The sequence below is a fragment of the Planktothrix sp. PCC 11201 genome, from assembly GCF_900009135.1.
Taxonomy (GTDB): Bacteria; Cyanobacteriota; Cyanobacteriia; order Cyanobacteriales; family Microcoleaceae; genus Planktothrix.
Genome location: NZ_LT797711.1, coordinates 543,625 through 601,295 on the forward strand (window position 1 = coordinate 543,625; position 57,671 = coordinate 601,295).

The window sequence follows — 57,671 nt, forward strand, 5'->3', positions numbered from 1 at the left end:
CCGCCACCCCCGCCGCCGTGCCCCAACCCGTTGCCGCGAGTCCCGTGGCAGCCACGGCTGTTGCCGCCACCCCCACCCCCCCTAAAAATGGCCGGATTATTGCCTCACCTCGCGCCCGCAAATTAGCCAAGGAACTCAATTTAGACTTAGCCACCTTAACCGGAAGTGGGCCGAATGGTCGGATCATTGCGGAAGATGTGGAAACAGCTTCGGGACGTCCGGCTGCTGTCGGGACTCTACCTCAGATTCCGGCTCCGGCTGTTAGTAAGCCCGTGGCGGCCCCAACCCCAGTCACCGTTCCCCTGGGTCAAGTTGCCCCGATGAATACCCTACAAAACGCCGTGGTCAGAAATATGACGGCGAGTTTATCGGTTCCGGTGTTCCGGGTGGGATATACGATTACTACGGATGGGTTGGATCAGCTTTATAAACAACTGAAATCCAAAGGTGTGACCATGACGGCTCTGTTAGCAAAAGCCGTGGCGGTGACGTTACAAAAACATCCGATTTTGAATGCTAGTTATGTAGAAAATGGGATTCAATATCGGGCGGGAATTAATATTGCGATCGCCGTGGCTATGCCCGATGGCGGTTTAATTACTCCGGTCTTAAAAAATGCCGATCAAATTGATCTTTATTCCCTATCTCGGACTTGGAAAGATTTAGTCGAACGCTCTAGGGCAAAACAGTTACAACCCGATGAATATAGCAGTGGAACCTTTACCCTCTCGAATTTAGGAATGTTTGGGGTAGATAAGTTTGATGCTATTTTACCTGCGGGTCAAGGTTCAATTTTAGCCATCGGGGCGTCCCGTCCCCAATTAGTGGTTGCTGCCGATGGTTCGATGGCCGTTAAACGCCAAATGCAAGTGAATATTACCTGTGATCACCGGATTATTTATGGGGCGGATGCGGCAACATTCCTACAAAGTTTAGCTAAATTGATTGAAACCAATGTTCAATCGTTGACAATGTAAATTTGTTGTTGGGCAGCAAGTCTAAAAATTTAGGGTTAAAGCCCAACAACAAAACCCAAAAACAAAACTTTTTTATTATTAAACAATGAAAGCAGTTCTCATGACCGAAGTTGGGGAACCCGATGTTTTACAACTTCAAGAAATACCCGATCCTCAAATAAAATCTGACACTGACATTTTAGTCCGTTTAAAGGCTGCGGGAATTAATCCCATTGATATCAAATTACGCAGTCGAGGCACGTTTTATCCCGATCAAATGCCCGCCATTTTAGGTTGTGATGGGGCGGGAGTTGTAGAAAAAGTCGGTTCCCAAGTGCAAAAATTTCAAGTCGGAGATGCGGTTTATTTTTGTCAGGGGGGTTTAGGTGCAGAATCGGGCAATTATGCGGAATTAATTGTTGTTGATGAAAAATTTGCCAGTTTGAAACCCCAAAGTTTGAGTTTTGCGGAAGCGGCGGCGGCTCCTTTAGTCTTAATTACCGCTTGGGAAGCATTGTATGATCGAGGACGATTACAACCTGGACAAAAGGTGTTAATTCATGGGGGTGCTGGTGGCGTGGGTCATGTGGCGATCCAGTTAGCCCTATTGCAAGGGGCAGAAGTCGCCACCACCGTCAGTTCCGCCGATGCTGCTGCTTTAGTGCAGGAGTTAGGGGCAGATCTGGTGATTAATTATAAAGAAACTAATTTTGTCGATCAAATATTAGAATGGACGGGGGGAGAAGGGGTTGATTTAGCCTTTGATACCGTTGGCGATGAGGTTTTTTATCAAACGGTTTTTGCGGTTAAAAATTATGGGGATTTAGTAACTATTTTGGAACCCGATCCCAAATTAGGAAATTTGAAAGAGGCTCGGTTAAGAAATTTACGGATTAGTTTAGAGTTAATGTTAACGCCGATGTTACAAGCTCGGATTCATGATCAATTGGATCAGACTAAAATTCTGCAACAATGTGCTCGATTAATTGATGAAGGAAAATTAAAAATATTAGTCAATCAAACTGTTCCCTTAGCATCAGCATCGGAAGCTCATAAACTATTAGAAGCTGGAGGAATGAAAGGTAAATTGGTGTTAACCGTACCCTAGAAACAACCCAGGGGCAATTCATGGATTACCCCTACGACCCCAGAAGATTTACTTTTTCTTAGAAAAATAAGTCTGAAATATTGCCTTAGCAATGGGGGCGGCAGATTTAGATCCATAACCCCCATTTTCCACCACGACTGCGATCGCAATTTCTGGATTTTGGGCCGGGCCAAAAGCCACATACAGGGAGTGGTCGGTTTGTCCCGATACTTCCGAGGTTCCAGTTTTGCCCCCAGTCAGAGGAATTGAACCATCATTCATCCCTTGACCCGTCCCGTACTCAACCACAGAAATGAGTCCCTCCTTAATCACCTGGATCGCTTCGGGTTTTAGTCCCGTAGGTTCGGGTTTAGCCGCCGGGGTCTTGGTCAAATCCGCCAAGAGATGGGGTTTAACCCGATATCCGCCATTGGCGATCGAGGCGACCATCACCGCCAACTCCAACGGCGTTGCTAATACAGCCCCTTGACCAATGGACATAGTTACCGTATCCCCCAAATACCAGGGTTCCCCATAGGTTTTTTCCTTATCCTCTGGAGTGGGGATAAATCCCTCTGACCCTTCCTGTAACCCTAAAAGTTTTAAACTGTTGTTCCCAATCCCTAAATGTTTCCCCCACTCAGCGATCGCTTCCGGGCCAACGGTCATCCCCAATTGATAATAAAATGTATTACTACTAAAGGCGAGGGCATCTCTAAAACCAATCAGCCCGTAACCCCCACTATGCTCATTAAAGGTAATTCCCCCGACCGTAATCGAACTATAAGTATCGAGCATCGAGTCGGGACTAAATTTACCCGAACCCATGCCGGCGGCGGAGGAGACAATTTTGAAGGTGCTCCCCGGTGGATACCCCTGCAAAGCGCGATTTAAAAACGGATCATCTCCATTTTGCAGTTCTTCCCATTGTTTTTGGCTAATGGGTTTAGTAAACATATTCGGATCAAATCGGGGACTACTGGCCATAACCAAAACTTCTCCGGTTTTGGCATTTAAGGCCACCGCCGCCCCCCGACGATCTCCCAGGGCGGCTTCGGCGGTTTTTTGTAAATCCAAATCGAGGGTTAATCTCACATTTTCCCCCCCTTTAGATTCGTTATCGCCCAGTTCCCGTAATTCCTGGTTCATGCTGTTGACTTCAATCAAGCGGGAACCCCACACCCCGGAGAGTTTCTGATTGGCTTGGGCTTCAATCCCTAACTGTCCCACAACCATCCCCATCGGCCATTGGGGGTGTTTTTTCAAATCCTCGGCGGTGGCTTCACCAATATAGCCAAGGATCTGTGAAGCTAAGTTTCCTTGGGGGTAATAACGGTTAGATTCGCTTCTGACTTCCACACCAGGTAAGGATTTCTCTCCCAACCAAATAAAGGCCTGGGGGGTCAAAAACTGACTAATTCTGACGGAGGCTGCGGACTGATATCCAGCCTTTTCAATCGGGGCTAAAATTCGTTCAGGAGTTATATTAATCACTGGACTGAGCACTTTAGCAATTTTTGCCCATTCCTCGGGGGTGTGTTCCTTCGGCCAAACATATAAAGCCCGGGTGAGACGATTGGCGGCTAATTGTTTATCATTGCGGTCTAAAATATAACCCCGATTCGAGGGAATCGGAATCAGGCGAATTCGGTTCTCGTCAGCCCGTTCTCGGTTCTTCTGACCATCTACCAGTTGCAGTTGCACCAACCGAAAAGAATGCACACCCATGGCTAGGGTTGTGAGTAACATTAAAAAAACCGCACGATAGAGAGGACGAATTTCTCGTTTTTGATTGGCTCGCCAGGAGATTTCCGTTTGACGAACATCCCGATTCCGACCCCAAGAATAATTAGTTTCCATAATTCCCCAGATTTTAATATAGATTTTTGTTGTGGGTTAACCATCAACCCTAGTTTAATCTTCCAAGCACCAAGAGAGTAGGACTAATAGTACGACTAAACCGAACGAATTGGGTAGGTGTAGTCCTGTAATCCCATCAATGATAGAGAAAATCCCCCCCTCTATGACCAGCACCGCCCAAAAAATAATTAAGCAAGCGAATATTAACGGCATATTAATTAGGAAAACTTATCTTTTAAGGATCAATTCGGAAACCCGCACCTGAAAAGAACCTGTGGCAAACCCGATCAAAATGCCTTCATCCTCTAAAATAGGAATAGTGGTCTGTATAACAACAACGGGTTATTAATCAATGCTCAAGACCCTTCAACATGACTTCCGCATTATCTTTGAGCGTGATCCTGCCGCTCGCAACTGGTTAGAAGTCCTATTCTGCTATCCCGGTTTTCAGGCTTTATTATTCCACCGCCTAGCACACGGGTTATATGCCTTGGGGCTTCCCTTTATTCCCCGCCTGATTTCCCATCTGGCTCGGTTTCTAACGGGAATCGAAATTCATCCTGGGGCGGTGATTGGCAAGGGCGTATTCATCGATCATGGTATGGGAGTTGTGATTGGTGAAACGGCTATTCTAGGGGATTTTTGCCTGATTTATCAAGGTGTCACCCTGGGAGGCACAGGGAAAGAAAGCGGTAAACGCCATCCTACCCTGGGGGAAAATGTGGTGGTCGGTGCCGGAGCCAAGGTTTTAGGTAATATTCAATTGGGGGAAAATGTTCGGATTGGGGCCGGATCGGTGGTTTTGCGGGATGTTCCGGCTAACTGTACCGTGGTCGGGATTCCGGGTCGGATTGTCTATCGCTCGGGGGTGCGGATTGATCCCCTGGAACATGGTAGTCTTCCCGACTCAGAGGCGCAAGTGATTCGGATGTTAGTAGATCGGATTGAACTATTGGAACAACAAGTACAGTCCCTGCAACAACAATCCTCTGTGGCTCAAAATCAATTAGAAGCTGCTCTGAAATTGGAATACTGTCCTAGTCCAAACAGGCTATCGGTTCAGGAACAAACAACCAATTATGGTCAAGAATACTCTGTTTCGACGCCTACCCATTGTCGCATAAAAGATAGAACGATTCAACAATTTTTAGATGGTGCTGGGATTTAATTCCTGTTGTAGTGCCGTTTTAACTTGCTCAAATTCAGTTTGAATTTGGGCATATATTTTTTCGGTTTCAGATTGAGATAAGGGATTTTGAGTTTGATTACATTGACGGGCTAGGGTTTCTAATTTTTGACAGTATTCTGATAATCCGAAAGCACCGAGGGTGCCACTAATAGATTTTAAAGAATGGGCCGCCGGTTGTAAAGCCTCGGAGTCTGTTTTTTCAATGGCTTTGGTAATATTTTCTAACAATTCCGGGGCGGTATCAAAGTAAATCTCAATTACTTCTTCTAGGGCTTCTACCTCTCGTAATCCTTGTAAAACTTTAGCATCTAAAATCGATGGATTTAAAGTTCGATTTAAGGAGTTATAGGGGGTGATTTCAGTCTCTAAATTTGGGGGTTGGGTTGAGGACTGACATTTACTTAAAACATTGATCAATTGTTCTATGCGAATTGGCTTACTAATATAGTCATCCATACCCGCACTAATACATTCATGGCGATCGCTTTCCATAGCATTTGCTGTCACCGCAATAATTCTCGGTCGCAGGGGTTGAGATTTCTCGGAATTGCCATATAATTTTTGAATTTGACGGGACGCTTCTAACCCATCCATTTCCGGCATTTGCATATCCATTAAAATCACATCATAGGGTTGACGACGCAACGCTTCTAAGACTTCAAAACCATTCCCCGCCACATCCGCCCGATATCCCATTCGTTGTAAAATTTGTAATGCTACTTTTTGATTAACTAAATGATCTTCTGCTAATAGAATTTTTAGAGGTAATTTTTCAGCTAGTAAAGGAATATCCTGGGATGATCGCAATGTTCCGCGATTTCGACTGTGTAAATAGGTTTGACTCTGGACATGAACTTCTAAAGGTTCCTTTCCTAAAATATTAATTAATACATTATAAAGTTGGGATTGTTTAATGGGTTTATTTAAACAGGCTGCAATTTCAATCGATTTAGATTTACCTAAGTTTTCTCCTCCCACGGATGTTAATAAAATTAAGGGTAACTTTTGATAAGACGGTAATTGACGAATTTGTTTAGCTAAAGTTAACCCGTCCATCAATGCCATTTCCATTTCAATAATGGCAATATCAAATTGTTTACGCTGCAACCATTCCAGTGCTTTAAACCCATTTTTAACTGTTCGGCTTGACATTCCCCAAGCCTGGGTTTGTAGCTTTAACATTTGTCGGCTACTGGCATTATCATCGACAATTAATAACCGTTTTCCCGCTAATTCATTCAGGGTTGACCATTCGGGAGATAAATTAGAACAGGACTCAGTAACAACGGTAAAATAAAAGGTTGAACCCTGACGATTTAGGTTAATTTTTTCAGTTTTATGCTCATCTTCATCTAACAGACAAAAGGAATCTAATGATTGTTCAAGTTTAAAATTTACCGGAGGATCTCCCGCCGTCGCCCCTTGACTTTCTACCCACATTTGACCCCCCATGAGTTCCGCTAATCGTTTACTAATCGCTAATCCTAAACCCGTACCACCATATTGACGATTAATGGAAGAATCTACCTGACTAAAAGATTGAAAAAGTCGATCCATTCTATTCGCAGGAATGCCGATCCCCGTATCTTGAACAGCAAATTTAATTTCATAGAAAGAACAGGATAGTGGAGAATTTATAGAACTTTCTTTCTCGGGTTGTTTTTCCTGAATTTTACCAGAATAAATATTAGAATCATTGAGTTTTTCTGCTGTAACGGATACAACGACTTCTCCATTGTCAGTAAACTTCACCGCATTACTTAAAAGATTAACTAAAACTTGACGTAATCGCGCCATATCCCCAATAATTTGAGTGGGGGTACAAGGATCAATTAAATAGGCTAAATCCAGATTTTTACTGGCTGCTTTAGTAACTAATAAATCTAGGGATTCTTCAATACAAGTTCTTAAATAAAAGGGATGATTTTCTAAATCTAGTTTTCCCGATTCAATTTTAGAAAAATCTAAAATATCATTAATTAAAGATAGTAAAGCATCACTACTACTGCGAATGGTTTCCACAAAATCCTGCTGCATGGGAGTTAGGGTGGTATCTAACAATAATCCCGTCATCCCAATCACCGCATTCATGGGCGTCCGAATTTCATGACTCATAGTAGCTAAAAATTCACTTTTTGCCCGGGTTGCTGCTAGGGCTTGATCCCTGGCTTTTGCTAAAGCACTAGCGGTTTCTTGACGTTCAATTTCACCACCAATCCATTGTGCCATTAATTTTAATAAATCTCGATCTACGGCTTGAAATGGCTCTGATAGGGCTTGAGAACTCCAAAAACAGAGGGTTCCATAAACCTCTCCCTCTACAATGACTGGGGTTCCCATATAGGCTTCAATGGGGAAAATATTATGGGCGGGACAAAAGGGCAAACCAGAAAATTTTATCGATTCAAAATAAAGGGGTTGTTTAGCCTGAATGGTGACTTGACAAAAGGTATCTTCTAGTTTATAAATTTGTTCCTTTTGAATCGACTGATTAGGAGCAATTACAGCTATAATTTTATAGGAATAATGTTCTTCTTGACCATCTTCTTTGGATAGGGAATGATCAATTTTAACCTCGGATAAAATCCCATATTCTAACCCAAATTTAGTACAGCCTAATTCTAAAATTGCGTGCAGTCGAGTGTCAAAGGTGAAGTCCTGACAAGAGGTAATTTGATAGAGGGTTCTAATAGAAGATTCACTATCTTGTAGTTGTTGTTCTCGCTGTTTCCGTTCCGTAATATCCCGGGATACCCCAATAATTTCATACACACTTCCACTGGTGGCATCTCGAATGGAACTACTGGTAGTTTCAAACCAAATATAATCGCCGTTTTTGTGACAAATGCGGTATTCAATAGTATAGATAACATTTTGTTGTAAAATAATTTTATAGGCTTTAATAATTACATCTAAATCATCGGGATAGATAAAACGGGGTAACTGATTTCCGATTAATTCTTCTGGTTCATATCCTAATAAACTGCGACAGGCGGGAGAGGCATATAAAAATACTCCTTCGGGAGAATGGCGGGTAATCATATCCGTTGAATTTTCCGCCATTAACCGATAGCGTTGCTCACTTTCTTGACCTTGAACTTGGGCATCTGCTAGGGCTTGCAACATTCCATTAATCGCTTCAGCTAAACTCGATAATTCATCCTGACCCGTCGCCTCAATTCTTAAACTCAAATTTCCCGTTTCCCTAATTTCATTCACAGAATTATTCAGATGGGTGAGTCGAGAAAGCACTAATTTTTCTAACAATAATAGGGTGATGCCTCCAAAAATCAACCCAACCCCTAATAAAAATAAGGTGAAATAGGCTAAAGTCGTCTGACCTTGTTGATAAATAGGACGGCGAACTTGAACCTGTAACAGTAATTTGGGTTCCCCATAAATATCTGCTATAGTGGCGGAGGCGATCGCTGTTTCTACATTCAAAGATTGCAACTGAATAGCTTTAGGATCAATAATGGTTTCAGGATAGGGTTGAAGTTGCGGCGATAATAGAATCGGACTACTGGCTATTTCCTCAACAATAGGATTCAAACTCAAAGACTGTTGGCTAATTTCCTGCAATCTTTGAATTTCTGAGGGGTCAAGATAACGTCCTAAAATCAAGACTCCTCGGCTTGGCCCCGATGCGGAACTGGTCAAAATCGGTCGTGAAACAATCAGTAATGGACTTTCTGGTAAAACAATGATTCCTTGAAGGGCAACAGGGGTTAAATCGGGTTGTTTGAGACTGGCTAAAAGGGGACGATTTAAGGCAAGATGGGGGGAAAGACTCGGGGGAATCGGTGTTTCCTGATGGCGTTGGGAATCAAATCCTTTACTGAAAACAATTTCACCTTGAGAATTAATCAGAATCAATAAATTGAGTCGCAGGTCGGCAAAGGTAGTATCAACTAAATTAGAAGCAATATATTGATAATTGCGAGCGTCAATAAAGCTATAGGTGTCATCCCATTTCGCTTGATCCTGAGCAATTAAGTCCAAACTATCTAAATCATCATTAATCGCATTTAAAGCCTGAATAATATCTTGACGGACATACTGACTTTCTAATTGACTAAAATCATGTACTAGCAACAAGGAGGCACTAATATACATTGCCACGATTAACCCAATCAGGGCAGCACCAATAATGATCAGTGTTTTTTTTCGCAATTTCATGGCGTGTGACCTTAAACGTGCTATTTGGCAGTAAACGAGGTTGTATTTGCACCCACTTTCTCAGAACAATGATTCTGTACAACCACCAGATGTACCCAATCGGCAGTTACAATCCTTGCAATTGCTAAATGGGAATCCTACTTCCATCAATTCTATACCTATTCTATCTTGCTTTTTGAAGTTCGTAGAGATAGGTCATTGGGGGTCTAAACAGAGGTTAAGGTTAAGAATAGTATTTTACTCCCGATTTGATTGAGTTGTGTTGAAAAACTATAGTTTTAATCTATTGATCACCAGATTTGGTATTAATAATTAACTTAAGGTAAATATTTCTGAACAATCACCCACCCGGACAAAGAAACCGCAGTAAAAGCAAAAAATAAGCCCATATTTAGGCTAAGATGAAGGGGGCGCGCCCAGGGATTTTTGGGATTAATTTGGGTAGCACTCCCAGCCGACCCTAATACTAAACCTACTACAATTAATCCGGCGGCTAGATGAATTGAATGTCCTAAATTCCCGTAATATCCGAGAGTTCCCACTAAACCAACGGTTAGTAAAATTAAGACTAAACCCACCATCCCCCCACCGATCAGGTAATGAAAAGTTCTGAGTCCGTTAGGTCGAGGTTGTTTCCTTGTGCGGGAATATAGCATCCATCCTCCGGTCATTGCTAACAATACATAAGCGAAGATAGAAAATCCCATCGACCAAGCTGCAATTTTCCATAACCATAAAAAGGAGGGTAAATTCATAATAAGGATTTTAACGGAAGTTAATTTGAAGAACTACTATAGAATTCTATGGCATAATCTCTAAATCGTTCTAAATCTTTTTGAATAGTTGACTCCACTACTCCACCCAAAAATAAATTATCCATCAATTGTCCTAAAATCCCTGGAATAGCATAAGAAATCGTTAATTTAACAATACTACTCCCATGGCGATCATAAAACCTAATTGCCCCCCGATTCGGTAAACCATCTACTGATTCCCATTGAATAATTTGATTAGGAATTTGTTTTAAAATCCGCGATAACCAACTAAATTCAAAATTACCTGTTGCTAATTTCCAACGAGATAAATCAGGATTATCCTCTAAAATTTTAACCGAATCAATCCATTTCATCCAACGGGGCATATGTTCTAAATCTGACCATAAACTCCAAGAGACATCAATGGGAACCGGAACTTCAACTTGGACACTATGTTCTAACCAATCAGCCATAATATTTACAAAGTTACAAAGATTTTACCTAATTGAATTTATCCGTTTTAATATACTCAATTATTGTTTAATTATATCAATATCTACTCAAATAAGCTACAGGGATTATTTTAGCGTCCGCACTCACTGGGATTATTTTATCGAGCTTATATGAAATCTAATTATAAACGCTACAGACGATCCCCCCTAGCCCTCCTGTAGAGACGTTGCATACAACGTCTCTACAGGAGGAATGTGTAGAAAATATTTACAGATTTCATATTACATCGGTTTGGGCAAGTCAGCGAGAACGCTGACACTGCAATATTTATCCCAAATAATTATTAGTCAAAAATATAATTTCTCGACTAATAATTATTTATGAAATTCTCAATTATCCAGCAACAACAGGGGAAGGTTTCAGATCGGAAAAGTTGGTTTCTAAGATAGCCTTAGCCGCCTGTCTTCCTGAAATAGTTGCCCCTTCCATACTATCAATATAATCCTGTTGCGTGTAACTTCCAGCTAAAAAGAAATTAGCAACCGGAGTTTTTTGAGCCGGACGGTAAGCGTCCATTCCCGGGGATTCTCGATACAAAGATTGAGCTAATTTAACCACACTATACCAAGTCATATTCAGTTCCCGTGAACTGGGAAATAAATTCTGAACTTGTTTAAGAACGTGTTGGGCAATTTCTTCATTATTTTGTTTAATAAAAGGATCACCCGGGGTTAAAACTAACTGTAATAAAGATCCCTGTCCCTCTCGATAATAGTCGGCCGGACTTGATAATGCTAAATCAGAAAAACAGGAAAAATCCGCATCGGCTGTATATAATAAATTATTAATTCCCGCCGCTTCTTTAAGTTGTTGACGTTTTTGGGGATCATTTAATTCCGTCACCCAACCATCAAAACGCAGTTGTACCGTTGCTACGGGAACCGCTTCTAATTTATAAATATTGTCAAACTCCGGCCATTTTCGCCAAGCAGGGGGAATCATTTTTTGTACCCCCGGAATATCCCCGGCAAAAACATAGGCATCGGCAATAATTGTTTCCTCGGTTTCTCCGTTTGCTACTACCATTCCCGTCACATAGGTTTTACCTTCTATTTCCTGAAATTGTATTTCTCTAACTCGACGGCGGGTATGAATTTTCACGCCCCTTTGTTCCAAATAATTCACAATGGGTTTATGTAAATATTCCGCCGGAGATCCTGCCAACATTCGCAACATAGATGCCTCTGTTTTGGTGGCAAAAAATAGGAAAATCGTTAACATACACCGAGCGGAAATATTCTCAGTATCAATAAATCCCAAGGCATAGGCAATCGGGTTCCACATCCGTTTTAAACTACCCTCAGAACCCCCATGACTGCGAAACCAGTCCGCAAAACTCACCCTATCTAACTCGCGGATAGTCCTCATCGCCCCCTCAAAGTCTACCAACCCTCGGACAATGGGGCTAGTACCCAAAGCGATCGCATTTTGCAGTTTATCAATTACCGAGAGTTGGGAGGTGGTGAAAAATGCCTTCAACCCGTGAAAGGGAGCCCCGGTAAGGAAGCGAAAGTCCAAACTTCCCGTTTTTCCCCCGGTATTAACAAAAATGTGGGTATGGTCTTTTAACAGAAGGTTGTCAATCGCCCCCACCTTCCGCATCAGTTCAAATAAGTTATAGTAGCAGCCAAAAAAGACGTGCAACCCCATTTCAATATGGTTGCCGTCGGGGTCTATCCAACTGCTGACTTTACCCCCGACAAAGGGACGGGATTCAAAAATCTCTACTTCGTGTCCGGCATCCACTAGGCCAATTGCCGTAGCCATGCCCGCTAAACCTGCTCCTGCGATCGCAACCCGCATTTTTTAGACTGCCCTTTACCTTAAGCGTTTGTTTACATATTTTGACATACTCCCCACCGCCGAAGCGGGGGGATTCTTATTCATGGCTCATCGAAGTTCGCTTACTGTATCAAATTGCTGATCAACAGCAGCGGCGATCTTCTCCCCATGCTTTTGCTCGAACGAGCCAGATCCGTCATGCCCTGACGTACTGTGTTTATTCCACTCAACACCAAGAATATTCAATCCTTTGTGCAAGATGTTTAGAGCCGCGTTTGTATCGCGACAAATCTCAATCTTGCAGTTAGGACATGAATGAGTTCTAGTGCTCAGAGACTTCTGCACTCGTTGACCGCAATTAGAGCAATCTTGGGATGTGTAGTTAGGCGATACTGCCACAACCACCTTATCCCAAATCTTGCCGTAGTAGTCTAGCCATTGAGTGTACTGATACCAACCAGCATCAGAAATAGACTTAGCCAAGTGGTGATTCTTGACCATGTTCGCTATCTTTAAATCTTCATAGACCACGATATCGTTAGATATCACTACGTTTCGAGCTTGTTTAATTGCCCAATCTTTCCGTTGGCGTTGGATTTTAAGATGGATTTTACCTAGTCTTTTCCGAGCTTTGTGATAGTTCTTTGATTGGGGTTTAGCACCCTTGACAAATTTCTTACTCAATCGTCTTTGAGCCTTCTTGAGTCGCTTTTCGGCTTTTCTCAAGAACTGCGGATATATTACGGCATTGTCATTTTGGTCTTTAGTGAAAAATTTTAGACCTAGATCCAATCCGACAAGATTGCCTGAATACTCCCCTTGCTCTTTGCGATTAGCATCAAAACAGAACTGAGCATAATACCCATCTGCTCTGCGTACAATCCGCACTCGATTAATTTTTAGCCTATGCAAGTCTTCCTGAGTTTCATGGTTGCAAAATATCGACAATGTTCCAATCTCAAAGCCATCGGTGAACGTGATTGACCGACAATCATCCGATAGCTTCCATCCTGAAACCTTGTACTCAACAGAGCGACAATGTTTTTTAAACTTGGGAAAACCTTTTTTACCTACACCCTTTTTGCATCGGGTATAGAAGTTGGAGATAGCAGCCCAAGCACGTTCAGCACTGGCTTGTCTAGCGGCTGAGTTGAGCTTTTTAGCAAAGTCAAACAATGTGGCTAAGTCTTTGCATATACTGTACAGATCAGCTTTACTCGCGCCTTGATTATCCATCCAATAGCGAACGGCTTTGTTCCGAATGAACTGTGCTGTTCGGATGGCTTCATCAATGGCAGAATATTGCTCTACTGTACCGTGTTTTAGCTTGGCTTCTCTAACTATCATAGCTCGATGATAGCATAGTTTTATCCACAAAAACTCAGATAAAATAACTTTAAGGAAGAAGTACCATTTTTAGCGCATACGGCGACTAAAGCCGCCCCATCGCTCCCTTGGTTTAGTCGCAGCCGAGTTCATCCCTAGCATTGAAAGCAGGGCGTTTTCATTTTCCAAAATGCGATCGCTATCTTCAAAAAAAATCATCAAGTTTTCCGGTCAAATTACCTCTAATTTTAATCAGATAAGTTAGAAATATTAAGAATGAACAATTTTGATATTTATTGACAGCAAAAAATAGCCATTGTCTTGATTGATAAGACTTTATGGCTATTTATTATTAAATGTTTTTGATTTTTTTTAAGAAAATAGTTTTAAAAACTCAATTAATTTAAGCGATCACTTAAATCTTTTCCCAATTATTTCCCAACCATGACTGTCCCTCTTTTATTGAACTAAAACCCAAACTTCTGTATATATTCAAAACTATAGTCAACACCACCCATAATTCATGTCTTTTACCCCGATTTTTCCGAAAATCCTTGACTAACTTCAGTTGTTCAATTATACTGTTTAACATGACTTTTTTAAAATTAAATAAAAGTGATCTATTTTTAATTTTACCGAAAGAAGATCACTTTTATTTTCTTTTTTACACCCGACAATGAAAACGCCCTGGGGGGTTAGGGGGGATCTCTTTCGGGGCGGGTTTAGATCAATTATTTGTGGGTTTCAAAGGGTNTAGCGTTGCTCACTTTCTTGACCTTGAACTTGGGCATCTGCTAGGGCTTGCAACATTCCATTAATCGCTTCAGCTAAACTCGATAATTCATCCTGACCCGTCGCCTCAATTCTTAAACTCAAATTTCCCGTTTCCCTAATTTCATTCACAGAATTATTCAGATGGGTGAGTCGAGAAAGCACTAATTTTTCTAACAATAATAGGGTGATGCCTCCAAAAATCAACCCAACCCCTAATAAAAATAAGGTGAAATAGGCTAAAGTCGTCTGACCTTGTTGATAAATAGGACGGCGAACTTGAACCTGTAACAGTAATTTGGGTTCCCCATAAATATCTGCTATAGTGGCGGAGGCGATCGCTGTTTCTACATTCAAAGATTGCAACTGAATAGCTTTAGGATCAATAATGGTTTCAGGATAGGGTTGAAGTTGCGGCGATAATAGAATCGGACTACTGGCTATTTCCTCAACAATAGGATTCAAACTCAAAGACTGTTGGCTAATTTCCTGCAATCTTTGAATTTCTGAGGGGTCAAGATAACGTCCTAAAATCAAGACTCCTCGGCTTGGCCCCGATGCGGAACTGGTCAAAATCGGTCGTGAAACAATCAGTAATGGACTTTCTGGTAAAACAATGATTCCTTGAAGGGCAACAGGGGTTAAATCGGGTTGTTTGAGACTGGCTAAAAGGGGACGATTTAAGGCAAGATGGGGGGAAAGACTCGGGGGAATCGGTGTTTCCTGATGGCGTTGGGAATCAAATCCTTTACTGAAAACAATTTCACCTTGAGAATTAATCAGAATCAATAAATTGAGTCGCAGGTCGGCAAAGGTAGTATCAACTAAATTAGAAGCAATATATTGATAATTGCGAGCGTCAATAAAGCTATAGGTGTCATCCCATTTCGCTTGATCCTGAGCAATTAAGTCCAAACTATCTAAATCATCATTAATCGCATTTAAAGCCTGAATAATATCTTGACGGACATACTGACTTTCTAATTGACTAAAATCATGTACTAGCAACAAGGAGGCACTAATATACATTGCCACGATTAACCCAATCAGGGCAGCACCAATAATGATCAGTGTTTTTTTTCGCAATTTCATGGCGTGTGACCTTAAACGTGCTATTTGGCAGTAAACGAGGTTGTATTTGCACCCACTTTCTCAGAACAATGATTCTGTACAACCACCAGATGTACCCAATCGGCAGTTACAATCCTTGCAATTGCTAAATGGGAATCCTACTTCCATCAATTCTATACCTATTCTATCTTGCTTTTTGAAGTTCGTAGAGATAGGTCATTGGGGGTCTAAACAGAGGTTAAGGTTAAGAATAGTATTTTACTCCCGATTTGATTGAGTTGTGTTGAAAAACTATAGTTTTAATCTATTGATCACCAGATTTGGTATTAATAATTAACTTAAGGTAAATATTTCTGAACAATCACCCACCCGGACAAAGAAACCGCAGTAAAAGCAAAAAATAAGCCCATATTTAGGCTAAGATGAAGGGGGCGCGCCCAGGGATTTTTGGGATTAATTTGGGTAGCACTCCCAGCCGACCCTAATACTAAACCTACTACAATTAATCCGGCGGCTAGATGAATTGAATGTCCTAAATTCCCGTAATATCCGAGAGTTCCCACTAAACCAACGGTTAGTAAAATTAAGACTAAACCCACCATCCCCCCACCGATCAGGTAATGAAAAGTTCTGAGTCCGTTAGGTCGAGGTTGTTTCCTTGTGCGGGAATATAGCATCCATCCTCCGGTCATTGCTAACAATACATAAGCGAAGATAGAAAATCCCATCGACCAAGCTGCAATTTTCCATAACCATAAAAAGGAGGGTAAATTCATAATAAGGATTTTAACGGAAGTTAATTTGAAGAACTACTATAGAATTCTATGGCATAATCTCTAAATCGTTCTAAATCTTTTTGAATAGTTGACTCCACTACTCCACCCAAAAATAAATTATCCATCAATTGTCCTAAAATCCCTGGAATAGCATAAGAAATCGTTAATTTAACAATACTACTCCCATGGCGATCATAAAACCTAATTGCCCCCCGATTCGGTAAACCATCTACTGATTCCCATTGAATAATTTGATTAGGAATTTGTTTTAAAATCCGCGATAACCAACTAAATTCAAAATTACCTGTTGCTAATTTCCAACGAGATAAATCAGGATTATCCTCTAAAATTTTAACCGAATCAATCCATTTCATCCAACGGGGCATATGTTCTAAATCTGACCATAAACTCCAAGAGACATCAATGGGAACCGGAACTTCAACTTGGACACTATGTTCTAACCAATCAGCCATAATATTTACAAAGTTACAAAGATTTTACCTAATTGAATTTATCCGTTTTAATATACTCAATTATTGTTTAATTATATCAATATCTACTCAAATAAGCTACAGGGATTATTTTAGCGTCCGCACTCACTGGGATTATTTTATCGAGCTTATATGAAATCTAATTATAAACGCTACAGACGATCCCCCCTAGCCCTCCTGTAGAGACGTTGCATACAACGTCTCTACAGGAGGAATGTGTAGAAAATATTTACAGATTTCATATTACATCGGTTTGGGCAAGTCAGCGAGAACGCTGACACTGCAATATTTATCCCAAATAATTATTAGTCAAAAATATAATTTCTCGACTAATAATTATTTATGAAATTCTCAATTATCCAGCAACAACAGGGGAAGGTTTCAGATCGGAAAAGTTGGTTTCTAAGATAGCCTTAGCCGCCTGTCTTCCTGAAATAGTTGCCCCTTCCATACTATCAATATAATCCTGTTGCGTGTAACTTCCAGCTAAAAAGAAATTAGCAACCGGAGTTTTTTGAGCCGGACGGTAAGCGTCCATTCCCGGGGATTCTCGATACAAAGATTGAGCTAATTTAACCACACTATACCAAGTCATATTCAGTTCCCGTGAACTGGGAAATAAATTCTGAACTTGTTTAAGAACGTGTTGGGCAATTTCTTCATTATTTTGTTTAATAAAAGGATCACCCGGGGTTAAAACTAACTGTAATAAAGATCCCTGTCCCTCTCGATAATAGTCGGCCGGACTTGATAATGCTAAATCAGAAAAACAGGAAAAATCCGCATCGGCTGTATATAATAAATTATTAATTCCCGCCGCTTCTTTAAGTTGTTGACGTTTTTGGGGATCATTTAATTCCGTCACCCAACCATCAAAACGCAGTTGTACCGTTGCTACGGGAACCGCTTCTAATTTATAAATATTGTCAAACTCCGGCCATTTTCGCCAAGCAGGGGGAATCATTTTTTGTACCCCCGGAATATCCCCGGCAAAAACATAGGCATCGGCAATAATTGTTTCCTCGGTTTCTCCGTTTGCTACTACCATTCCCGTCACATAGGTTTTACCTTCTATTTCCTGAAATTGTATTTCTCTAACTCGACGGCGGGTATGAATTTTCACGCCCCTTTGTTCCAAATAATTCACAATGGGTTTATGTAAATATTCCGCCGGAGATCCTGCCAACATTCGCAACATAGATGCCTCTGTTTTGGTGGCAAAAAATAGGAAAATCGTTAACATACACCGAGCGGAAATATTCTCAGTATCAATAAATCCCAAGGCATAGGCAATCGGGTTCCACATCCGTTTTAAACTACCCTCAGAACCCCCATGACTGCGAAACCAGTCCGCAAAACTCACCCTATCTAACTCGCGGATAGTCCTCATCGCCCCCTCAAAGTCTACCAACCCTCGGACAATGGGGCTAGTACCCAAAGCGATCGCATTTTGCAGTTTATCAATTACCGAGAGTTGGGAGGTGGTGAAAAATGCCTTCAACCCGTGAAAGGGAGCCCCGGTAAGGAAGCGAAAGTCCAAACTTCCCGTTTTTCCCCCGGTATTAACAAAAATGTGGGTATGGTCTTTTAACAGAAGGTTGTCAATCGCCCCCACCTTCCGCATCAGTTCAAATAAGTTATAGTAGCAGCCAAAAAAGACGTGCAACCCCATTTCAATATGGTTGCCGTCGGGGTCTATCCAACTGCTGACTTTACCCCCGACAAAGGGACGGGATTCAAAAATCTCTACTTCGTGTCCGGCATCCACTAGGCCAATTGCCGTAGCCATGCCCGCTAAACCTGCTCCTGCGATCGCAACCCGCATTTTTTAGACTGCCCTTTACCTTAAGCGTTTGTTTACATATTTTGACATACTCCCCACCGCCGAAGCGGGGGGATTCTTATTCATGGCTCATCGAAGTTCGCTTACTGTATCAAATTGCTGATCAACAGCAGCGGCGATCTTCTCCCCATGCTTTTGCTCGAACGAGCCAGATCCGTCATGCCCTGACGTACTGTGTTTATTCCACTCAACACCAAGAATATTCAATCCTTTGTGCAAGATGTTTAGAGCCGCGTTTGTATCGCGACAAATCTCAATCTTGCAGTTAGGACATGAATGAGTTCTAGTGCTCAGAGACTTCTGCACTCGTTGACCGCAATTAGAGCAATCTTGGGATGTGTAGTTAGGCGATACTGCCACAACCACCTTATCCCAAATCTTGCCGTAGTAGTCTAGCCATTGAGTGTACTGATACCAACCAGCATCAGAAATAGACTTAGCCAAGTGGTGATTCTTGACCATGTTCGCTATCTTTAAATCTTCATAGACCACGATATCGTTAGATATCACTACGTTTCGAGCTTGTTTAATTGCCCAATCTTTCCGTTGGCGTTGGATTTTAAGATGGATTTTACCTAGTCTTTTCCGAGCTTTGTGATAGTTCTTTGATTGGGGTTTAGCACCCTTGACAAATTTCTTACTCAATCGTCTTTGAGCCTTCTTGAGTCGCTTTTCGGCTTTTCTCAAGAACTGCGGATATATTACGGCATTGTCATTTTGGTCTTTAGTGAAAAATTTTAGACCTAGATCCAATCCGACAAGATTGCCTGAATACTCCCCTTGCTCTTTGCGATTAGCATCAAAACAGAACTGAGCATAATACCCATCTGCTCTGCGTACAATCCGCACTCGATTAATTTTTAGCCTATGCAAGTCTTCCTGAGTTTCATGGTTGCAAAATATCGACAATGTTCCAATCTCAAAGCCATCGGTGAACGTGATTGACCGACAATCATCCGATAGCTTCCATCCTGAAACCTTGTACTCAACAGAGCGACAATGTTTTTTAAACTTGGGAAAACCTTTTTTACCTACACCCTTTTTGCATCGGGTATAGAAGTTGGAGATAGCAGCCCAAGCACGTTCAGCACTGGCTTGTCTAGCGGCTGAGTTGAGCTTTTTAGCAAAGTCAAACAATGTGGCTAAGTCTTTGCATATACTGTACAGATCAGCTTTACTCGCGCCTTGATTATCCATCCAATAGCGAACGGCTTTGTTCCGAATGAACTGTGCTGTTCGGATGGCTTCATCAATGGCAGAATATTGCTCTACTGTACCGTGTTTTAGCTTGGCTTCTCTAACTATCATAGCTCGATGATAGCATAGTTTTATCCACAAAAACTCAGATAAAATAACTTTAAGGAAGAAGTACCATTTTTAGCGCATACGGCGACTAAAGCCGCCCCATCGCTCCCTTGGTTTAGTCGCAGCCGAGTTCATCCCTAGCATTGAAAGCAGGGCGTTTTCATTTTCCAAAATGCGATCGCTATCTTCAAAAAAAATCATCAAGTTTTCCGGTCAAATTACCTCTAATTTTAATCAGATAAGTTAGAAATATTAAGAATGAACAATTTTGATATTTATTGACAGCAAAAAATAGCCATTGTCTTGATTGATAAGACTTTATGGCTATTTATTATTAAATGTTTTTGATTTTTTTTAAGAAAATAGTTTTAAAAACTCAATTAATTTAAGCGATCGCTAAAATCTTTTCCCAATTATTTCCCAACCATGACTGTCCCTCTTTTATTGAACTAAAACCCAAACTTCTGTATATATTCAAAACTAATGTCAACACCACCCATAATTCATGTCTTTTACCCCGATTTTTCCGAAAATCCTTGACTAACTTCAGTTGTTCAATTATACTGTTTAACATGACTTTTTTAAAATTAAATAAAAGTGATCTATTTTTAATTTTACCGAAAGAAGATCACTTTTATTTTCTTTTTTACACCCGACAATGAAAACGCCCTGGGGGGTTAGGGGGGATCTCTTTCGGGGCGGGTTTAGATCAATTATTTGTGGGTTTCAAAGGTTAACTCGAACCCGCCCCTACAGACCCTTGGTTTGTGTTTGATTAGACTGTTTAACTTTCTCCATATCTTTATAGGCGGCTTGAGGTTTTTCATAACATTCTGTCGGTCGATTTCCTTGGACACCAGATTCATTTAAAGCGGTAAAAATTGCCTCGGCATTTTCTTTGGTTGTCTGTTCATCAATTAAGATTTCACTAAAGGTATTAATTGAAACTGAATTAGCGCCAAATTCGGCTTCAGGGCTAATCACCGTTACCACTTCATCTCCAGCAACATTTTTAACTTTTACTACAAAAGCATTGCGTTGATCTGAACCTTCGTAAACTGCATCGGATTCAGGATCAAGAAGACGATATCCTAAGGATTCTAAAACATCAACCACACGGTCGGCAATTTCCACCCGCAGTTGAGATCCTAAAATTGATAATTTCGCCTGTTCTACAATTTCTCCTAATATTGGTTGTTGGGCTAAAATTTGATCACTCAACTGTTTTATCTGTTCGGTTGTTAGGGTTTCTGATTGGGTTTGGAGTTGAGTTTCTAATTGTTTTAGCTCTTGTTCATATTCGGTTAAGCGACCATTTACCCAATAATCGACTTCTAATTTAAAGGTTTCTGTTTCATCTCCCTGTCCCACTTCTACCTCACAGTTTCGATTTGCTTGTACCTCTGTGATTAGACTTTTTAAATCTTCTAAAGCTGCCTGATAAAGTAATAGCCATTCTTGCTCTTTTTGTTCTAATTCTAAGCGTAAATCCGCTAATTCTAAATAGGTTTGTTGGGTCGTTGCGATCGCAGCTTCCATCACCCCATTTTGAATATTAGTGCGGGCTAATTCCAATCCCTGATGCAATTGCGCTAACCGTCCCGGGGCAAACTTCTGATGTTGATAATCTCGATCAATTTGTTGCCAAATCGCTTCTACATCTGCTAACAAATCTTGGGCTAATTGAGATTTTTGTTGATGTTCCTGTTTTAACTCATTGACAACGTGATCAATTTGTTGTTGTAGAATTACTTGCCCTTGCTGGCGTTCATTGCGTTCTTCTATGATTAATTGAGTGAATTTTTGATCCTGTTCGGTAATTAAACGGGTATATTCCTGACGTTGTTGTTGGGTAATTTGTAAATATTCCTGACGCTGTTCTTTAAACCCTTGACGCATTGCAGTTTCTAAACGGTTGGTTTCCTGTTGTAGCGCCTGTTGTTGACGTTTTTCCGAGTCTCGGACTGCGGTTTGAAATTCCTGACGCTGTTGCTGTAAGCGCTTTTGGGTATTTTGTTCTAAATCTGCTAAACTACTTTTTAAACGTTGGCTTTCCTGTTCCTGTCGTTGGGCGCGCTGTTCGAGGGGTGCAAAACGTTGCTGGAACTCTTGTCGCGCCTGTTCTCGAACTGCATTTAACCGTTCTGGGAGATCCTTTTGTACAGAACGTAGACGACTTTCGGTGTTCTTTCAGACGTCGCAATTCCTGTTCTTCAACACTCACATATCGCCGTTTTTCGCCACTCATGGTTTTGCCCCCGTTTGGCTAAGATTGTTTCAGTTTTCTGATTTTAACATGGATTTTTAAGTTTGATAGCTAGGAATAGGAAATAAATAATATCTTAAATCTGCTATAATAAAACTGGTAATATTGTTAATCAATTTTAAGGATATTTTAATTTAAAAGTGACTTCTGAACTTTGGTTATCTGGGTTAAAAAAATATCGAGCGATCGCCGTTATTCGCGCTCGTCAAAGGCAACTAGGAAAACAAATGGCACAGGCAACCGCCGCCGGAGGCATGGGGTTAATTGAAATTACTTGGAATAGTGACCAAGCCCCGGAATTAATTGCGGAATTACGGTCTGAATTGCCTGAATGTTTGATCGGCACTGGCACATTATTCACCATTGAAGATGTGCAGAAGGCGATCGCAGCCGGGGCGCAATTCCTATTTTCTCCCCATACCAACCCTGATATGATTCAGGTGGCAAAACAAGCGGAAATTCCGATAATTCCTGGGGCATTATCCCCGACGGAAATCATCACCGCCTGGCAAGCCGGGGCTAGTTGTGTTAAGGTATTTCCTGTTTCCTCGGTCGGGGGTGTAGATTATATTAGAAGTATTAAAGGGCCGATGGGAAATATCCCCCTAATTCCCACCGGAGGGGTAACTTTAAATAATGCCGTTGAGTTTATTCAAGCGGGAGCGATCGCGGTGGGACTCGCCGGAGATTTATTTCCACCAGATTTAATTGCCCAACAAAATTGGCAAGCGATCGCTCAAAAAACTCAAACCCTCCTACAACAGTTCTCCGAAATTTCCCCTTGAATGGGTGAAGGAATAGACAACAACAGAATACAATTTGAGGTATCGCAGTATTCAAGATCACTTGTAGGGGGACGGCGCGCCCAAAGTCCGTCAACTTAAGCCGAAAACCCGTGATTACAGCCGAGATTAGATCCCCCTAAATCCCCCTTAAAAATGGGGACTTTGAACTCTAATTCCCCCCTTTCCAAGGGGGGCTAGGGGGGATCATTGACTTGGGATCAGATCAGCGTGAATTCGGGTTTGAGCGCCTACTTTTCGCCGTAAGTTGACACCGATGGGCGCGCCGTCCCCCTACGATCAATTGGATGTCTATACTTGCTAAGTCAAACCCAAGGAGTCGAGTATGAAAACTTTAAACCCCTTAATTAAAACCCGATCTGGTTTCAAGTTTAATCCGGTCAAACGACCCCATTTTCCCAGAACAAAATCAAGTTTTTGGGGAATGATAGCCAGCGCGACAATGTTAACATTAATCACCGGATTCTCCCCAGGAAATTTAGCGATCGCCAATGAACAACACAACCTAATTGCGCGTAATATGATGGAATTACAGCAATCTTCTGAACGTTGGATTTTAATTGATCTATCTCGACAACGCTTAATAGCTTGGGAGGGAAATAAACCTGTTTATGCGGTAATTGTTTCTACGGGAAAAGCGGACACCCCCACCCGCACCGGAGTCTTTAAAGTCTATACCAAATACGAAACTACCCGCATGACCGGCCCGGATTATGATGTTCCCGATGTTCCCTACACGATGTACTACGACGGGGGTATGGCCATTCATGGAGCCTATTGGCATAATCTATTTGGTACACCCGTTTCCCACGGTTGTACCAATGTTGCTGTCAATCATGCCAAATGGTTATTTGAGTGGGCATCGGTGGGAACCCCCGTTATTGTACATAACTAACTATGCGAATTATTGCTATTGCCGATATTCATGGCTGTTCAATGGCTTGGGATACTCTCCTATCTATGATTAAGCTCCAAGGGGATGATTTAATCATTACCCTAGGGGATTATGTGGATCGAGGGCCAGATTCTAACGGGGTACTGGAAAGATTAATTACCCTGCACAAAACCGGACAGTTAGTCGCCCTGCGGGGAAACCACGAAATCCTGATGTTAGAGGCGCGTCACTCTCCCCAACAGTTCGATGCTTGGTTTAAATGGGGGGGTGATCAAACCTTAGCCTCCTATCCTACCACCGGAAAAAAACCTAAGTTAGAAACCATTCCCGCCCACCATTGGGAATTTCTGGAAAACCTGTGTGTGAACTATTGGGAAACGGAACACCATTTTTTTGTTCATGGCAATGTTGACTCCCAACTTCCCTTAAATCAACAACCCACAGAACAATTATTTGGGGCAAAATTTCATCATGCAAAACCCCATATTTCGGGAAAAACGATGGTTTGTGGTCATACCCGTCAAACCAGTGGTAAACCTGTTAATTTAGGCTATGCCATTTGTATTGATACTTGGGTTTATGGACAAGGTTGGTTAACAGGTTTAGATATTAATAGTGGTAAAATTTGGCAAGCCAATCAAATCGGTCATTTTCGGACAGGTTGGATTGATGAATTCAAGCCGATTTAATCGGGTGAACAGCGTTATCGGTAACATTGCCTTGTACGTTCTGGTTTTTGGATAAGGGAAAGGCGAAAACCCATCGGAAGGAAAAGGTATTATTTATTGATGGACGGCATATTTTTGGAAGAATTGAATGAGGAGTTGGAAATTTTAAATGGGGAGGCGAGGGAATTAGAGGAACGAATTGCTGAGAATGTTATAATGTTACTTGAAGGAAAGCTCTAAATAAAAAATTAGCAGGAAATATAGAAAAAATGATTTTATCTCAGATTTCACTTTCTATAGGTGATGTTACTGATATCATTCAGACGATTGTAATAGTTGTGTCTCTAATTTATGTAGCTATCCAAGTGAGGGAGAGTACAAGAGCAACTAAAGGCGCAACTTATCAATCAATTATCACTGCTTTTGCTGAGATTGAATCCCGCATTAGCCAGGATGCAGAAGTAGCAAAAATATATAGGTTGGGACAGGCAAGTAGCGACAAATTCAACGAAACACAATTGGCTAGATTTAATGAGCTTATGTCTAGCTTTTTCAATTTATACGAGAATTTATATTACCAATATAATAACTAAGTTATTAGAAGAAGAATTATGGGCTGGCTGGGGTCAAAATATACGAGATCATTTGGCACAGCCGGGAGTGGCTGCTTGGTGGAAATCGAAAAGTTATCTTTATGCTAAGAGCTTTCGTGAATATATCAACTCAGGAAAATGCCCTAGAAATTAAATTTGACAATATAAGAACCTTTGGCAGTACGCTGTGGGAGAAGGTAATTACAAGGAATGGAAAAGTGGATTCATAAATAAAACTATTCGATAGTGTACAAACCGAATATTTTTGAGGTAGAATATAGTGATTTAAACGGTCGGGCTTATGCTATAGAGACTTTGAACGCTAATCAATTAATGCTTTTGCATGATCAGAGGTTGTCAGAATAAATTTTAGTTGAATTTTGAGGTTTGTTAAAAGGACAGTAAAATAAAATTTTCAGCATTTAATTAAGAGGAACTATTTATGAATGCTTATAAAGCTTACATCACGATAGAAGACCCGAAACAGGTGATTTTATCAGATTTACCTTTTCAACCCGGACAGCGAGTAGAGGTGATTATTTTAGCAGAAGAAAATCCCCGTGCAGAAATGAGTCAAAAGTTGCGAGAATTATTTGATCGCACCCAAGCTTTGCCAGGGGTAGAAGATATTACGGAAGAAGAAATTACCGCAGAAATTGAAGCTTATCGTAGAGGGGAATGAAAGTTATTATTGATACCAATGTCTTAGTATCTGCTGTTCTAAAAGGACGCAATCCGAGGATTGTGATTCAGTTTGTGGCTGATCATCCTAATTATGAATGGATTATATCACCAGAGATTTTAACTGAATACAAAGAAGTTTTAAATCGTCCTAAGTTTCCTTTAACGGAAGAAATACGGACAGAGTGGTTAACTTTTATAGAGCAATTTACTACAGTTTTAGAAGTAAATGTTGAGGTAGATTTTCCTAGAGATAGAAAAGATGCTAAGTTTCTCGCTTGTGCTGTGGCGGCTAAGGCGGATTTTTTGATTACAGGAGATAGAGATTTAACTGAAGTAAAAACCTGGGAAGATACTAAAATTATTTCAGTTTCTTTGTTTAAGCGGTTGGTAGTTGATGCTAGTTCTTGAAAGTTAATGAGGGATCAAACACAGATTGATTCTCTTTATTATAAGCGCGCTCGCGTAGCTTGCCGGGGGCATATCGCCCTTCTGTCTGAACCAGATTAATGCGCTATATATAGCGTCCTTGCGTAAGTCCTGTTAAACAAAAATTTCGATGCTTGGTTTAAATGGGGGGGTGATCAAACCTTGCCATTTGTATTGATACTTGGGTTTATGGACAAGGTTGGTTAACAGGTTTAGATATTAATAGTGGTCAAATTTGGCAAGCAAATCAAATCGGTCATTTTCGGACAGGTTGGATTGATGAATTCAAACCAATTTAATCGGATGAACAACTTTCGGTGATTCCCCGCAGAGAATCCATCAGACTGCTGTATTCCGAAGGATTGAGTACCCCCGAACTATAAAACTGAGCCAGACAGCTATTAATGGCATTAAACGCTGACTTCCGTTCTAACCAGGATTTTCCTTTCTGGAGCGCTTCTTCTGCGGAGGCATAGTCTTCGTCGGAGGTCAAATATTCGCCATAGGGGAGAATAATTTGCCATTTCCAGCGATGGCGAAGACTGAGGGTGGAGATTAACAAGCCGTAATAGTTTTTGTGCATCGATAATACTGCTGAAAATCCTTAACAATTATTTAACTATTGTATTACATTTCTTAAATAATTTTAACTTTTGTTAGAGTTACATTAAGAAATGAGTACATATACGGATTGTATACCTCCAAAAATCCGTTTCTTATGTATTGAAAAGTACAAATACCCGCCTTTTTTAGCCGCTGCAATTTTATCCGTAAAAATAAAAATATCTGACCGTTCGGGGAGAGGATAATGAAGTAATGTTAAAATTATTAATATTCTTTAAAAAATGGGATTAATTTCGCTATATTCTTTTAGTAAAGAGATCAAAGTTCATCCAATTTAACAAAATGATGGACATTTAATTATACCTTAATTTTGTCAATTATTGCGTCGAGTAATACCTTTTTTGTCAGCCCTTTTGCCGATTTACTTATGAACTTAAATTTTAAATTTGCCATTGTCAGTGATTTGCATATTGCCTTGCCTGAAACAATATGGGATCATCCCCACCGTTTCCATTTAGTGGAAGTTAGCATCCCGGCTTTAGAATTGGCATTAGACCATTTAGGGGAATTAGATTTAGATTTTCTACTCTTACCCGGGGATTTAACTCAACATGGAGAACGGGAAAATCATCAATGGTTAAGTCAACGATTAAGCCAACTGCCCTATCCAGTTTATGTGATTCCTGGAAATCATGATTTTCCAGCATTAGAAAGCCATAAAAATTCCATTGGATTGAGGGAATTTCCCCAATATTATCGAGCTTTTGGCTATGAAAATCACCAAGGTTTAGATTATACCAGGGAAATTTTACCCGGGTTACAATTAATTGGGTTAAATTCCAATAATTTTGATGATCATGGCAATCAAATAGGCTGTTTACAATCGGAACAGTTAGAGTGGTTAGAACAGGTATTATCTCAAGTCAAAAATCAATTAGTTTTCGTGATGATTCATCATAATGTGATTGAACATTTACCCGGACAAGCGACGAATCCTTTAGGGCGACGATATATGTTAGAAAATGCTCCGCGTTTTTTAGAAATTTTAAAACAGGCGGGGGTGCAGTTAGTTTTTACCGGACATTTGCACGTTCAAGATATTGCCGAATGGCAAGGAATTTATGATATTACTACGGGATCATTAGTCAGTTATCCCCATCCCTATCGCGTGATTCATGTTCATACCAATACTCAGGGAAAACCCGTTTTAAAGATAGAATCCCATCGAATTACCGCCGTTGAAGATTGGCCAGATTTACCATTAAAATCCCGGGAATGGATGGCGGAGCGTTCTTTTCCTTTTATGATGAAACTATTGACCAATCCCCCGTTAAAATTAACCCCTCAAGAAGCAGAAAAAATAGTTCCCCATCTGCGTTATTTTTGGGCGGATATTGCCAACGGAGATACGCAATTCAATTTTGAACTGTTTCCGCCCTCTGTGCGTCGTTATTTTGAAGAATTTAGTGCTACAGATCAGATTGATAATTTTGCTCAGTTAGTTTTATCTTAATTTATGGGAGACAAAGGAGTCTAAAACTAAAACCTAAAGGGTAAACTCTTTTCTTCCCCATTCCCCATTCCCCATTCCCCATTCCCAATTCCCCATTCCCTTCTCTGCGATTAAACATCAAAATAATCCCCAATATTACCGCTTTTTTCCAAGAGTTTTTCCAAGGTATCAAATTGAAACCAGAAGACTAAATTTCGATCTTGTAAAACCTGAATAACTCCCATTAAAGCAATTGAATATTTAGGAGATAAATTCCCTAATAATATCTGTCTTAGCTCTCCCTCTTTGTATTTAGGAATCATATAGGTAATTCCATATTCACATAGGGTACTAATCACTCCCATGATGCCATTATAAAAAATATTTCCCACTTCACTAAAAATGGCTTTTTCAAACGCTTCTTTATCTAATTTGCGCCGATCTTCACTTTCAATCAAATCAATTAATATTGTTGCAGTTTGTTTAGGAAATATCAGTTGAGTATTCCCTTGAAACTCTCCTGTAAATACCATTTCTACAGCTTTTAGTCCCTTGAAACTCACCTGTTTTTCCAACTGCATCGGTAACTGTTGCGGGGGGAATAAATCCACAGATAGTAACTTCAACTTGATCGGCGATCGAGAGATCATTTCTAACATAATATCTGCCCGCTCAATGCCGACTGTAAACAATTGTGTCAAAACCGAAAGCCGTTGTGAATCTTCCTGCATAAACTTCAAACACCGAGTTTTTACAAAGATCGAATCGATATTAATTAATAATTTTTTTGCCTAAAAATGCCAAAAACCGAGGTATAACCGTGTAGAAACGTGGCATTTCCCACAGGGCCAATTTCACCATTGCAAAAAAAGCCACTCAAGGGAATATTAAAATACCGTCGGAACAGTCGGGAGTCAAAATTCGCTTCTCCATAAAGTCCTTCTCCCCGTCCTAAACAGGAAAACATCAATGATCCGGCATTTGTGACTCCTTGGGGAAAGGAAGAAGCCTGTCGTTGATAACATTCTATTAATAATTCTAAATCTTCCGCCGAAGTACGAGCATCTCTGAGGTGAAATTGAATCCGTTGTCCGGGACGAACCCGATCGCCAATGGCAATCGCCCCAGCCCGGGGATCAACCCCAATTAAATTCCGAATTAAAAAATCCCCAGGTTCTAATTTCTGTTTAAATTCATCCCGCACCACCCCAACAAACAACGAATGTTGAGCCAGTTGTCGATCTTCTTCGCTTAATTGCTGTACCAGATCTTGCAATGCTTCTAAGGGAGATAGGCGCACAGAAACGGCAGAAGTGGTTTCCAGGGGGGAATCTTCCGATGGCGTTTCCACTTCCAAGACAATATTGCGTTCAGCCTGGGTGACGCGGTAGGGATGACCAATGGGGCGACAACCCTGGGCAACAATAGTTTCAATCACAATATTGCCATACAACGCCATGCCTACAATTTCTTCAGAGTGACGCTTGGAACCGGAAAATACCCCCGTTCCCCCTCCCATGGCTCCAGTGCTGGCTAGGCCTCCAACTTTTACCGAACCCGGGTAGGCATAATCCAAGCCTTGTAAAAAATCATTAATTTGACCAAAGTAGGGATCAACTAACAGGATAAATTGCGGCTGATCTTCAGGTTTGACACCAATTAACTCCACCCACCGATCCGGGGAACTATCCAAATCAGGCAAATCATCAGCAGATAAGTGAAACGGATGAATTTCAACACCAGGTAAATGGGCTAAGGTGAGACTCAGAGCGGGTTCTCCCTCAATTTCCTCCGCCTGGTAATCGGAATTCATGCCAATCACACCCCCGGCACCACAACCAATCAGGGTGGGAAGCTTGAGATGTTCTTGGAGTAAGGGCATCAGTCGGGAATATTCACTACTAAAGGCTGAGGAAATAAAGACTAAGCCCAGGTCTGGAGAAGCTCGTAAGGCATCTTGAGCAATTTCCACAACTTCCTTCACCGCCGCTTCTAAGGAAGGACGTTGAGATAAAGCACTGACCCAGCGCATAGGTTTAGTTGTCGATTCCGCCATCTTCGCCCTCCCTCAATAGTCTGCTCTCTTGTGCTAAGATAACAGATTGTGTGGAAATACAGCAGATGCAATGTTTGATCAATTGCGAATTTGGAAGCCCACACTACATCAAAATTGTCAGTGTAGGTAGTTCACACTTGAAACTTATGTATTACAGTAAGAAGGAAATCCAAACTTTAGCGGCATAGCCGGACAAAAAGGACAAAGTGGGTAACCCTTACTCAATGTTCTCAAGTGGGATTAGAACCTGTACTTATGTAGATTAGATTAAACGCAAGGTTTATGAACAATATCAACGAACTCATCGAGAAAGAACTAGAGGAAGCCCGCACAGTCTGTGACGTCAGCGGCGCTACCTCTAAAGAATGTGCAGCAGCTTGGGATGCGGTGGAAGAATTACAAGCGGAAGCTTCACACCAAAAACAAGAAAAACCCAAAAGCTCTTTTGAAGTTTATTGCAGCGATAACCCCGATGCGGCTGAATGTCGGCTTTATGAAGACTAATAGGTTCCTTTTTAGGCTGTTTAGTTTCTGTTAATTGATAAGCAACTGAGAGTTAACTCAAGTTAACCCAGTTGCTTAATTTTTCTTTATTGGATTTAATAATTTAGGATGTTCAATTGTTTACTAGCCGTCGAATCTTCTTGGTTACAACCGTTGGTCTGGACGGACTATAGGCTGGCGGTTATATTTGCACTGATTATTCCCTTGGTGATCTTTGTTTGGGCTTTTGTTCAGAAAGCTGAAGCCATTCAACACTTAATGATCACCTATTTGCGGGTTGCTAGTTTGTTGATCATTAGTTTGTATTTAATGGTTGCTGCCCTCCCGATTGGTTTTCTGACGTTGCTGATGGCGCGGGTTTTAATTCCGATTTCCCTCTGGTTTTGGGTGGATCTGAATGAGGAAGTTTCAGAAATGCCCAATTCCGGTCTGAAGTCACTCTTTACTTCTTGGCGTTGGGCGGCGACGGTTTATAACCTTTTGGGTGCGATCGCTTTAATTCCGGTTTTACACTGTGGATTTTCCCAAAGTCAAAAAGATCTAATCGCGGATGCAACTTGCCGGATTTGGCTAGATCCTCCCTGGTTATATCGACAAACGTTCAGTCCCAATTTAACCCCCCAATTTTTAGGCTTTTTTGCCTTAGTCGGTTTGGCAGTTTATATTCTTTATTTGGGTTATTTTGTATTTTTTAAGTTAGGAAAACAGGGACGTTCCGCAATGGGATAAAAAAGAGAGAGTCGCCTTGGCAACTCTCCCTACCATCAGGGTGCATCTACATACCACAATATAACTTTTATTGGGTGAGGGGTCAAGCCCCCTATTTAAAGATTGTGTAAAAATTTGTTAGCAATTGTTAAGGTTTTGTAAAGATGGGAGCCGAAAAAGCCAGGGGAGCGAGGACACTCGCCAACCGTCAACAGCTTTACTTTTGTAAATCTTAACTAGGTGATAGGTTTTTTAATAAATCTTTACCATTAATCCGTGCCACAATAGAATAACAACTTAAAAAGTTATAACCAATTATCTAGGGAGGTCATGAATGGTAGCCCTCACTGATCGTGTAAAACAAAATCGTTTAACAATTGAAGTTCAAGAGATTGCTGCTGATACCACTGCTATTCGTTCCCTGGACTGGGATCGGGAAAGATTTGATATAGAATTTGGCCTGCAAAACGGCACAACCTATAATTCATTTATCATTCGAGGGGAAAAAACCGCCCTCGTTGACACATCCCATGCCAAATTCCGGCAACTGTATTTGGATACACTCAAGGGATTAATTAATCCTGCGGATATTGACTATTTAATTATTAGTCATACCGAACCCGATCACAGTGGCTTAGTCAAAGATATCTTAGAACTTGCACCTAACGCTACGGTTGTCGGGTCGAAGGTAGCAATTCAATTTTTAGAAAATTTAACCCATACGCCCTTTGAACGCAAATTAGTTAAAAATGGCGATACCTTAGATTTAGGAAATGATCATGTTTTAGAATTTGTCTCCGCCCCGAATTTACATTGGCCGGATACAATTTTTAGCTTTGATCGGAAAAGCCAAACCTTATTTACTTGCGATGCGTTTGGAATGCACTATTGTTCCGATCAAACCTACGATGAAAACTTAGCAGCACTTGAACCGGATTTTCACTTTTATTATGAGTGTTTAATGGCTCCTAATGCCCGTTCGGTAATTAATGCGATGAAACGCATGGAACCTTTAGGAGAAATTACCACGATTGCTACAGGACACGGCCCGTTATTACGGCATAATTTAGAAGAATTAAAAGGACGTTATTGGAAATGGAGTCACGAACAAACTAAATCTGAAACTGCTGTGGCGGTGTTTTATTTCTCCGACTATGGCTATAGCGATCGCCTCTCCCAAGCCATCGCCCACGGAATTACAAAAACCGGTGTTGCTGTCGAAATGATGGATTTACGCACGGCTGAAGCGACAGAAGTGCGGGAATTAGTGATGGGTTCTGCGGGATTTATTATCGGAATGCCCCCGATTTCTGGCCTGGGTTCGGAACTCGCAGGAGAAACCATTAACACCATTATTGCATCCGCCCATAACAAACAATCCTACGGTTTATATGAGTCGGGAGGGGGAAATGATCTCTCATTATATCCCTTGCAAGTTAAACTCAATGACGCTGGATTAAAGCAAGCCTTTCCTTCGATTCGGATTACGGAAACTCCCCATGACACCACCTATCAAACCTGCGATGAAGCGGGAACAGATATCGGACAATGGTTGAGTCGAGATAAAACCGTTAAGCAGATGAAATCCCTGGATACCAACTTAGATAAAGCCCTGGGACGCCTAAGCGGTGGATTGTATATTATTACGGCTCAAAAAGGAGAAGTTAGTAGTGCGATGTTAGCCTCCTGGGTGAATCAAGCGAGTTTTCAACCATTAGGATTAACCATTGCAGTTGCTAAGGATCGAGCCATTGAAGCGTTAATGCAGGTTGATGATAAATTTGTGCTTAACATTTTAGCAGAAAATAATTATCAAAAACTGATGAGACACTTCTTAAAACGATTTACCCCTGGTGCGGATCGGTTTGCTGGAATTAATACCCAAACCGCTAATAATGGCAGTCCAATTCTAACAGAATCCTTAGCTTATTTAGAATGTCAAGTCCAAAGTCGGATGGAGTTAAGTGATCATTGGATTGTTTACGCCACCGTTGATAATGGACGAGTCAGTGATCCAGAAGTGCTCCCGGCGGTTCACCATCGCAAAGTCGGAAATCATTATTAACCTTGATTATTAACCTTGATTAGATCCCCCCTAACCCCGCCAAAAAGGAGGGAATCGGAGTCTTAAAGTCCCATTCAAAAGTGGGAAACAAAGTCTCAAAGTCCCCCTTAATAATGGGATTTAGGGGGATCGATACTTAGGAACAATCAAAACTTTTTTTAATCCAAGATTATGCCTAATCAAAAACCACGGGATGTTCAAGTTTTTTTAATTGGAAATAACACAAAAGTCGTGCGATCGCGCACTTGGGATCGGTTAAAATTTGAAGTTGAATATTCCCTCCAACGGGGAACAACGGCGAACAGTTATATTATTGAAGCCGATCAAACTGCAATTATTGATCCCCCCGGAGAATCCTTTACCCAAAATTATATTGAAGCGTTACAAACTCGCGGGAATTTGGAACAGTTGGATTATATTATTTTGGGTCACTTTAATGCTAATCGAGGTGCGACATTAAAGGCTTTATTGGCATTATCACCTAATGTAACATTCGTTTGTTCAAATCCGGCTGCTTTAGCCCTACGAGAATATTTTGAAAACAAAAACTTAAAAATTTTAACCATCAAAGGAGAAGAAACCTTAGATTTAGGTCAAGGTCATCAATTACAGTTTGTTTTAACTCCTACTCCTCGCTGGCCTGATTCCCTTTTAACCTATGATCAAGCCACGGAAATTTTATTCTCCGATAAGCTATTTGGGGCGCACGTTTGTGGCGATCAAGTCTTTGATGAGGGCTGGTCAGTTTATAGCGATGATCGACGGTTTTATTATGACTGTCTTCATGCAGCCCAAGCCAAACAAGTTATTTCTATCCTCGATAAAATCAAGGAATTACCCCCGATTAAATTCTATGCAACCGGTCATGGGCCGTTAGTTAAACATGGCAAAACCGAACTAACAAATTTATATCGAGATTGGAGTGAAAAACAGAAATCTCAAGACTTAACTGTAGCATTATTATATGCCTCAGCCTATGGAAATACCGCAACAGTAGCCCAAGCGATCGCCAAAGGATTAACAAAGTCCGATATCGCCGTAGAATTAATTAATTGTGAATACGCTAAATCCTCAGAAATTCAAGAATCCCTAGAAAAATGTGATGGATTTATTATTGGTTCTCCCACATTAGGAGGTCATGCTCCCACTCAAATTCAAACCGCTTTAGGAGTGATTCTAAATACAGCTTCGACGAATAAATTAGCCGGAGTATTTGGTTCCTATGGATGGAGTGGAGAAGCAATTGACTTGTTAGAAAGTCGCTTAAAAGATGCGGGTTATAGATTTGGTTTTGAACCCATCCGAGTGAAATTTGCCCCGACGGATATCACCCTCCAAACCTGCAAAGAGGCCGCAATTGATTTTGCTCAAACCCTCAAACGCACCCAAAAACGCCGGGCATTTCGGCCTACGGCGACTTCTGCGGGGGCCGATCGCACCGCCCAGGCCTTGGGGCGTGTGGTGGGTTCCTTGTGTGTCGTCTCCGGGCGTCGGGGGGAGATGTACAGCGCCATGTTAGCGTCCTGGGTGTCCCAGGCGACCTTTAACCCTCCGGGGTTTACCGTGGCGGTAGCCAAGGATCGGGCCTTGGAACCCTTAACTCATATTGGCGATCGCTTTGTTCTAAATATTTTGCAGGAAGGAAAACAACTGCGAAAACATTTTCTCAAGCGATTTGAACCAGGAGAAAATCGGTTTGTTGACTTAGAAACGGAAGAAACATCGAGTGGTTGTTTAATCTTAAAAGATGCCTTAGCCTATCTCGATTGTGAGGTTAAAAATCGGATGGAATGTGGCGATCATTGGGTAATTTATGCCACGGTTCATCAGGGTCAGGTGTTGAATCCAGAGGGGGTTACGGCGGTTCATTATCGGAAGACAGGAACCCAGTATTAATTAGTTAAAATTGGGTTGATCAACATCTCTATAGAAACCCTGTTTCTTACCCCTATTCCTGATCAAAAGGGAATAGGGAATAGGGAATAGGGAATAGGGAATAGGGAATAGGGAATAGGGAATAGGGAATAGGGAACACCAGATAATAATTATGGCTGTTTCTTATCATGATTAAAATGTTATAACCTATTTAGGATTACTATATAACTTTAAATAGGATTTCAGATATTTTAATCCTAACCAAACCAATCCACAGCCAATTATATAATAGGGAAAATCCCACCAGGAAAAGGTTGTTCCGAGTAACAAACGACCCAATAAATAAGCCCGAATCCCTTCTAAAAAAGGCGGTTTCCAGAGTTGGGCAAATTCCAAACTAGAAGTCACAATAAATACCCAAAATGCCACCCATCCAGGGGATAATTTAGGATTAATTAAAACGACTAAAAGCACCCAAAACATGACATAAAACACCCCGCCAACAGAATTATTAAACCATAAATCCAATGGCCCTCGATAAAATTTACTCGCTAATCCAATCGGAATTAAAGCAATTAAACTGATAAAAATAATCCGTTGATATTGTCTCATCCTCGTAGTAAGCCCTTTAGGGCTATCTAAGATCCAGATTATTAGGCTTAAAAATACCTAAATTCCAAGTTAGGGCGAGGAGACCTCGCCCCTACGGTTTAATTTCCAGCCTTTTTTACAACAGAATTAGGGTTCTGAATTGGAGTCGGGGGAATTTTGGGGTACTGATTTTAACGGTTGAGGGACAATCGGAGGAATCGGTTGGGATGGGGAATGATTTCGACTCATGGTTTCAATGGTTTCTGCCACATCAATCCCAGTTGTTTGCTTCAATTCCGTTAAAAAAGCCGCCAACTTTGTCGCAGTTCCTCCTTGCTGACTATTGACAACGGTAACATTATCTACTGCAACTTCAGGAACCGTTTCCACAATGGTTTTTAACAATACTTCTAATTTTTGATAGAGGAAAATCTCCCTGGCATTTGACCCCGCTAACTTCCAAGATTCAGCTAATCTTTTAGTCGCTTCCGCTTGAGCTTTTCCCGCTTCCAATATTTGGGACGCATTCCCTTTAGCTTCAGCCATAGCCCGTTTACATTGAGCCTCAGCGGGGGCAACCACATCCGCCTGTAACTGTTGTTCGACTTGCTTAATTCGGGCTTGCTGAACTAACACTTGAGCCTGGGTTTTTGCCACCTTAGAAGCCGTTTCTGATTCCGATTCCGCAATTACAGCTTGTCGTTTAGTCACGGCATCTTTAACCCGTCTTTCTGCCTCCGCTTTGGCAACTTCAATATCAGTTTCCAACTTTTTCAAAGACGTATTCTTTTCATTTTCTGCGGTTTGAATAATTGCTTCCGCATGGGCTTTAGCCTCAGCAATTCGAGAATCTCGGAATAAATCTGCCCGTTGTTTTCTACCAATAGAATCCAAATATCCCACTTCATCAAAGATATTTTGAACCTGCAAGGTATCTAACACCAACCCCAACTTTTCTAAATCATCCTCTGCTTCCTCTAATAAACTTTTAGCAAAAGCTAATTTATCCCCATTCACCTGTTCCGGGGTTAAACTTGCTAAAACACCGCGTAAATTCCCTTCTAAGGTTTCTTTTGCTAATTGTTCAATCTCCTTCCGACTCTTGCCTAGTAACCGTTCAATGGCATTATGAATTGTCGGTTCTTCCCCGGCAATTTTAATATTAGCCACCCCTTCAACCGTTAACGGAATCCCACCTTTAGAATAGGCATTGGAAACTTTTAACTCAATAATCATATTGGTTAAATCCATCCGAAAAGCGTCTTCTAATAAAGGAATTCTAATGCTACTTCCTCCTTTAACTAAACGATACCCAACATCCTTTCCGCCTTCAACAGTGCTACGACTTCCCGCAAAAATCAACACTTCACTGGGTTGACAAATATAGTATAGGTTGCGAATAATTAAAAATCCCGCCCCCGTTCCTAATCCTAAAACCCCTAATAAGGCAATGATAATTCCCATGTTTAAAATCTCCTAAAATATGTTGTTGCGCCGTTGTTGCGCTTAAGCGCAATCTTAAAGATGCTATTTTGCCGACAATTTAACCCCCAAAATATGCTCAACCGTTTCCAAAAACTGCCGGAAAATTTCAGGATAGATATTAACCACACCCGCAACAGATTTCCCATCCCCACTATCAATAACATTAATATTTTGTAACTTCACCCGGTTAGGAACCTTAGCCGCTTCCCGCAGAATCATTTCAATTTGTTGTAAATTAAATAATTCCGAAGCATCTGACCCCGTTTCCTGCCAAACTTGATTTAATAAATCCGTTACCGTCGCCGCCGCCAAGGCATTTTCAGTTAAAGATGCCGCCTCTCCTCGGGCTCTTAATTCCTGCGCTTGACGTTGAGCATCGGCGGGTAAAACCTCATCGGATTCTAACCGTAACCGCTCTAATTCTGCCCTGACAGTTTGTAATAATTGTTCCGCTTTTGCCCGGGCTTCTTCCCCGGCTGCGGTGGTTCTTTCTTCTTCAGAACGGGCTTGTTGTTCTAATTCGGCTTTGATTTTTCTCAGTTCATTTCCTTTCTGTAAAACAATAGTTTGGGCTTGGGTTTTTGCCACTTCTGCTTGTCGCCGACAGTCGGCTTCAGTTTGTTCAGCTTCGGCCATGGCATTCGATTCGGCGATTTCCGCATCTCGCACAATTAAAGCAATTTGACGGCGACCAATGGAGTTGAGATAATCCACATCATCGGAAACACTTTGAATTTTTAAAGTATCTAATTGTAGGCCTAATTTTGATAAATCCCGGGAGACATCTTCGGCGATACTTTCGGCAAATTGTAGACGGTCTTCGTTTAATTGTTCTGGGGTTAAAGTTCCCACAACACCGCGTAAATTTCCTTCTAAGGTTTCCTTAGCAACCCGAGAAATTTCTGAACGATCGCGCTCTAAAAACCGTTCGATCGCATTTCCCACAATTTGTCGATCATTAGATATTTTAACATTAGCGATCGCCTGAATATTTAACGGAGTTCCTCCTTTAGAATAGGCATTTTTAATTTCCACTCGTACGGGCATTGTCCGTAAATCCATGGTTTTAACGGTTTCTAAAATCGGAATACACATTGTCCGACCGCCAAAAATTACCCGATAACCCAGTTCCTGTCCCTCTTTATTCCGACGTTTACGACCGGATAAAATCAAAATTTCATTGGGTTTACAAATTTGGAGGAAGGTATTCAGAAACCAGAGAAAAACAATCACACCAAAAATAGAAAGGGCGACGGGTAAAGCCGTTCCAATACTACCAGAACTATTGTCAGGAGGAGTATCCGCGTTAGGAACTTGGGCAACTTCCGTGATCATCGGTGAATTGTGAATTTTGGGAATATAATTTTGGGTCATTTTTACTCCAATGAATCAGTTGAGAGGGAACTGGGAAATCCCCATGATTAAAATTAGGGGATTGGGAGAGTATTAATTATCTATTATCTTTGATCTTTTTGAGATTCTCCTCAATCTTAATCCTTAATTCAAGTTTTCCTCGGAAATGACTAAGACCTTATTATGACTTCTACCAACGACAAAAACTTTATCCCCTTTTTCAAAGCTATGGGTATCTTCGGTAATGGCGACAACATCTACCATGGATTCTTTCAGATATAATCGGACTTTACCTTTGCAGTTTTGATCAAAGGGAATTTCAACGGTTCCCGATAATCCAATCATATCTTCAGATAAAATTAAACTATTGGCTTGTTGTCGGTGCAGTTTGCCTAAAATTCCTACAATTATGGTTCCAAAGCTAACTCCAATTCCTAGGGAAATTGCAAAAATCACCGCCGGAGGGAGGAGAGGATTAAGTTTTGTTAAAATAAATCCGGTTAAGCCAAAAAAACAACCGCCAAACGTCCAAAATCGTAACGTTAAAAAGGGGAAGTGAAACGATGGTTTAGGGGATTTTCGATAAGTTCTGGATGTAAGAGTTTCTGCATCCTTAGCGGGTTCAGACAGTTCCACATCCATCTCAAAATGAGTATCAAAATCGATCCCGTCCAGTCCAGCAAAGGCGGACAAAATCACAAAACCCCCGCCAATGGTAAGACAGAATAGATAGAGCGTCAGCATAATGGGGTTCCTAATATACGGAATAACCGTTTAAATACTTCTATTGTGACAAAAATGGGAGGGAATGTAATAGAAGAAACTCAAGGCAAGTTTTTTCCAAGTTGTTTACCCTTAAACAAATGCTGGAATTCTAATGACAGTTTGGACATCTCTATCACCTCTTGCAGAACCGTTGAGGATAACACAAGGGCTATTATCTAATTGAGGACAGAGAGTTTCTCGCATCTTGTAGTTCAGCTTGGAAACTCGGCTCTTTACGATATTGATAAAACGCGCTTTCCAACTTACTTAATGGCCACATTAAGGTTTCAGGGACGTACTGACCACCGCACTGTCCAAACCTGCTCAATATTTATCAGATTCAAAATTAGGTTAGGCGTTGCAAAATCATGGAATAATTTAGCCCCATTTGAACGACTTTTCAAAGGTTTAATCGCCAAAACATACCATATTTATACAACGCCCAAAATTTCCATCCCATACACTTTGAATTGTTTAGCGTTGGGGTTGAATATAGTTACTTAGAAGTAGATTACTAATAGGGGCTTTTCTCTGGATATAGCAGCTTAACACGCTTTTGCCGTAATGCTAATTCTTCTTGGTGTAGCTGCTCTAACTGCTCTACTATATCTTCTTCGACTCCTATAATAGAAGCTATTTGCCGAATTTTTTTCTTTTCATCTTCATGAAGTTTTCCATCAGCAGCAGAAGCACTAATTGCTGTGAGAAGTAAATCTCTTTGTGCAATAGATACTTGAGGAGAGCGAGCAATGACTTCTTCAATATCTTCATCTGCTTCGTATGCTTTTAGCTCTTCAATTACCCAGTCTGCTACTCCCCAGGATGCACAGAATCCAATAGCCCAATCTTTTTCTTCGCTTGAGAGAACTCCATCTCCTTTAGCGCAACATAAAACTGATTTCATATAAATGCAACAATCTTCATCCGTAGGGATCTCGCTAAAGCCAAAAAACCAATTAAATATCCAAGATTGACCAAGTTTTTTGATGTCAGACATGAGTTTTCCTTCTATTGACTAATTTTTTGTAAGTCTATTCCAGCGGGGAATTATGCTGAAATATTCTCACAACAATGTTCTCACAACTAGAGCAAAAATACAAGGACAGTTAGGACGGTTAGGACATTCAATAAAAAATAAGGATTTCATATTACTATTCTTGTTAAGAAAGTTTGCGGTTTTACGGAGATTAATCAATTGACTGTCCGAATTCCCTACTTTCTCCTCGGCCAAGGAATTTGATCCAGTTCAACTAACTTTTGAGAAACAGCCACAGCACCATATTGATTTAAGTGACTCGGATCAGAAAAATAATTATAATTTTGTAACCATTCGCTGGATAAATCGATAAAAGTGAGTTCCGTTTCTTGACTGATAGAGTGCATAAAATCCCTAAACTTTTGTTCGTAAGCCATCCGAATTTGATCCAAATAATCTTGGGTCAGGGGCATATTGACAAACACCAAATCAATATTTTTAGAGTCTACATATTCAATCAGATTTTTTAAAGCAGTGGTTTGTTTTCCCTCTAATTCAAACCCTTGATAGTCTCCATCATAATAGCCAGAAACTTGAGAATGATTTTTATAATAAACTTCAGGAATGAACTGAGTCGATAAAGGTAAAAATCCACTGGGTAAAAACTCAGAGGTTTTTAGGGATTGGTCATTAAAAGGTTCAGCTTCATCCACAGGGGATTCAATCTGGCTTTTAAACCCTTCTCCCCTGACTATAGACTGTAACAGAAATTGCAGGCGATCGCGTTGTCCATAAACCTGTGAATAGCCCACAAACTGTTGATTTAATTCCGTTTGAAACTGCTCAAAATTCAACTCTCCCTGACGAAACTTTCCAACCAAATTAGATTGCCAACCTAGAATAGATGGCTGCTTCTGCTCAATTTGGGGTTGAATCTGAAATCTTCCCTGAGAAATTTGTTGATAACCTTCCGAGGCAGAAATCGTTTCATAAGTCCGATCAACTCGACCACTATTGAGGGCGCGTACCCCGTCAGCTAGAATAATTAACTTGGGCAATTGTTCCGGGGGCAAAATCTGACGAATAATTAAATCAACAATTTGTAAAGTTGCCCCATTCACCCCAAAATTATAAACTTTTAACTCCCCATAACCCCGAGATTTTAACTCCGTTTCTAAAACTCCGGGATCAATCCCCCGTAAAGCCCTAGAACTCCCAATAATCATAATATCCGGGGGGCGTTTTTCCGTCAAAATAAAATGCTGATATCGAGCCAACTGTTCATCTAATTGGGGGCTTTTAAAAGTTGGATAAAGAAATTGAGCTAACTTACAGGCTTCTAACCCTAATTTTGTATCAGATAAATTGCATTTGGGGGGTTTGACCGTGGAAGAAATAAAATTACTTCCATTAAATATATTATTTTCTTTGGAATTTTTCTGACTTTCCGTAATATCTGATGCGACGATAATTTCCGAGTTTTTTTCCTCTAAATCACTGGGATTATCAGCAGTAATTACCATTTTCCCAACCCCATCCATGGGAATTTCTACTAACAATTCACCCAGGATTTTATCTACCTGTACGACGAATAATCCTCCCAAGGTTGCCCAAACTAAAGCTAAGGCAATTTTTTGATAACGGTGGGTTTTGCTGGGTCGGGAAACCATCATTGCCACCCGAGGGGCAAATAACCGGGTCGTCACCAACCCTTGAGCCAGAACTTCAGCCCCCCGATCTAAAACCTCTCGCCAATTGGGATAGGGGGGATTTAGGGGTCGAGAAACATCGACTTCAAGATGATCCAGGTTTAAGTCAGGACGCAGGACTAAACCATCGGGTAGGGATGACCTTTCTCCCAGGGTTTCGCCTTCCTCTGGGGGACTAACAAAATCAGGTAGGGCGGAGGGGACAGTATCAGGTTGACTGGTTTTTAAATAGATCCCGTAGCGCCACAGAGGAAGTTTCTGTCCTGAGCGACGGCCATAAATTCTCACCCCGGAAATCCCACTAATACGATGGGTGCGGAGAAATTGAGCAATCACCGGGGCCACCTGAGACTGGGACGGACAGGTAGCTCCCTCAGTCATGACGTGGAGTAATTCGGCTTTTTGTAATAGCAGTACCCGAATGCCCCCGGTGGCTAGTTTTAGCTCCAAATCGGGATTAATTAAACGACTCAGAACAAAGCGCAAGGCGGAAAGATTGCCCTGTTGGGCTAAGGTTAGGGCCGTAGGCTGGAGGTCAGAATGTTGGGCAGCGGGTAAATTTAACCAATCCACCCAAATCGGAGCACCCGGTTTAGATTGGGTGGCGGTGGTTTCTAAACCATAGACCGTGGCGGCGCAAATCCCTTGAGGAGCCAGGATATCCAATAGGGGGATGACAATATCCATCACCGCCTGTTTATCGGGAACCTGACGCCTGCGGCTTTTTGTTACACCAGTCGGTTGAGTAGAGACGTGCCATGGCACGTCCGTACAGAACAGATGCAGGGTGGATTCTTTCAGGGTAGTTCGGACTTCCACCTGCAATTGACTCAATGACAAATTCAATAAGCAGGCGATCGCCTGTTCATCTCCCCAGCGTCCCCACTGTTTGAGAATCCGATCCGGTGGGGTTAAATCAATCCGTAACATCCAGTCGGGGGTAGATTCCCCCTGGACTTGCAACAAAATACAAGCATCCCGGAACCCTTCAAGCTGCAACTGTCGCAACCGTTGAGCAATGGGTTGAGCTAATAGGGAGGGATCGGGACTATAGGCCGATTCACACAACACCCACAGCCGCCTGCCCGATGGATTTGTTTCTGGTAGGGCTTCGCTTTTTTTCCCTTTCGGGAATTTTTCCCGAATCGTCACCTTCACCCCCACCCCCAATCCCCCTAAAATTTCGCTGAGGTAGCTGGCGATCGCATCAGGATACCCCTGACGCGCCAAACTTTCTGTCGAAACCTCTAGGGCAACAACTTTTGGTAGTTGCTGATCGGTTATGGATGGTTGTGTGTTAACAGCCGATGGTGGTGTAGGAGCAGTTAACTCCTGGGTATCAGGCAGGGAGGACACTTGCACCGCTTCAGGTGCTTCGGTGTTAAATTCCAAAGGCATAGAAGTGAAGGCCAGACCTTCATCTGCCAGGGAGGAAAACAGTTCAGGTTCGGGTTGAATCGTCTCCTCACCCCCCCCTGCTTCCCCTGCTCCCCCTGCTTCCCCTGCTCCCCCTGCTCCGTTCACAGGGGCGGGTGGAGTCAGTTCTTGAGGTTGAGAGCGTCTAAAAAGACCAGTGATTTTTGTTAAGGGGTTGTGTTTATGTTCAGTAATAGGTTGAGGAACTGCCGCTGGGGAGCTTTCAACGGACTTAGCGGGTTGAGCAGAAGCCTCCTGAAATTGTAATTCTGTATATTCGAGCTTGACTGTCCAATCCGGTCGTGCCGCCCCCAAACTGCGACCGGATAAAAAAATCTTGTAAATCGGTTGATTAGGCGGGAGTAAAGCCGTTAGATTTGTTTGGGTTAACGCCCCAGAAAAATTAGATGTAGCAATTTTTTCATCTGGACTGATCGGTGCTTCACACAAAACGTGTAAATGATTGCCACGCAAGCGAATTTGAACCTGCACATCCGCAAGTCCAATGGCTTTTTCTGCCCATTGGGTTAAAGCTAAACCCTCTCCGGTTAAAACTGTTTTATTAGCCTTCAAGTCAACTCCCTACCCCTACCAAACGGCTCGATTCGTGAATTTCATCCCNTTCACAGGGGCGGGTGGAGTCAGTTCTTGAGGTTGAGAGCGTCTAAAAAGACCAGTGATTTTTGTTAAGGGGTTGTGTTTATGTTCAGTAATAGGTTGAGGAACTGCCGCTGGGGAGCTTTCAACGGACTTAGCGGGTTGAGCAGAAGCCTCCTGAAATTGTAATTCTGTATATTCGAGCTTGACTGTCCAATCCGGTCGTGCCGCCCCCAAACTGCGACCGGATAAAAAAATCTTGTAAATCGGTTGATTAGGCGGGAGTAAAGCCGTTAGATTTGTTTGGGTTAACGCCCCAGAAAAATTAGATGTAGCAATTTTTTCATCTGGACTGATCGGTGCTTCACACAAAACGTGTAAATGATTGCCACGCAAGCGAATTTGAACCTGCACATCCGCAAGTCCAATGGCTTTTTCTGCCCATTGGGTTAAAGCTAAACCCTCTCCGGTTAAAACTGTTTTATTAGCCTTCAAGTCAACTCCCTACCCCTACCAAACGGCTCGATTCGTGAATTTCATCCCATTGAACTCCAATTTCCGGGGTTAGTCCCGTGGTTCACCAAATGGGGAAACGACCTGTTATAATTCGACTACAATTCTGGCATGATTCGTCCAAAGTTTAGATCAACTCCCCGTTGTTGCGATGCGGCGCAAATTATCTATGCAACCCACCCCCACCAATGATCCCCTGGCAAAAAGTCCTGAGCGCATTGCTTTTCCCCAAGATTGGTTAGTAAGTTTAGCCACCACACCCCTATTAATAGCTGCACTCGGAACAAAAGCACTCCATGATTTTATGTTGAACCTCAGCACCAACAGCGAGGAAATTCTCCGAGGCGATCGCCTGCCAATTCTGCATTTTCCTCAATCCCAGGAAAAATAGAATAGAGAACGGTGACAGATTTGACTGCAAAGTTCCATGTTTTAGGAGAAATTAGGCAATACAATAACTTGATATTCTTGCAACACAGGAAAAGACGATCATGAGTTCACTGCTCCAATCTTCCGAACAGGCTCCAAATACGGTCGTTTCATCAAACCCGCCAACTACCACTTCGGATTTATTTTTACGCAATCGTCTCAAGATTATAGAGGATGTCTGGGAGTCCGTCCTCTGTCAAGAGTGCGGCCAACAACTGGTGGACTTACTCCATCAGTTAGCATCGATGACCTCACCCGAAGGACAAGCCGAAGAATTCCAAGGATCAGATGCCCTCAAGTTAATTGAACAACTTGATATTAACGAAGCTATTCGGGCGGCCCGAGGATTTGCCTTATATTTTCAACTGATTAATATTGTTGAACAGCACTATGAACAACGGGAACAGCAAATTGCTTATAACCATGGAAAAGGGAAAGGAAAGTTACCCGTCTCCCCGGTAAAGTCAATGTCTACTTTTGAGTCTCGGAATCAACGTTTTTCCGATCAAGAAGAAAGTCCACTGCCACTAACCAATGTTACCAATTACAGCGAACAGGATCGGGAGTTAGCAACATTCCATTCCCTATTTCCGATGTTGAGACAGTTGAATGTTCCCGCCCAAAAGATTCAAAGATTATTAGATCAATTGGATGTGCGGATGGTATTTACGGCCCACCCGACGGAAATTGTTCGCCATACAATTAGAACCAAACAGCGTCGCATTGCCACGATCCTCGAACAACTTGATCAAGTTGATGAAAGCTTTAATGGGCTTATAACGGAGGAGATCGAAGAATCTTCCATTATGTCGGAATGGACAGAAGAACTCCATGAAAAACTAACCGAAGAAATTCGGCTTTGGTGGCGTACCGATGAACTCCATCAATTTAAACCAACGGTTCTGGATGAGGTAGATTATTCCCTGCACTACTTTCAGGAAGTTATATTTGATACCATCCCTCAACTTTATAAGCGCTTAAAACACGCCTTAAATGTTTCTTTTCCCTATCTGAAATTACCTAAACATGATTTCTGTAAATTTGGATCTTGGGTGGGTTCAGATCGAGACGGAAATCCCTCGGTAACACCGGAAGTGACCTGGAAAACCGCTTGTTATCAGCGTCATGTTGTCCTGGAAAAATATATTGAAGCGGTCAAACGCCTCAATCGTTTATTGAGTTTATCCTTACATTGGAGTGATGTTCTTCCAGAATTATTAGAATCTTTAGATCGAGATCAAGGACAATTACCCGATATCTATGATCAAACCGCCATTCGCTATCGTCAAGAACCCTATCGTTTAAAACTATCTTATGTGCAAAAACGGTTAGAAAATACTCGCGATCGCAATTGGCAAATGTACAATAATGCCGAAATGTCTCGCATCCGAGAGCGTCTAGTTCCTGACCACGAAGCGAGTAAATTATATCGTTCGGGGAATGATTTCTTGGCGGAGTTGAAAATGATTCAACGCAACCTAGAAGAAACGGGAATGAACTGTCAAGAACTGGAAAATCTCATCTGTCAGGTGGAGGTTTTTGGGTTTAGTTTGGCTAGGTTAGATATGCGTCAAGAGTCTTCGATTCATTGTAATGCTTTGAACGAAGTGACCCACTATCTGCAAGTTTTACCCAAACCCTACACCGAGCTTTCTGAAGCAGAAAGATGTCTTTGGTTAGCAACAGAACTCCAAACCCGTCGTCCTTTAATTCCGGCTGAATTACCGTTTTCTGAAAAAACCTGTGAAACCATTACCACCTTTAGGGTGATGCGGGAGTTACAACAGGAATTTGGGCCGGAAATTTGCCAAACCTATATTATTAGTATGAGTAATGAAGCCAGTGATTTACTGGAAGTTTTACTCTTGGCAAAAGAAGCCGGACTTTATGATCCAGCCACCGGAATTGGGAATGTTATTGTTGTTCCTCTATTTGAAACGGTAGAAGATCTCAAACGCGCTCCCCGGGTGATGACTACCTTGTTTGAATTACCTTTATATCGGGCGATGTTAGCCGGGGGTTATGAACAATATAAACTTGTGAGTCATGATCCTGATCAGTCTTTACAAGAGATTATGTTAGGCTACTCCGATAGTAATAAAGATTCGGGTTTCTTGAGCAGTAACTGGGAAATTCACAAAGCCCAAAAAGCCTTACAGAATGTGTCTGAATCCTATAAAGTGGGTCTTCGCATCTTCCACGGACGCGGGGGTTCGGTGGGTCGAGGGGGTGGCCCAGCCTACAAAGCAGTTTTAGCTCAACCGGGCCGTAGTATTAATGGCCGGATTAAAATTACCGAACAGGGGGAAGTCCTGGCGTCTAAATATTCCCTCCCGCAGTTAGCGTTATTTAATCTCGAAAGCGTCACCACCGCAGCCATCCAAGCCAGTCTCCTCCATAACGGGTTTGATGAGATTGATCCCTGGAATCAAATCATGGAGGAGTTATCCATGCGATCGCGGGCGCACTATCGGGCTTTAATTTATGAAGAACCCGATTTACCCGAATTCTTCCATCAAGTCACCCCCATTCAAGAAATTAGTCAACTACAAATCAGTTCTCGCCCCGCCCGTCGTAGTGGGGATAAGAAAAAGGATATTTCCGGTTTAAGGGCGATTCCCTGGGTATTTAGCTGGACTCAGAGCCGTTTTTTACTGCCTTCTTGGTATGGGGTAGGAACCGCTTTACAGGCATTTATCAACGAAGCACCCCAGGAAAATCTGAAACTCCTGCGGTATTTCTATGTTAAATGGCCGTTCTTTAAAGTGTTGATTTCTAAGACGGAAATGACCTTGGCTAAAGTAGATATGGAAATCGCCCATCACTATGTCCGGGAATTAAGTCATCCTGATGATCTTGAGCGGTTTGAGGTATTATTCCAGCAAATCCTCGCCGAATATTATCTCACCGTGGAGTTAGTCCAAGAAATCACTGGACATCAACGACTATTAGAAGATGATCCCGTCTTACAACGTTCGGTACAGTTACGCAATGCCACGATTATTCCTTTAGGTTTATTACAGGTAGCTTTGTTAAAACGCCTACGTCAACACGGAAAATCCGTGGCTTCGGGTGTTGTCCATTCCCGTTATAGCAAAGGAGAATTACTCCGAGGCGCCCTATTAACTATTAACGGAATTGCCGCTGGAATGCGAAATACAGGCTGATCTTTTCAGTCATCAGTTATCAGTTATCAGTTATCAGTTATCAGTTCTGTTCCCTGTTCCCAGATCCGGCGTTCCCTGCTATAAATGATTAAAAAGAATAAAATTTCCCCTATTGATCAATATAAATCGTCCGTTTTTGGGTAATCTTGTAAGGGCGGGTTCTGTTAGATATGAGCTAATTACCTAAATCTCGATGAACCCGCCCCTACAACTGATGACTGATTAAAAAGAATAAACTTTCCCCTGTTCATCAATATAAATCGTCCGTTTTTGGCTGGGGTTATCTGCACTGGTGGGACTGATTTCAACGGTTAATATATTTTTAGGGACAACTTGAAAACTATAAATTAAGGGGTAAGTATTGTCCGGGGTATTAATTAAAATTGTGCTGGTTTCTCCGGGTTGACGTCCGACTTTGACCAAAAATTCCTCAGTTTTACCAGGTGCTAACCTCTGGGAATTATCATTGGCTAAGGCATAAACCAGGGTTTGATTGGTTTTGTTCCGCAGTCTGACCGTAATCAATTGGTGCGGATCAACTTTGGCTTCCACATTCGAGTCTGAGGGTAATGATGTTTTGTCAAATCGTTGAGCAATACTCGAAGAACTCAACCCCACACCCAGAGCCAATATCAGCGTCACTAAGGCTAAAATACGATATTTAAACATAAACTCACTTCAACGCAATCACCCCTCCATTAATCCGCCTGTCACCCTTCGATCCGGAAGCGGTAACGGGGATATTTGCCTTGCGGTCAATGAAAAAATATGATATTGCACTATAATTCGTCAGAAGTGAGCGCCAAGCCAGATCAATTGCTGCTGATCGCACACTAGATAGCTGAGTTTACTTGATTCTTGTCCAGTCAATCCTAATTTATGCAATCAAACCTTGTTCGTCTGAATATTCCCAGTGGTTGGGCAATTACTCATAACTGTTTTGGGGATGAAGATCCATTGATTCAGGATGGTCGGATTCTCAATCAGCAGTTTTATCATGAAAACTTGCTCGTACTCCAATCTATTGAGTTTAAGGAAACAGACTGGATTATTAATCAAAAGGGTTATACCTTAAAACTCGGTTGGTATCCCCATGCTGATCCCAATGGATGCTATCGGTTGCAGTTATTACCCAGAGATTCTGAGCAAGAGGGACTAGAATTTCAATCTAAAGACCGCGAAAGAATTCGTCAAGTGATTGAACAGTGTTTTGATTTAATTAGTCGCGGGGTTGAGGGTGAGGAAATTAAATGGACAATTGAACAGAGTGATAAAACCTTTGAAAAAACTTCTCGTTTAGGATCGGGAATTAGAAAAAAAATTCAGGATTATAACCGATATCGAAATCGATTTTATTATGGTCAACTTTACTCCTTGTATCCCCCCATTTATTATGAATTAACTAATATTGTTTACCGGAGTGCCAAAGCAAATAAAATTGCGTATAATATGCCAACGCCAGATAACTCCCATCGAGCGTAATTGTTGAAGCCACTATTCAAAGAACGTTGTAGATATAGGAAAATTAAGGATGTTTACTGTGTCAGAACAAAACCCGGAATTACTTTCTCAAGAATACCCATCAGATCGGGCCGTATTTGATGTTCTCATTGACTTTATGACCCTAGACGGTTGGGTTTATAGAGAAATTGAACATCGGCGAGTCTTGGCATTGGGTGTAGAGGGCAAAAACGGCCGATTTGATTGTTATACCATTGTGAGGGAAGAAGAACGGCAAATTGCGGTTTATTCCGTTTGTCCGGTGAAAGTTCCTGACTATAAACGCTATAATATGGCGACATTTATCACCCTGCTTAATTATGGGACAGTGGTGGGAAATTTTGAAATGAATTTTCAAGATGGTGAACTTCGATATAAAACCAGTTTAGATGCGGAAGATGCGTCTCTAAACCCGGCATTGATTAAACATTTAATCTATACCAGTGTCACCACCATGGATGACTATTTACCGGGAATTTTATCGGTGATTTACGGAAATATTTCCCCAGAAGAAGCCTTCCAAAGAACTCAATATTAAGATCTGGCAAAAATATTGAAATTCCTGTACTGGGTTGGCGTTAGCTTTGCGCCAGCAGCGCGTCCTCGCTCGCTAGAGTTTGGGAAATAATTTGTTTTTCGGCTCTAGCGATCGCCATATATGTGGATTCAACGGCATCTAAATTAACAGAAATAGATGTAATTCCCCATCGGACTAAATCTTCGATTAATTCAGGATATAAAGCCGGAGCATCCCCACAAATTGAACAAGGAATATTAGCGGTTTTCGCCATTTCAATTAACTGTTTTATCGCTTTTTTCAATACAGGATGATTTTCGTATAATCCTGGAAATATTTGCATTTGATTTCGATCAATTCCAAATAGTAATTGGGTCAGATCATTGGTTCCAATTGAAATGCCTTGAACCCCAGCTTCCAGGTAATCAGGTAATAAAAATAGAATCGATGGGACTTCCGCCATAATCCACAATTGAAACTCAGGATAATGGATTAATTCTGATGCTTCGATCCGCTTTTTATAAATAGTAAATTCCTCAACAGAACGAATAAAAGGTAAAATTAAATGAATATTTTTATTTCCCGATTCATACAGTCTTAATAAGACTTTAAGTTCTAAATCAAATAAAATCAGACGTTCTAAAGATGGAGAATTTGAAGCCAGAAAATGTCCTCTATTAATACTATCCTTATCCTGAGAGGATAATTTCCTATTCTTACTTTCCCCATTACCCAGAAGAGGGTAAAAATAATTTAATCCCGATACCGATTTTTCTATTTCTCTTAAATCCAAAGCTCGATAATAAACGGGTCGAGGGGATAAAATTGTAGCCATCTGATGAATGAGTTCAGCCATTTCTTGAATGAATTTTTGCTGTTTTTGGGATGAAATCCAGGTATTAAAATCACATAATTTGTCTGCAACTTCCTGAGAAACCCAAGAATTTATGGTCGGATATTCAGAACATTCTAATATTTCAATAGCGATCAATTCTGACCGAAATAGACCTACCCCATCAATGGGTAAAGGTAAAGAATGAAGTCGCTGGATAGAACTCGATTGACTAATATTAACCATTAGGGGTGTAGAGTTTATATGGGTAGGAGTTTTAATTGGTTTTTGTTCCTGAAAACTCCATTTTAAAAACTGTTGATCCACTGAATAATCAGGCTTGACAACATAAACTTCCCCATAGTTTCCATCAACAAAAATAGACTCACCCGTTTTTATTTGCATGGTTGCATTCACGATTCCACAAACAGCAGGTATACCCAATTCTCGCGCCACAATTGCGCCATGACTGGTCATTCCTCCCTTTTCAGCAACAATAGCAACAGTCTGCTTCAATAGGGCTAAATAATCCCAAGTAATTGCTGGAACGACTAACACAGTATTCTCCGGTAATTGTGAGGGTATGGGTTGTGTTTCCGTGAGGATATATGCAGTTCCTTTAGACTTTCCAGACGCCAGAGCTACTCCTTGAAAATGCTGTTGATGGGGGCTAGAATGGTAAATGACAGAACTAGAAGAAAGACAGATTTCGGAAGATTTAGCCCCGACGAGATAGAATTGAGGTTCTTGAGTTTGAGGCTGTTGCAATAAACGCCAATCCAATCGAGTAATTTCCGGATTAAACCGTGTGACTTTTTGAATGAGATTGATCAACTTTTGTAGTTCTTTCAGCGTTAGGGAAAATCCTTGTTGTTGTTCAGAAATCAAGGTGACATAAATCGGAAGCTGAGTATTTTGAGTTCCGAATTGTTTTTGAGGAATGGGGTATTTTGTGGGCTGATCAGGAGAAGATTTTAAATTATAGATAATCGTTTTAGAGCCTAATTTTTGTTGTTGAATCATTCCCGTTTGGGGTTGGATTAAATAAATATCGGGATGGCTTTCTCCCCACAATAGGGAAAATTCTAAACCCCAAGTGGAGCTTATTTCCCAACAGTGAGGGCGAATTTCAACAAAACCGGAAGCGATCGCGGACTGGAGGGGTTGAACTAAGACCACAGGACATAGGTCTTGTAATTCGATCTGGTATCGTTGCCAATATAATAAACTTTTAGCCCTAAAAAGTTCACAGTAGGCTTGTTTTAATCCCAATAAAGCTGTGGGAGTATCCGCCCAACTGATCACTGATTTAAAAAGTCCCGATGTTTGTAAATAATCGGGAGTGCTCAGACTCGGATAAAAAATCAACGCTGAGGCTTTTAATTGGTCAATGCTGTCTTGAATTTTCTGACTCCAGGATGGGGGTAAATGACTTTCAATCAGTTGTTGACAAAGGTGTTGAACGATAATTTGTAATTGACGGGGTTGATTGATGTCAAAATAGAGGGATGATTCAGGTAAATCAACAAATAGGGGTTCTAACCAATCAATGGTTTGTAAAATCTCCCCAAATAACTGATCCGTAACTACAAAACCGGGTAAAACCGGATAACCCTGATGGAGCAATTGGCTTAAATAAAAGGCTGGCTCCCCGACAATATCGCGGTGCTCTGGTTGAATTTCGTGAAGCGCGTAAAAATTATCCACACTTTAAACTAAATTTAGTTACGATTTGATCCGATCAGTTCAACAATAGAAAATAGTCGTAGTGGGAGATAGAAACCTGGTTTCTCGATCAAAACCTCCCCTCCCCATCTCAAAACCTCAACTGTGAAAGCGATCCTAAGTTTATTTCTCAAACCTAACTGTCCGTTATGTGACCGACCCGCAAAAACAGAACTTTGCGATTATTGTGAACGACAGTTACTTCGTTGTCGATTTCCCCCTGGGACTAAATTTGCCTCTGACGTGCCACTTTGGGTCTGGGGACAGTACAAAGATGTTCTCAAGCGAGCGATCGCGGCTATCAAATATAATCATCATACCGAATTAGCCCAACCTTTGGGCTATGGATTGGCAGAAACTTGGTTATCGACGCCCGGGTCGGGGGTCTCCCCGGTTACGGTTGTACCCATTCCCCTCCACCGGGCGAAGTTAAAAAAACGCGGGTTTAATCAAGCCGAATTGTTAGCGAAAAGTTTTTGTGAATTCACGGGTTTATCCCTATCTGCTCATGGTTTAGAACGAATTAAACAAACGGAATCACTGCATGAACTCTCACCCAGTCAACGTTTAAAAGAAATGCAAGGTGTGTTTAATATTGGTCAGGATTTCCGGCGTCGCCCGCCCCAGGGTTCAGTTTTAATTTTAGATGATATTTATACAACTGGTGCAACGGTTAAATCAGCTATTGCTCAACTCCAAAAATCGGGAATTTCTGTTGCGGGTATTGTGGCGATCGCCACCACTCAAAAATCAGTAATCAGTCATCAGTAATCAGTCATCAGTGTAGAGACGTGCCACGGCGCGTCTCTAGTGGTTATCGGTTTATCAAAAAAATCCCGTCAATCAAGTCAAATAAATATTGATTTTAGTTGACAACAACCAACAATTGCTTTATTACTAATAACTGATAACTAATAAATGATTTAAAAAATGACTTTAATTTTAGGAACTGAAGCAGCTGATAATCTGGTTGGATTGATTGGAAACGATGAAATTTATGGGTTAGCGGGAGATGACACCCTGCAAGGTCTTGAGGGCGATGATACGATTAATGGCAATCTGGGAGCGGATGTTATTTATGGTAGTCCAGGGAATGATTTGCTATTTGGAGGGAAAGGGGACGATGTTTTGATTGGAGAATCAGGTAAAAATCAAATTTTTGGTAACTTAGGTTCAGATTTATTATTTGGAGGAAACGATAATGATTCTTTGTTTGGAGGTCAAGGAATTGATCTCCTAGCCGGTGGCGGGGGAAATGATTATGTTTCCGGTGATCTTGGGGATGATTTTATTGCGGGGATTGATGTTAACTCAACTACTCCAGGAGCGGGTGAAATTGATACTTTAGTTGGGGGTGCAGGATTGGATGGATTTTATTTAGGGAGTTCTGATTCTAGCACCTATTATGCAACCGGAGGTTTAACGGATTTTGCGTTTATTAGTGATTTTACTGTAGGTGAAGATTACTTTGTTTATAAAACTAATGATGTGATTACTTTTAAGGATTTAACCTTATCGGGGTACGGAACCGGAGCGGGTATTTATGTTAATAAATCAGGTCTGGAAGAACTAATTGCATTTGTACCAGGAGTCCAAGCCAATCAACTTAATTTCAACAAAGATTTTAAACCCATCTAATATTAGTCATCAGTTAACAGTTAACAGTTAACAGTTATCAGTTAATCAATATTAAAATATTACAACCTCGGCGCGGGTTGCTATAACTGATAACTCTTAAACTGATAACTGATAACTCTTAAACTGATCACTGATCACTGATTCTTTGCGTATTGTTCCGCACCTAAACCGACTAATAGATGTAATATGCCATTGGGTAAACGTAAAATTCCTTCCACACCCGCGGCTTTTAATCCGTCTTCATCAATCAGGTTATTATCAATAACTTTAACCCGTAATCGAGTTAATGCTACTGCATCAATACTCTGAATATTCTGTTTTCCACCCAAGGCAATCATGATCTGCTGAATCCGATTTTTTGCCTCGGAATCTGAGATAATTGGGGTTGAAATCACTGCTTCAGGTGAATTAACCTCTGTAGTTTCTGGTGTGATTTCCTCAACAAAATCTGCCTCTGGCCCCGCATTTTTGAGATATTCCATCATATCTGTTTTTAAATTTTCCGAACGGGGGCCGAATATGGCTTGGGCGCTATTTCCCATTTCTAAAACTCCCGAAGCTCCTAATGCTTTAAGTCGGGCTTTATTCACCTTTTTAATATCATTAACGGTGATTCTTAATCGAGTAATACAAGCATCCAAAGTGGCAATATTACTCCGTCCACCAAAGGCTCGAACTAACTCCATTGCCAGACTTCCTACACCTGTTCCGGGCGTAATTGTGGTTACGGTTTCTACCTCATCTTCTCGACCCGGAGTGGAGAAATTAAACTGTCGGATTCCAAAGTAAAACACACAGAAATATAACGCTGCAAAAAACGGCCCTAAAGCGGGAATTAACCACGCCTTTGTGCCTAATCCATTAAACAGGAAAAAGTCAATAAATCCCTGGGAAAAGGTAAATCCCATCCGTCCACCCAAGGCAATAAATAGCCAATCACAAAAGCCCGCCATTACTGCATGAATCGCGTATAAAGGCGGGGCAACGAACATAAATGAAAATTCAATCGGCTCGGTAATTCCGGTTAAGAAAGAGGTGAAAGCAGCGGAGATCATAATCCCCCCAGTTAACACGCGATTTTTCGGTTTTGCCGCCCGCCAAATTGCGATCGCCGCCGCCGGTAAACCGAACATTTTGAACCAATAAGCCCCCCCTAAAATTCCGGCCGTTGGGTCGCCAGCAAAGAAGCGATTAATGTCTCCAGTTACCACTCTATTCGTGAGTGGATCAAGAAATGATCCGATTTGAAAAAAGAAAGGAACATTCCAAATATGATGTAATCCAAAGGGTAATAATAGCCGTTCTACAACCCCATAAATAGCGGCGGTAAGACTAACATTGCCACCGGATGCCGCTGCATTTGCAGCCGTAGAAATTGCGGCTCCAATGGGCGGCCAGACCACGCTCATTAAGATTCCCATGGCGATCGCCGCAAAGGAAGTCACAATCGGAACAAATCTTTTTCCCGCAAAAAATCCCAGATATTGAGGGAGTTGAATTCGGAAATAACGATTAAATAAATAGGCTGCAACACAACCCATAATTAACCCGCCAAATACCCCCGTATCTAAGGAAGGAATGCCCATGACTTTGACTAAATCATCGGGATTCATACCAAATAAAGTGGTAGATGCCGCCCCTAAAGCAGCGATAAAAACCACAAATCCCACCGTTGCCGCCAAAGCAGCAACCCCGTCATTTTCCGCAAATCCAATGGCAACGGAAATCGCAAAAATAATCGGTAAATTACCAAAAATTGCATCCCCGGAAGTCTTCATAATGGTTGCTAAACCTTCAGGCAGCCACCCAAACTTAGGGGAAGAAATTGTTCCCGATGCCAGATTTTGTAATTCAATTAAACGAGCGCTACCCAATCCTAATAATAAGCCAGCAATGGGTAACACCGAAACGGGAAGCATTAAAGACTTTCCCATTTTTTGTAACAAAGCAAAAGCGTTTTTAAACATCGTTTTTCTTAAGTAGTGAGTCCTTCATGGCTCTATTAGATATTGTTACTAATAACCGATAACTGGTACGGGCGGGTTTTTTTAGATCTTTGTTAATCACCTAAATCTTGATGAACCCGCCCCTACAACTAATAACTGGTACGGGCGGGGTTTTTTAGATCTTTGTTAATCACCTAAATCTTGATGAACCCGCCCCTACAACTAATAACTGGTACGGGCGGGTTTTTTTAGATCTTTGTTAATCACCTAAATCTTGATGAACCCGCCCCTACAACTGATAACTGGTACGGGCGGGTTTTTTTAGATCTTTGTTAATCCCTAAATCTTGATAAACCCGCCCCTACAACTGATAACTGATAACTGATAACTGATGACTGATTAAAGTGCCCGCACATCCGCCCCCGTTTCGGCATTTAAGGCTTTTTGGGCTAATTCTTGACACTCCACTAAACTTAATTCTCGGATTTGTGCCTTAATTGTCGGAATACTGGGAACACTAACACTTAATTCCTTCACCCCCAAACCAATTAATAAGGGAATAGCTTGAGCATCACTGGCAATGCCGCCACAAACTCCCACCCATTTTCCTTCTTTAGTTGCTCCTTTAACCGTTAAATCAATTAATCGTAAAACCGCCGGATTTAACCCATCCACATAGGGGGCAAGTTTCGGATGTCCCCGATCCATTGCTAAGGTATATTGGGTTAAATCATTAGTTCCAATAGAGAAGAAATCTACCTCTTTAGCAAACTGTTCGGCCATGACTGCCGCCGAGGGAACTTCCACCATAATCCCTACAGAAACCGGGGGAAGATTTAACTTTTCCCGTTCTTCTTCTAACATGGCTTTTGCCATTCTAATTTCTTCTAATCGGGCAATCATCGGGAACATAATTCGCAACATTCCCGCCTCCGCCGATCTTAAAATAGCCCGAAATTGGGTTCTCAAAAGTTCAGGACGATCAAACCCAAATCTAATTCCCCGTTCT

Annotated in this window: 47 protein-coding genes (1 of these 47 running past the window's edge); 21 read left to right on the forward strand and 26 right to left on the reverse strand. The window is 41.4% G+C overall.

The window, feature by feature from the left end; genetic code table 11:
* Together PL11201_RS24615 and PL11201_RS24620 are read left to right on the forward strand one after the other, a co-directional pair.
* Positions 1–977: dihydrolipoamide acetyltransferase family protein (locus PL11201_RS24615; protein ID WP_144017890.1), on the forward strand; the 977-nt coding region annotated here is incomplete at its 5' end.
* Between the two features lie 85 nt (positions 978–1,062).
* Positions 1,063–2,064, forward strand: coding sequence for a zinc-dependent alcohol dehydrogenase family protein (locus PL11201_RS24620; RefSeq protein WP_079681474.1), 1,002 nt, complete (start codon positions 1,063–1,065; stop codon positions 2,062–2,064).
* Positions 2,065–2,112: 48 nt separating this feature from the next.
* Here PL11201_RS24620 and mrdA read toward each other — a convergent pair whose 3' ends face one another.
* Positions 2,113–3,903, reverse strand: a complete 1,791-nt coding sequence (gene mrdA / locus PL11201_RS24625; protein ID WP_079681475.1) for a penicillin-binding protein 2 — start codon at positions 3,901–3,903, stop codon at positions 2,113–2,115.
* 352 nt (positions 3,904–4,255) lie between these two features.
* Between mrdA and cysE the strand changes: the two genes are divergently transcribed.
* Complete coding sequence (cysE, locus tag PL11201_RS24630) at positions 4,256–5,071, forward strand: serine O-acetyltransferase (RefSeq protein ID WP_079681476.1); 816 nt, start codon at positions 4,256–4,258, stop codon at positions 5,069–5,071.
* Here cysE and PL11201_RS24635 read toward each other — a convergent pair.
* The 12 genes from PL11201_RS24635 to PL11201_RS24690 all read right to left on the reverse strand — a co-directional run bounded on the left by PL11201_RS24635 (position 5,051) and on the right by PL11201_RS24690 (position 21,803).
* Positions 5,051–9,271: a response regulator gene (locus tag PL11201_RS24635; RefSeq protein ID WP_079681477.1), complete on the reverse strand. Its 4,221-nt coding sequence runs from the start codon at positions 9,269–9,271 to the stop codon at positions 5,051–5,053. The two genes, cysE and PL11201_RS24635, sit on opposite strands and share 21 nt — an antisense overlap.
* 317 nt (positions 9,272–9,588) lie before the next feature.
* Positions 9,589–10,026, reverse strand: coding sequence for a DUF4079 domain-containing protein (locus tag PL11201_RS24640; protein WP_079681478.1), 438 nt, complete (start codon positions 10,024–10,026; stop codon positions 9,589–9,591).
* A gap of 20 nt (positions 10,027–10,046) precedes the next feature.
* Positions 10,047–10,499, reverse strand: a complete 453-nt coding sequence (locus PL11201_RS24645; protein ID WP_079681479.1) for an SRPBCC family protein — start codon at positions 10,497–10,499, stop codon at positions 10,047–10,049.
* 373 nt (positions 10,500–10,872) lie between these two features.
* On the reverse strand, positions 10,873–12,342 hold the full coding sequence (zds, locus tag PL11201_RS24650; RefSeq protein WP_079681480.1) for a 9,9'-di-cis-zeta-carotene desaturase: 1,470 nt from the start codon (positions 12,340–12,342) through the stop codon (positions 10,873–10,875).
* 87 nt (positions 12,343–12,429) lie between these two features.
* Positions 12,430–13,668 (reverse strand): RNA-guided endonuclease InsQ/TnpB family protein, encoded by a 1,239-nt coding sequence (locus PL11201_RS24655; protein WP_079681481.1) that lies wholly within the window; start codon positions 13,666–13,668, stop codon positions 12,430–12,432.
* 723 nt (positions 13,669–14,391) lie between these two features.
* Positions 14,392–15,510, reverse strand: coding sequence for a CHASE4 domain-containing protein (locus PL11201_RS24660; protein ID WP_079681482.1), 1,119 nt, complete (start codon positions 15,508–15,510; stop codon positions 14,392–14,394).
* Between the two features lie 317 nt (positions 15,511–15,827).
* Complete coding sequence (locus PL11201_RS24665) at positions 15,828–16,265, reverse strand: DUF4079 domain-containing protein (protein WP_079681478.1); 438 nt, start codon at positions 16,263–16,265, stop codon at positions 15,828–15,830.
* A 20-nt stretch (positions 16,266–16,285) separates the two neighbouring features.
* On the reverse strand, positions 16,286–16,738 hold the full coding sequence (locus tag PL11201_RS24670) for an SRPBCC family protein (RefSeq protein ID WP_079681479.1): 453 nt from the start codon (positions 16,736–16,738) through the stop codon (positions 16,286–16,288).
* A gap of 373 nt (positions 16,739–17,111) precedes the next feature.
* Positions 17,112–18,581 carry a 9,9'-di-cis-zeta-carotene desaturase gene (zds, locus tag PL11201_RS24675; protein WP_079681480.1) on the reverse strand — a complete coding sequence of 490 codons (1,470 nt, stop codon included), beginning with the start codon at positions 18,579–18,581 and terminating at the stop codon, positions 17,112–17,114.
* Positions 18,582–18,668: 87 nt separating this feature from the next.
* Positions 18,669–19,907: an RNA-guided endonuclease InsQ/TnpB family protein gene (locus PL11201_RS24680; protein ID WP_079681481.1), complete on the reverse strand. Its 1,239-nt coding sequence runs from the start codon at positions 19,905–19,907 to the stop codon at positions 18,669–18,671.
* A 382-nt stretch (positions 19,908–20,289) separates the two neighbouring features.
* Positions 20,290–20,478, reverse strand: a complete 189-nt coding sequence (locus tag PL11201_RS24685; RefSeq protein WP_079681483.1) for a hypothetical protein — start codon at positions 20,476–20,478, stop codon at positions 20,290–20,292.
* A gap of 176 nt (positions 20,479–20,654) precedes the next feature.
* Positions 20,655–21,803 carry a coiled-coil domain-containing protein gene (locus tag PL11201_RS24690; RefSeq protein WP_234996831.1) on the reverse strand — a complete coding sequence of 383 codons (1,149 nt, stop codon included), beginning with the start codon at positions 21,801–21,803 and terminating at the stop codon, positions 20,655–20,657.
* Between the two features lie 507 nt (positions 21,804–22,310).
* Between PL11201_RS24690 and PL11201_RS24695 the strand changes: the two genes are divergently transcribed.
* From PL11201_RS24695 to PL11201_RS24730, 7 genes are all read left to right on the forward strand, one after another.
* Entirely contained in the window at positions 22,311–22,955 is a 645-nt protein-coding gene (locus tag PL11201_RS24695) for a bifunctional 4-hydroxy-2-oxoglutarate aldolase/2-dehydro-3-deoxy-phosphogluconate aldolase (protein ID WP_079681484.1), read from the forward strand.
* A gap of 460 nt (positions 22,956–23,415) precedes the next feature.
* Positions 23,416–23,868 carry a L,D-transpeptidase gene (locus tag PL11201_RS24700; protein ID WP_234996843.1) on the forward strand — a complete coding sequence of 151 codons (453 nt, stop codon included), beginning with the start codon at positions 23,416–23,418 and terminating at the stop codon, positions 23,866–23,868.
* A gap of 2 nt (positions 23,869–23,870) precedes the next feature.
* Positions 23,871–24,557, forward strand: a complete 687-nt coding sequence (locus PL11201_RS24705) for a metallophosphoesterase (protein WP_079681485.1) — start codon at positions 23,871–23,873, stop codon at positions 24,555–24,557.
* A 248-nt stretch (positions 24,558–24,805) separates the two neighbouring features.
* Positions 24,806–25,129: a hypothetical protein gene (locus PL11201_RS24715; RefSeq protein ID WP_079681486.1), complete on the forward strand. Its 324-nt coding sequence runs from the start codon at positions 24,806–24,808 to the stop codon at positions 25,127–25,129.
* A 246-nt stretch (positions 25,130–25,375) separates the two neighbouring features.
* On the forward strand, positions 25,376–25,495 hold the full coding sequence (locus PL11201_RS24720) for a DUF4926 domain-containing protein (RefSeq protein ID WP_234996832.1): 120 nt from the start codon (positions 25,376–25,378) through the stop codon (positions 25,493–25,495).
* Between the two features lie 76 nt (positions 25,496–25,571).
* The gene (locus tag PL11201_RS24725; RefSeq protein WP_026796027.1) at positions 25,572–25,811 is read left to right on the forward strand and encodes a hypothetical protein; all 240 of its coding nucleotides are present in this window, start codon (positions 25,572–25,574) and stop codon (positions 25,809–25,811) included.
* Positions 25,808–26,221 (forward strand): putative toxin-antitoxin system toxin component, PIN family, encoded by a 414-nt coding sequence (locus PL11201_RS24730; protein WP_026796026.1) that lies wholly within the window; start codon positions 25,808–25,810, stop codon positions 26,219–26,221. Before PL11201_RS24725 ends, PL11201_RS24730 begins: the two co-directional genes overlap by 4 nt.
* A 313-nt stretch (positions 26,222–26,534) precedes the next feature.
* Here the strand turns inward: PL11201_RS24730 and PL11201_RS24735 are convergent, their stop codons facing one another.
* Positions 26,535–26,822 (reverse strand): hypothetical protein, encoded by a 288-nt coding sequence (locus tag PL11201_RS24735; protein ID WP_079681488.1) that lies wholly within the window; start codon positions 26,820–26,822, stop codon positions 26,535–26,537.
* Between the two features lie 408 nt (positions 26,823–27,230).
* On the opposite strand from PL11201_RS24735, the gene PL11201_RS24740 reads away from it, so the two are divergent.
* Positions 27,231–28,316 (forward strand): metallophosphoesterase family protein, encoded by a 1,086-nt coding sequence (locus tag PL11201_RS24740; RefSeq protein WP_079681489.1) that lies wholly within the window; start codon positions 27,231–27,233, stop codon positions 28,314–28,316.
* Positions 28,317–28,426: 110 nt separating this feature from the next.
* On the opposite strand, the gene PL11201_RS24745 is transcribed toward PL11201_RS24740, so the two are convergent.
* The gene (locus PL11201_RS24745; protein ID WP_079681490.1) at positions 28,427–29,026 is read right to left on the reverse strand and encodes a hypothetical protein; all 600 of its coding nucleotides are present in this window, start codon (positions 29,024–29,026) and stop codon (positions 28,427–28,429) included.
* 44 nt (positions 29,027–29,070) lie between these two features.
* The gene (locus PL11201_RS24750) at positions 29,071–30,327 is read right to left on the reverse strand and encodes an FIST signal transduction protein (protein ID WP_079681626.1); all 1,257 of its coding nucleotides are present in this window, start codon (positions 30,325–30,327) and stop codon (positions 29,071–29,073) included.
* A 306-nt stretch (positions 30,328–30,633) separates the two neighbouring features.
* Between PL11201_RS24750 and PL11201_RS24755 the strand changes: the two genes are divergently transcribed.
* From PL11201_RS24755 to PL11201_RS24770, 4 genes are all read left to right on the forward strand, one after another.
* The gene (locus PL11201_RS24755) at positions 30,634–30,855 is read left to right on the forward strand and encodes a Calvin cycle protein CP12 (protein ID WP_079681491.1); all 222 of its coding nucleotides are present in this window, start codon (positions 30,634–30,636) and stop codon (positions 30,853–30,855) included.
* Positions 30,856–30,963: 108 nt separating this feature from the next.
* The gene (locus PL11201_RS24760) at positions 30,964–31,584 is read left to right on the forward strand and encodes a DUF3177 family protein (RefSeq protein WP_079681492.1); all 621 of its coding nucleotides are present in this window, start codon (positions 30,964–30,966) and stop codon (positions 31,582–31,584) included.
* 313 nt (positions 31,585–31,897) lie between these two features.
* Positions 31,898–33,628 carry a diflavin flavoprotein gene (locus PL11201_RS24765; RefSeq protein ID WP_079681493.1) on the forward strand — a complete coding sequence of 577 codons (1,731 nt, stop codon included), beginning with the start codon at positions 31,898–31,900 and terminating at the stop codon, positions 33,626–33,628.
* A 171-nt stretch (positions 33,629–33,799) separates the two neighbouring features.
* Positions 33,800–35,524, forward strand: a complete 1,725-nt coding sequence (locus PL11201_RS24770) for a diflavin flavoprotein (RefSeq protein ID WP_079681494.1) — start codon at positions 33,800–33,802, stop codon at positions 35,522–35,524.
* A 186-nt stretch (positions 35,525–35,710) separates the two neighbouring features.
* Here the strand turns inward: PL11201_RS24770 and PL11201_RS24775 are convergent, their stop codons facing one another.
* The 6 genes from PL11201_RS24775 to PL11201_RS24800 form a co-directional block, all read right to left on the reverse strand.
* Positions 35,711–36,115 (reverse strand): ribosomal maturation YjgA family protein, encoded by a 405-nt coding sequence (locus PL11201_RS24775; RefSeq protein WP_079681495.1) that lies wholly within the window; start codon positions 36,113–36,115, stop codon positions 35,711–35,713.
* 126 nt (positions 36,116–36,241) lie between these two features.
* Positions 36,242–37,558 (reverse strand): flotillin family protein, encoded by a 1,317-nt coding sequence (locus PL11201_RS24780; RefSeq protein ID WP_079681496.1) that lies wholly within the window; start codon positions 37,556–37,558, stop codon positions 36,242–36,244.
* A 63-nt stretch (positions 37,559–37,621) separates the two neighbouring features.
* Positions 37,622–38,914, reverse strand: coding sequence for a flotillin family protein (locus PL11201_RS24785; RefSeq protein WP_369821853.1), 1,293 nt, complete (start codon positions 38,912–38,914; stop codon positions 37,622–37,624).
* 162 nt (positions 38,915–39,076) lie between these two features.
* Positions 39,077–39,676 (reverse strand): NfeD family protein, encoded by a 600-nt coding sequence (locus PL11201_RS24790; RefSeq protein ID WP_079681498.1) that lies wholly within the window; start codon positions 39,674–39,676, stop codon positions 39,077–39,079.
* A gap of 535 nt (positions 39,677–40,211) precedes the next feature.
* Complete coding sequence (locus PL11201_RS24795; RefSeq protein WP_079681499.1) at positions 40,212–40,694, reverse strand: TerB family tellurite resistance protein; 483 nt, start codon at positions 40,692–40,694, stop codon at positions 40,212–40,214.
* A 215-nt stretch (positions 40,695–40,909) separates the two neighbouring features.
* Entirely contained in the window at positions 40,910–44,371 is a 3,462-nt protein-coding gene (locus PL11201_RS24800) for a hypothetical protein (RefSeq protein ID WP_079681500.1), read from the reverse strand.
* A gap of 688 nt (positions 44,372–45,059) precedes the next feature.
* On the opposite strand from PL11201_RS24800, the gene PL11201_RS24810 reads away from it, so the two are divergent.
* Together PL11201_RS24810 and ppc are read left to right on the forward strand one after the other, a co-directional pair.
* Positions 45,060–45,299, forward strand: coding sequence for a hypothetical protein (locus tag PL11201_RS24810; RefSeq protein ID WP_079681502.1), 240 nt, complete (start codon positions 45,060–45,062; stop codon positions 45,297–45,299).
* A 100-nt stretch (positions 45,300–45,399) separates the two neighbouring features.
* On the forward strand, positions 45,400–48,504 hold the full coding sequence (gene ppc / locus PL11201_RS24815; RefSeq protein WP_079681503.1) for a phosphoenolpyruvate carboxylase: 3,105 nt from the start codon (positions 45,400–45,402) through the stop codon (positions 48,502–48,504).
* A 222-nt stretch (positions 48,505–48,726) separates the two neighbouring features.
* Here ppc and PL11201_RS24820 read toward each other — a convergent pair whose 3' ends face one another.
* Entirely contained in the window at positions 48,727–49,173 is a 447-nt protein-coding gene (locus PL11201_RS24820; protein ID WP_079681504.1) for a hypothetical protein, read from the reverse strand.
* A 210-nt stretch (positions 49,174–49,383) separates the two neighbouring features.
* On the opposite strand from PL11201_RS24820, the gene PL11201_RS24825 reads away from it, so the two are divergent.
* Positions 49,384–49,986, forward strand: a complete 603-nt coding sequence (locus tag PL11201_RS24825) for a hypothetical protein (RefSeq protein WP_079681505.1) — start codon at positions 49,384–49,386, stop codon at positions 49,984–49,986.
* Positions 49,987–50,035: 49 nt separating this feature from the next.
* A complete protein-coding gene (locus tag PL11201_RS24830; protein ID WP_079681506.1) occupies positions 50,036–50,542 on the forward strand; it encodes a type III secretion system chaperone family protein in 507 nt (168 codons plus the stop codon).
* Positions 50,543–50,582: 40 nt separating this feature from the next.
* On the opposite strand, the gene PL11201_RS24835 is transcribed toward PL11201_RS24830, so the two are convergent.
* Positions 50,583–53,060 carry a putative PEP-binding protein gene (locus tag PL11201_RS24835; protein ID WP_079681507.1) on the reverse strand — a complete coding sequence of 826 codons (2,478 nt, stop codon included), beginning with the start codon at positions 53,058–53,060 and terminating at the stop codon, positions 50,583–50,585.
* A 123-nt stretch (positions 53,061–53,183) separates the two neighbouring features.
* On the opposite strand from PL11201_RS24835, the gene PL11201_RS24840 reads away from it, so the two are divergent.
* A complete protein-coding gene (locus tag PL11201_RS24840) occupies positions 53,184–53,849 on the forward strand; it encodes a ComF family protein (RefSeq protein WP_234996833.1) in 666 nt (221 codons plus the stop codon).
* Between the two features lie 159 nt (positions 53,850–54,008).
* Positions 54,009–54,716, forward strand: a complete 708-nt coding sequence (locus tag PL11201_RS24845) for a calcium-binding protein (RefSeq protein ID WP_079681509.1) — start codon at positions 54,009–54,011, stop codon at positions 54,714–54,716.
* A gap of 134 nt (positions 54,717–54,850) precedes the next feature.
* Here PL11201_RS24845 and ptsG read toward each other — a convergent pair whose 3' ends face one another.
* Entirely contained in the window at positions 54,851–56,683 is a 1,833-nt protein-coding gene (gene ptsG / locus PL11201_RS24850) for a glucose-specific PTS transporter subunit IIBC (RefSeq protein ID WP_079681510.1), read from the reverse strand.
* A 378-nt stretch (positions 56,684–57,061) separates the two neighbouring features.
* A protein-coding gene (gene ptsP / locus PL11201_RS24855; RefSeq protein ID WP_079681511.1) for a phosphoenolpyruvate--protein phosphotransferase crosses the window boundary here: on the reverse strand, positions 57,062–57,671 show its 3' portion. The gene runs 1,934 nt beyond the window's last position; only the last 610 of its 2,544 coding nucleotides appear in the window; its start codon lies off the right edge, out of view; the stop codon is at positions 57,062–57,064.

What these genes read in the sequence shown, in the direction of transcription:
- PL11201_RS24785 (WP_369821853.1), bottom strand. Translation starts at nt 38,914, where the DNA reads ATGATCACGGAAGTTGCCCAAGTTCCTAACGCGGATACTCCTCCTGAC.
- PL11201_RS24620 (WP_079681474.1), top strand. Translation starts at nt 1,063, where the DNA reads ATGAAAGCAGTTCTCATGACCGAAGTTGGGGAACCCGATGTTTTACAA.
- PL11201_RS24680 (WP_079681481.1), bottom strand. Translation starts at nt 19,907, where the DNA reads ATGATAGTTAGAGAAGCCAAGCTAAAACACGGTACAGTAGAGCAATAT.
- PL11201_RS24715 (WP_079681486.1), top strand. Translation starts at nt 24,806, where the DNA reads ATGATTTTATCTCAGATTTCACTTTCTATAGGTGATGTTACTGATATC.
- PL11201_RS24845 (WP_079681509.1), top strand. Translation starts at nt 54,009, where the DNA reads ATGACTTTAATTTTAGGAACTGAAGCAGCTGATAATCTGGTTGGATTG.
- PL11201_RS24705 (WP_079681485.1), top strand. Translation starts at nt 23,871, where the DNA reads ATGCGAATTATTGCTATTGCCGATATTCATGGCTGTTCAATGGCTTGG.
- zds (WP_079681480.1), bottom strand. Translation starts at nt 12,342, where the DNA reads ATGCGGGTTGCGATCGCAGGAGCAGGTTTAGCGGGCATGGCTACGGCA.
- PL11201_RS24740 (WP_079681489.1), top strand. Translation starts at nt 27,231, where the DNA reads ATGAACTTAAATTTTAAATTTGCCATTGTCAGTGATTTGCATATTGCC.
- PL11201_RS24665 (WP_079681478.1), bottom strand. Translation starts at nt 16,265, where the DNA reads ATGAATTTACCCTCCTTTTTATGGTTATGGAAAATTGCAGCTTGGTCG.
- PL11201_RS24810 (WP_079681502.1), top strand. Translation starts at nt 45,060, where the DNA reads ATGCGGCGCAAATTATCTATGCAACCCACCCCCACCAATGATCCCCTG.
- cysE (WP_079681476.1), top strand. Translation starts at nt 4,256, where the DNA reads ATGCTCAAGACCCTTCAACATGACTTCCGCATTATCTTTGAGCGTGAT.
- PL11201_RS24825 (WP_079681505.1), top strand. Translation starts at nt 49,384, where the DNA reads ATGCAATCAAACCTTGTTCGTCTGAATATTCCCAGTGGTTGGGCAATT.
- PL11201_RS24750 (WP_079681626.1), bottom strand. Translation starts at nt 30,327, where the DNA reads ATGCGCTGGGTCAGTGCTTTATCTCAACGTCCTTCCTTAGAAGCGGCG.
- PL11201_RS24770 (WP_079681494.1), top strand. Translation starts at nt 33,800, where the DNA reads ATGCCTAATCAAAAACCACGGGATGTTCAAGTTTTTTTAATTGGAAAT.
- PL11201_RS24795 (WP_079681499.1), bottom strand. Translation starts at nt 40,694, where the DNA reads ATGTCTGACATCAAAAAACTTGGTCAATCTTGGATATTTAATTGGTTT.
- PL11201_RS24655 (WP_079681481.1), bottom strand. Translation starts at nt 13,668, where the DNA reads ATGATAGTTAGAGAAGCCAAGCTAAAACACGGTACAGTAGAGCAATAT.
- PL11201_RS24730 (WP_026796026.1), top strand. Translation starts at nt 25,808, where the DNA reads ATGAAAGTTATTATTGATACCAATGTCTTAGTATCTGCTGTTCTAAAA.
- ppc (WP_079681503.1), top strand. Translation starts at nt 45,400, where the DNA reads ATGAGTTCACTGCTCCAATCTTCCGAACAGGCTCCAAATACGGTCGTT.
- PL11201_RS24640 (WP_079681478.1), bottom strand. Translation starts at nt 10,026, where the DNA reads ATGAATTTACCCTCCTTTTTATGGTTATGGAAAATTGCAGCTTGGTCG.
- PL11201_RS24645 (WP_079681479.1), bottom strand. Translation starts at nt 10,499, where the DNA reads ATGGCTGATTGGTTAGAACATAGTGTCCAAGTTGAAGTTCCGGTTCCC.
- PL11201_RS24820 (WP_079681504.1), bottom strand. Translation starts at nt 49,173, where the DNA reads ATGTTTAAATATCGTATTTTAGCCTTAGTGACGCTGATATTGGCTCTG.
- PL11201_RS24790 (WP_079681498.1), bottom strand. Translation starts at nt 39,676, where the DNA reads ATGCTGACGCTCTATCTATTCTGTCTTACCATTGGCGGGGGTTTTGTG.
- PL11201_RS24700 (WP_234996843.1), top strand. Translation starts at nt 23,416, where the DNA reads ATGTTAACATTAATCACCGGATTCTCCCCAGGAAATTTAGCGATCGCC.
- PL11201_RS24670 (WP_079681479.1), bottom strand. Translation starts at nt 16,738, where the DNA reads ATGGCTGATTGGTTAGAACATAGTGTCCAAGTTGAAGTTCCGGTTCCC.
- PL11201_RS24780 (WP_079681496.1), bottom strand. Translation starts at nt 37,558, where the DNA reads ATGGGAATTATCATTGCCTTATTAGGGGTTTTAGGATTAGGAACGGGG.
- PL11201_RS24745 (WP_079681490.1), bottom strand. Translation starts at nt 29,026, where the DNA reads ATGCAGGAAGATTCACAACGGCTTTCGGTTTTGACACAATTGTTTACA.
- PL11201_RS24755 (WP_079681491.1), top strand. Translation starts at nt 30,634, where the DNA reads ATGAACAATATCAACGAACTCATCGAGAAAGAACTAGAGGAAGCCCGC.
- PL11201_RS24725 (WP_026796027.1), top strand. Translation starts at nt 25,572, where the DNA reads ATGAATGCTTATAAAGCTTACATCACGATAGAAGACCCGAAACAGGTG.
- PL11201_RS24690 (WP_234996831.1), bottom strand. Translation starts at nt 21,803, where the DNA reads ATGCGTCAAGGGTTTAAAGAACAGCGTCAGGAATATTTACAAATTACC.
- zds (WP_079681480.1), bottom strand. Translation starts at nt 18,581, where the DNA reads ATGCGGGTTGCGATCGCAGGAGCAGGTTTAGCGGGCATGGCTACGGCA.
- PL11201_RS24775 (WP_079681495.1), bottom strand. Translation starts at nt 36,115, where the DNA reads ATGAGACAATATCAACGGATTATTTTTATCAGTTTAATTGCTTTAATT.
- ptsG (WP_079681510.1), bottom strand. Translation starts at nt 56,683, where the DNA reads ATGTTTAAAAACGCTTTTGCTTTGTTACAAAAAATGGGAAAGTCTTTA.
- PL11201_RS24760 (WP_079681492.1), top strand. Translation starts at nt 30,964, where the DNA reads ATGTTCAATTGTTTACTAGCCGTCGAATCTTCTTGGTTACAACCGTTG.
- PL11201_RS24685 (WP_079681483.1), bottom strand. Translation starts at nt 20,478, where the DNA reads ATGTTAAACAGTATAATTGAACAACTGAAGTTAGTCAAGGATTTTCGG.
- mrdA (WP_079681475.1), bottom strand. Translation starts at nt 3,903, where the DNA reads ATGGAAACTAATTATTCTTGGGGTCGGAATCGGGATGTTCGTCAAACG.
- PL11201_RS24735 (WP_079681488.1), bottom strand. Translation starts at nt 26,822, where the DNA reads ATGCACAAAAACTATTACGGCTTGTTAATCTCCACCCTCAGTCTTCGC.
- PL11201_RS24635 (WP_079681477.1), bottom strand. Translation starts at nt 9,271, where the DNA reads ATGAAATTGCGAAAAAAAACACTGATCATTATTGGTGCTGCCCTGATT.
- PL11201_RS24765 (WP_079681493.1), top strand. Translation starts at nt 31,898, where the DNA reads ATGGTAGCCCTCACTGATCGTGTAAAACAAAATCGTTTAACAATTGAA.
- PL11201_RS24830 (WP_079681506.1), top strand. Translation starts at nt 50,036, where the DNA reads ATGTTTACTGTGTCAGAACAAAACCCGGAATTACTTTCTCAAGAATAC.